56 protein-coding genes (2 of these 56 running past the window's edge) are annotated in these 57671 nt (G+C 33.9%); 41 read left to right on the top strand and 15 right to left on the bottom strand.

The window, feature by feature from the left end; genetic code table 11:
• A protein-coding gene (locus tag F1003_RS10480) for a phosphatase PAP2 family protein (RefSeq protein ID WP_155089376.1) crosses the window boundary here: on the top strand, positions 1 to 425 show its 3' portion. The gene continues 169 nt to the left of window position 1, outside the view; only the last 425 of its 594 coding nucleotides appear in the window; its start codon lies beyond the left edge, outside the window; its stop codon occupies positions 423 to 425.
• Positions 426 to 427: 2 nt separating this feature from the next.
• Here the strand turns inward: F1003_RS10480 and F1003_RS10485 are convergent, their stop codons facing one another.
• The 5 genes from F1003_RS10485 to F1003_RS10505 are packed head-to-tail and all read right to left on the bottom strand — an operon-like array spanning position 428 to position 5093.
• Positions 428 to 2047 (bottom strand): ArnT family glycosyltransferase, encoded by a 1620-nt coding sequence (locus tag F1003_RS10485; protein WP_155089377.1) that lies wholly within the window; start codon positions 2045 to 2047, stop codon positions 428 to 430.
• The gene (locus F1003_RS10490; RefSeq protein WP_155089378.1) at positions 2040 to 2663 is read right to left on the bottom strand and encodes a lipid-A-disaccharide synthase N-terminal domain-containing protein; all 624 of its coding nucleotides are present in this window, start codon (positions 2661 to 2663) and stop codon (positions 2040 to 2042) included. Before F1003_RS10490 ends, F1003_RS10485 begins: the two co-directional genes overlap by 8 nt.
• Before the next feature lie 9 nt (positions 2664 to 2672).
• Positions 2673 to 3389: a glycosyltransferase gene (locus F1003_RS10495; protein WP_155089379.1), complete on the bottom strand. Its 717-nt coding sequence runs from the start codon at positions 3387 to 3389 to the stop codon at positions 2673 to 2675.
• 39 nt (positions 3390 to 3428) lie between these two features.
• Complete coding sequence (gene meaB / locus F1003_RS10500; protein ID WP_162306959.1) at positions 3429 to 4511, bottom strand: methylmalonyl Co-A mutase-associated GTPase MeaB; 1083 nt, start codon at positions 4509 to 4511, stop codon at positions 3429 to 3431.
• Positions 4512 to 4526: 15 nt separating this feature from the next.
• Positions 4527 to 5093: a DUF2911 domain-containing protein gene (locus F1003_RS10505; RefSeq protein WP_155089380.1), complete on the bottom strand. Its 567-nt coding sequence runs from the start codon at positions 5091 to 5093 to the stop codon at positions 4527 to 4529.
• A 296-nt stretch (positions 5094 to 5389) separates the two neighbouring features.
• Between F1003_RS10505 and F1003_RS10510 the strand changes: the two genes are divergently transcribed.
• The 5 genes from F1003_RS10510 (at position 5390) to F1003_RS10530 (ending at position 9970) form a co-directional block, all read left to right on the top strand.
• Positions 5390 to 5947: an RNA polymerase sigma factor gene (locus F1003_RS10510; protein ID WP_438695861.1), complete on the top strand. Its 558-nt coding sequence runs from the start codon at positions 5390 to 5392 to the stop codon at positions 5945 to 5947.
• The gene (locus tag F1003_RS10515) at positions 5931 to 6500 is read left to right on the top strand and encodes a hypothetical protein (protein ID WP_155089382.1); all 570 of its coding nucleotides are present in this window, start codon (positions 5931 to 5933) and stop codon (positions 6498 to 6500) included. The genes F1003_RS10510 and F1003_RS10515 overlap by 17 nt, the downstream gene beginning before the upstream one ends.
• Positions 6501 to 6567: 67 nt before the next feature.
• On the top strand, positions 6568 to 8172 hold the full coding sequence (locus F1003_RS10520; RefSeq protein WP_155089383.1) for a hypothetical protein: 1605 nt from the start codon (positions 6568 to 6570) through the stop codon (positions 8170 to 8172).
• A 103-nt stretch (positions 8173 to 8275) separates the two neighbouring features.
• Positions 8276 to 8980 carry a peptidoglycan DD-metalloendopeptidase family protein gene (locus tag F1003_RS10525; protein WP_235898313.1) on the top strand — a complete coding sequence of 235 codons (705 nt, stop codon included), beginning with the start codon at positions 8276 to 8278 and terminating at the stop codon, positions 8978 to 8980.
• Between the two features lie 33 nt (positions 8981 to 9013).
• Complete coding sequence (locus F1003_RS10530) at positions 9014 to 9970, top strand: lipid A deacylase LpxR family protein (protein WP_155089384.1); 957 nt, start codon at positions 9014 to 9016, stop codon at positions 9968 to 9970.
• Here the strand turns inward: F1003_RS10530 and F1003_RS10535 are convergent.
• A complete protein-coding gene (locus F1003_RS10535; protein ID WP_155089385.1) occupies positions 9967 to 10494 on the bottom strand; it encodes a YybH family protein in 528 nt (175 codons plus the stop codon). The two genes, F1003_RS10530 and F1003_RS10535, sit on opposite strands and share 4 nt — an antisense overlap.
• A complete protein-coding gene (locus F1003_RS10540; RefSeq protein WP_155089386.1) occupies positions 10487 to 10900 on the bottom strand; it encodes a hypothetical protein in 414 nt (137 codons plus the stop codon). Before F1003_RS10540 ends, F1003_RS10535 begins: the two co-directional genes overlap by 8 nt.
• 107 nt (positions 10901 to 11007) lie before the next feature.
• Here F1003_RS10540 and F1003_RS10545 point away from each other — a divergent pair, with 107 nt between their 5' ends.
• Both F1003_RS10545 and F1003_RS10550 read left to right on the top strand, forming a co-directional pair.
• The gene (locus F1003_RS10545) at positions 11008 to 11670 is read left to right on the top strand and encodes a hypothetical protein (RefSeq protein WP_155089387.1); all 663 of its coding nucleotides are present in this window, start codon (positions 11008 to 11010) and stop codon (positions 11668 to 11670) included.
• A gap of 161 nt (positions 11671 to 11831) precedes the next feature.
• Positions 11832 to 12254: a DoxX family protein gene (locus tag F1003_RS10550; protein WP_155089388.1), complete on the top strand. Its 423-nt coding sequence runs from the start codon at positions 11832 to 11834 to the stop codon at positions 12252 to 12254.
• Between the two features lie 124 nt (positions 12255 to 12378).
• Here F1003_RS10550 and F1003_RS10555 read toward each other — a convergent pair whose 3' ends face one another.
• The 7 genes from F1003_RS10555 to F1003_RS10585 all read right to left on the bottom strand — a co-directional run bounded on the left by F1003_RS10555 (position 12379) and on the right by F1003_RS10585 (position 21441).
• Positions 12379 to 13050 carry a hypothetical protein gene (locus F1003_RS10555; protein WP_155089389.1) on the bottom strand — a complete coding sequence of 224 codons (672 nt, stop codon included), beginning with the start codon at positions 13048 to 13050 and terminating at the stop codon, positions 12379 to 12381.
• Positions 13051 to 13226: 176 nt separating this feature from the next.
• A complete protein-coding gene (gene secA / locus F1003_RS10560) occupies positions 13227 to 16583 on the bottom strand; it encodes a preprotein translocase subunit SecA (RefSeq protein WP_155089390.1) in 3357 nt (1118 codons plus the stop codon).
• A 208-nt stretch (positions 16584 to 16791) separates the two neighbouring features.
• Positions 16792 to 17013, bottom strand: coding sequence for a DUF2795 domain-containing protein (locus F1003_RS10565; protein ID WP_008272287.1), 222 nt, complete (start codon positions 17011 to 17013; stop codon positions 16792 to 16794).
• A 153-nt stretch (positions 17014 to 17166) separates the two neighbouring features.
• Positions 17167 to 17742 (bottom strand): cob(I)yrinic acid a,c-diamide adenosyltransferase, encoded by a 576-nt coding sequence (locus F1003_RS10570; RefSeq protein ID WP_155089391.1) that lies wholly within the window; start codon positions 17740 to 17742, stop codon positions 17167 to 17169.
• Between the two features lie 152 nt (positions 17743 to 17894).
• Positions 17895 to 18584 (bottom strand): ABC transporter ATP-binding protein, encoded by a 690-nt coding sequence (locus tag F1003_RS10575; RefSeq protein WP_155089392.1) that lies wholly within the window; start codon positions 18582 to 18584, stop codon positions 17895 to 17897.
• A gap of 81 nt (positions 18585 to 18665) precedes the next feature.
• Positions 18666 to 19424 (bottom strand): O-methyltransferase, encoded by a 759-nt coding sequence (locus F1003_RS10580; RefSeq protein ID WP_155089393.1) that lies wholly within the window; start codon positions 19422 to 19424, stop codon positions 18666 to 18668.
• A 154-nt stretch (positions 19425 to 19578) separates the two neighbouring features.
• Positions 19579 to 21441, bottom strand: coding sequence for an ABC-F family ATP-binding cassette domain-containing protein (locus tag F1003_RS10585; RefSeq protein WP_162306960.1), 1863 nt, complete (start codon positions 21439 to 21441; stop codon positions 19579 to 19581).
• A 101-nt stretch (positions 21442 to 21542) separates the two neighbouring features.
• Here F1003_RS10585 and F1003_RS10590 point away from each other — a divergent pair, with 101 nt between their 5' ends.
• The 33 genes from F1003_RS10590 to F1003_RS10750 all read left to right on the top strand — a co-directional run bounded on the left by F1003_RS10590 (position 21543) and on the right by F1003_RS10750 (position 57655).
• The gene (locus F1003_RS10590) at positions 21543 to 22346 is read left to right on the top strand and encodes a polysaccharide biosynthesis/export family protein (protein WP_155089394.1); all 804 of its coding nucleotides are present in this window, start codon (positions 21543 to 21545) and stop codon (positions 22344 to 22346) included.
• Position 22347: 1 nt separating this feature from the next.
• Positions 22348 to 24837, top strand: a complete 2490-nt coding sequence (locus tag F1003_RS10595) for a polysaccharide biosynthesis tyrosine autokinase (protein ID WP_155089395.1) — start codon at positions 22348 to 22350, stop codon at positions 24835 to 24837.
• Positions 24838 to 24857: 20 nt separating this feature from the next.
• Positions 24858 to 25448, top strand: coding sequence for a sugar transferase (locus F1003_RS10600; RefSeq protein ID WP_155089396.1), 591 nt, complete (start codon positions 24858 to 24860; stop codon positions 25446 to 25448).
• Complete coding sequence (locus F1003_RS10605) at positions 25445 to 26740, top strand: nucleotide sugar dehydrogenase (RefSeq protein ID WP_155089397.1); 1296 nt, start codon at positions 25445 to 25447, stop codon at positions 26738 to 26740. The genes F1003_RS10600 and F1003_RS10605 overlap by 4 nt, the downstream gene beginning before the upstream one ends.
• A gap of 18 nt (positions 26741 to 26758) precedes the next feature.
• A complete protein-coding gene (locus F1003_RS10610; protein WP_155089398.1) occupies positions 26759 to 27736 on the top strand; it encodes an SDR family oxidoreductase in 978 nt (325 codons plus the stop codon).
• A 63-nt stretch (positions 27737 to 27799) separates the two neighbouring features.
• The gene (locus tag F1003_RS10615; RefSeq protein WP_155089399.1) at positions 27800 to 28492 is read left to right on the top strand and encodes a WbqC family protein; all 693 of its coding nucleotides are present in this window, start codon (positions 27800 to 27802) and stop codon (positions 28490 to 28492) included.
• Positions 28493 to 29419, top strand: coding sequence for a glycosyltransferase family 2 protein (locus tag F1003_RS10620; RefSeq protein ID WP_155089400.1), 927 nt, complete (start codon positions 28493 to 28495; stop codon positions 29417 to 29419). It begins immediately after the preceding gene.
• Positions 29412 to 30050: an acetyltransferase gene (locus F1003_RS10625; protein ID WP_155089401.1), complete on the top strand. Its 639-nt coding sequence runs from the start codon at positions 29412 to 29414 to the stop codon at positions 30048 to 30050. The genes F1003_RS10620 and F1003_RS10625 overlap by 8 nt, the downstream gene beginning before the upstream one ends.
• A complete protein-coding gene (rffA, locus tag F1003_RS10630) occupies positions 30050 to 31165 on the top strand; it encodes a dTDP-4-amino-4,6-dideoxygalactose transaminase (RefSeq protein WP_155089402.1) in 1116 nt (371 codons plus the stop codon). Before F1003_RS10625 ends, rffA begins: the two co-directional genes overlap by 1 nt.
• On the top strand, positions 31162 to 32364 hold the full coding sequence (locus tag F1003_RS10635; protein ID WP_155089403.1) for a hypothetical protein: 1203 nt from the start codon (positions 31162 to 31164) through the stop codon (positions 32362 to 32364). The genes rffA and F1003_RS10635 overlap by 4 nt, the downstream gene beginning before the upstream one ends.
• 111 nt (positions 32365 to 32475) lie before the next feature.
• Positions 32476 to 33426 (top strand): NAD-dependent epimerase/dehydratase family protein, encoded by a 951-nt coding sequence (locus F1003_RS10640; RefSeq protein WP_155089404.1) that lies wholly within the window; start codon positions 32476 to 32478, stop codon positions 33424 to 33426.
• 96 nt (positions 33427 to 33522) lie between these two features.
• Complete coding sequence (locus F1003_RS10645; RefSeq protein ID WP_155089405.1) at positions 33523 to 34389, top strand: ABC transporter permease; 867 nt, start codon at positions 33523 to 33525, stop codon at positions 34387 to 34389.
• Positions 34390 to 34392: 3 nt separating this feature from the next.
• Complete coding sequence (locus F1003_RS10650) at positions 34393 to 35244, top strand: class I SAM-dependent methyltransferase (protein ID WP_155089406.1); 852 nt, start codon at positions 34393 to 34395, stop codon at positions 35242 to 35244.
• Positions 35245 to 36519 (top strand): ABC transporter ATP-binding protein, encoded by a 1275-nt coding sequence (locus tag F1003_RS10655; RefSeq protein WP_155089407.1) that lies wholly within the window; start codon positions 35245 to 35247, stop codon positions 36517 to 36519.
• 19 nt (positions 36520 to 36538) lie between these two features.
• Positions 36539 to 37795 (top strand): glycosyltransferase family protein, encoded by a 1257-nt coding sequence (locus tag F1003_RS10660; RefSeq protein ID WP_155089408.1) that lies wholly within the window; start codon positions 36539 to 36541, stop codon positions 37793 to 37795.
• A gap of 116 nt (positions 37796 to 37911) precedes the next feature.
• Complete coding sequence (locus F1003_RS10665) at positions 37912 to 39009, top strand: glycosyltransferase family 2 protein (protein ID WP_155089409.1); 1098 nt, start codon at positions 37912 to 37914, stop codon at positions 39007 to 39009.
• Entirely contained in the window at positions 39006 to 39821 is an 816-nt protein-coding gene (locus tag F1003_RS10670; protein ID WP_235898314.1) for a polysaccharide pyruvyl transferase family protein, read from the top strand. The genes F1003_RS10665 and F1003_RS10670 overlap by 4 nt, the downstream gene beginning before the upstream one ends.
• A gap of 123 nt (positions 39822 to 39944) precedes the next feature.
• Positions 39945 to 40685 (top strand): FkbM family methyltransferase, encoded by a 741-nt coding sequence (locus tag F1003_RS10675; RefSeq protein ID WP_155089410.1) that lies wholly within the window; start codon positions 39945 to 39947, stop codon positions 40683 to 40685.
• A gap of 8 nt (positions 40686 to 40693) precedes the next feature.
• A complete protein-coding gene (locus tag F1003_RS10680; protein ID WP_155089411.1) occupies positions 40694 to 41365 on the top strand; it encodes an acylneuraminate cytidylyltransferase family protein in 672 nt (223 codons plus the stop codon).
• The gene (gene neuB / locus F1003_RS10685) at positions 41358 to 42401 is read left to right on the top strand and encodes an N-acetylneuraminate synthase (protein ID WP_155089412.1); all 1044 of its coding nucleotides are present in this window, start codon (positions 41358 to 41360) and stop codon (positions 42399 to 42401) included. Before F1003_RS10680 ends, neuB begins: the two co-directional genes overlap by 8 nt.
• Positions 42401 to 43060, top strand: coding sequence for a TylF/MycF/NovP-related O-methyltransferase (locus tag F1003_RS10690; protein WP_155089413.1), 660 nt, complete (start codon positions 42401 to 42403; stop codon positions 43058 to 43060). Before neuB ends, F1003_RS10690 begins: the two co-directional genes overlap by 1 nt.
• 1 nt (position 43061) lies before the next feature.
• Positions 43062 to 44183, top strand: a complete 1122-nt coding sequence (gene neuC, locus F1003_RS10695) for a UDP-N-acetylglucosamine 2-epimerase (RefSeq protein ID WP_155089414.1) — start codon at positions 43062 to 43064, stop codon at positions 44181 to 44183.
• On the top strand, positions 44170 to 45564 hold the full coding sequence (locus tag F1003_RS10700; protein ID WP_155089415.1) for a UDP-glycosyltransferase: 1395 nt from the start codon (positions 44170 to 44172) through the stop codon (positions 45562 to 45564). Before neuC ends, F1003_RS10700 begins: the two co-directional genes overlap by 14 nt.
• Before the next feature lie 123 nt (positions 45565 to 45687).
• The gene (locus F1003_RS10705; RefSeq protein WP_306461428.1) at positions 45688 to 47022 is read left to right on the top strand and encodes an MBOAT family O-acyltransferase; all 1335 of its coding nucleotides are present in this window, start codon (positions 45688 to 45690) and stop codon (positions 47020 to 47022) included.
• A 3-nt stretch (positions 47023 to 47025) separates the two neighbouring features.
• Positions 47026 to 47907 (top strand): hypothetical protein, encoded by an 882-nt coding sequence (locus F1003_RS10710; protein ID WP_155089417.1) that lies wholly within the window; start codon positions 47026 to 47028, stop codon positions 47905 to 47907.
• Positions 47904 to 49043, top strand: coding sequence for a glycosyltransferase family 4 protein (locus F1003_RS10715; protein ID WP_155089418.1), 1140 nt, complete (start codon positions 47904 to 47906; stop codon positions 49041 to 49043). The genes F1003_RS10710 and F1003_RS10715 overlap by 4 nt, the downstream gene beginning before the upstream one ends.
• Positions 49044 to 49049: 6 nt before the next feature.
• The gene (locus tag F1003_RS10720; protein WP_368732363.1) at positions 49050 to 50588 is read left to right on the top strand and encodes a glycosyltransferase family 2 protein; all 1539 of its coding nucleotides are present in this window, start codon (positions 49050 to 49052) and stop codon (positions 50586 to 50588) included.
• Between the two features lie 5 nt (positions 50589 to 50593).
• The gene (locus tag F1003_RS10725; RefSeq protein WP_262884633.1) at positions 50594 to 51604 is read left to right on the top strand and encodes a glycosyltransferase family 2 protein; all 1011 of its coding nucleotides are present in this window, start codon (positions 50594 to 50596) and stop codon (positions 51602 to 51604) included.
• 90 nt (positions 51605 to 51694) lie between these two features.
• On the top strand, positions 51695 to 52813 hold the full coding sequence (locus F1003_RS10730; protein ID WP_155089420.1) for a glycosyltransferase: 1119 nt from the start codon (positions 51695 to 51697) through the stop codon (positions 52811 to 52813).
• Positions 52813 to 53877 carry a glycosyltransferase gene (locus F1003_RS10735; RefSeq protein ID WP_155089421.1) on the top strand — a complete coding sequence of 355 codons (1065 nt, stop codon included), beginning with the start codon at positions 52813 to 52815 and terminating at the stop codon, positions 53875 to 53877. Before F1003_RS10730 ends, F1003_RS10735 begins: the two co-directional genes overlap by 1 nt.
• 83 nt (positions 53878 to 53960) lie before the next feature.
• Positions 53961 to 55244: an O-antigen ligase family protein gene (locus tag F1003_RS10740; RefSeq protein ID WP_235898315.1), complete on the top strand. Its 1284-nt coding sequence runs from the start codon at positions 53961 to 53963 to the stop codon at positions 55242 to 55244.
• Positions 55198 to 56205, top strand: coding sequence for a glycosyltransferase family 4 protein (locus F1003_RS10745; protein ID WP_155089423.1), 1008 nt, complete (start codon positions 55198 to 55200; stop codon positions 56203 to 56205). The genes F1003_RS10740 and F1003_RS10745 overlap by 47 nt, the downstream gene beginning before the upstream one ends.
• 55 nt (positions 56206 to 56260) lie before the next feature.
• Positions 56261 to 57655, top strand: coding sequence for a sugar transferase (locus F1003_RS10750; protein WP_155089424.1), 1395 nt, complete (start codon positions 56261 to 56263; stop codon positions 57653 to 57655).
• A 2-nt stretch (positions 57656 to 57657) separates the two neighbouring features.
• Here F1003_RS10750 and F1003_RS10755 read toward each other — a convergent pair whose 3' ends face one another.
• Positions 57658 to 57671: the end of a lipoprotein N-acyltransferase Lnb domain-containing protein gene (locus tag F1003_RS10755; protein ID WP_155089425.1), read on the bottom strand. Its footprint extends 1147 nt past the window's final position; the window shows 14 of its 1161 coding nt (coding positions 1148-1161); its start codon lies beyond the right edge, outside the window; the stop codon is at positions 57658 to 57660.

The following is a 57671-nucleotide window of genomic DNA, read 5'->3' on the forward strand; positions in this document are numbered from 1 at the left end:
TTTTGGTTACCCTTATTTCTGTGGTGCTCATGGTCACTTTTACGGATCAAGTCACCAATTTATTTAAGGATGGTGTGATGCGTCACAGACCTTGTCACCAAGCAGAAATCAAAGAACTAATGCGTATTGTTAGAGAAGGTTGCGGAGGTAAATATGGTTATTTTTCGGGTCATGCTAGTAATTCTATGGGTCTTGCCATATTGGTAGGATTAATGTTGCGGAAAAAGTATAAATACCTTATTTATATTGTAGTGGTTTGGGCTATCACCATGGGTTATAGTCGTATTTATATTGGAGTGCACTATCCTTTGGATGTGCTTTCTGGTCTTATTTTTGGAGGACTTTCAGGATTTGCATTCTACAAACTCGATAAATATCTGCAATCTAGATTTGCCTTAAAGGATCCACCAGATAAAGTACTTTAATATTACTTCCGGGTTAATTCGTATAAGACATTTGTAAGCCTATTTTTATAACCTCTAGTGTCTTTGTTAGAAGAATTTAAATCGTAAGTGTCTTTAAATTCGATCTTATATACTTTTGAAAGTGCATCTATAGTGTCTGGCTTCACTTTATTGGTCAACAAATAAAATCGCTTGTCATTTGGGATCACATAACCTTCACTCGTTTTTATACTCGGGATTTTGTCACCGTAGTTGTATATCACTTCTGGCGCTACATAGTCTAAATGATAAAGCTGCAAGCCTGAATGTTTTAATTCTGAAACGTGTTTGTAATCAACTTGAGAATGGGATTTTGATATCGGTAATGCCACCAAACCTAAGGTGGTCATAAAAGCAATAACCAAATAGAAAACACTTTTGATTTGTTTCGATTTTAAAAACTTGAAAATAAAAAAACCAATAATGGCTAAAACTATTGCTGTAATTACGAATCTCACTAATAACATTCCGGTTAAAATATCACTTGAAAAAAACCAAATAACCCAAAATAGAATTGCAATGACACCAATCAATCCAAACTGAAAATAAACAGGAATAGTTTCCTTTTTCGATTTCAGATTTTTGAATTCTCTTATTAAATATTCTATATAGAAACCAATATTAATTGCCAGTGGAATCAATACAGGCATTAGATAGCGCGATTTTTTTTCAGGAATAATGGACAATAGAACTATGGCTATAATCGTCCAGAAAAAGCTAAACCTATAGGCTTTTAGATTTGACACCCTTGACTTCATATACGAATAAATAAGGCTCACCAATGCTGCAACAGCCCATAATCCGCTTTGTACAAAAAAGCTCCAATAGTAATAAAACGGTCTTACGTTGTAACTGCTCCAATTGGAGGTTTCGCGTTCTGCAATTGCAGTAAAGGTTTCAGGGTCAGCAACACGTACATGAAAATACCACCAACCACCTAATACAATCCCAAAAACCAATAAGCTAAAAAGTTTTAAAAAGTGAAGTGCACCACCTTTAAACTTGTAAGCTATACCGTAAGAAATGATGAAAGACAATAACAAAACATACAACGAAACAGGACCTTTAGACAAGACCGAACAAGCCAAAAACACAACAAAAAGTAAACTATGGACTATTGATGTTTTCTGCTTTTGAAACATTATAAAAAGCTGATACAAGGCCATGAGCATAAAGGCATGTGTGTAAATATCCCATGGTGCTTCAATAATAATTCCTATAACATAAAAAGAACTTAGTACAATAAATCCATTAACAAGACTGTGTGATTTACTAAGTTCTAATTTTTTTGATAGTAGAAAAGTTGTGATGCCAATACTCGCCATAAAAAGTAATGCAGGCCAACGTAATGCCAAAACAGATTTAATGCCAAAAAGTAAACCGAAAAATGCGGTTATCCATGTTGGTAAAGGTGGTTTTTGATAGCGCGCCTCACCGTTCATAGTGGTTAATACCCAATTGTTATCGGTAAGCATCTCGCGAGCAGAAATAAAATTACGGGCTTCCATAATACTCACAGGAATAGCATCAATGGTAAAACCAAGCATTACAACTACAAAAAGTAAAAGACTTAAAATTGGGTATTTTTCTATGAGCTTAATCATTATTCTGCTTTATTAAATAAACATTTCTAATGTAAATAACTAGTCCAAAAAGATGTCCAACAAAGAGTACTGGGTCTTTTCTTATAATAGCATAGCTCAAAATCAAAGCAGCGCCAATTAAACTCAACACCCAAAACCCTAATGGTAAGGATGATGCCTTATTGCGTTCAGAGTGAATCCATTGATATACAAATCGCAAGGTGAAAATGATTTGAGCCACAACACCAAGAACTAATAGCCATGTTGGTATAGCTTCGTTTTTAAAGAGTAATTCTATATCTATTTTGTTGTTGTTATAGTAAAAAACAACGATTATTACCGGAACTATAAACAGCAAATACTGAACAATTTTAGGAAACTTTTGCCATTGTCCCTGTAACTGTAAGTTTCTAATGTAGATGAAATACGTTAAACTCTGTCCTAGCATTATGGCAAAATCTAGTCTTAAATAACCATAAATGAACAAGAGGAAAGAGGCGATTAAACTTAATGTCCAAAATGTAGATGGAGTAATGACTTTACGCTGTTTTTCGGACGTAATCCATTGAATGATCAGCCGAGACGAAAATAAAATCTGGGCCAAAAATCCGATGCTGTAAATAATCCAGTCTTTCAAATTAAAATATTATTTACTCGATTTTTCAACTTCGTAATTAATGTATTTCTTCTTCATCCACAAATAGGCAAAACAATCCATAAGTGGGCCCAAAAGCCTATTCCAAAGTCCAAATTTTGCCGTACCGGCAAGTCGAGGAAAATGCTGAACAGTAACTTGTTTTATTCTGCCATTCTGAAGCATAATCATAGCAGGTAAAAAGCGGTGTAAACCTCTAAACATAGGAATACGTTTAGCATAATCCGTTTTAATGATTTTAAGTGGACAACCCGTGTCATCCATACCATCATGTGTAAATGCGCGTCTAATACCATTGGCAATTTTAGAAGACATATTCTTAACAAAAGAATCTTTACGGTTAGAGCGTACACCAGTGACCAACTCATGCGTGTCTATGTGTTCTAAAAGAATATTGAAATCTTCAGGTGCTGTTTGTAAATCGGAATCTATGTAGCCAGCCAGCTCAGTATCAACATAATCAAAACCAGCTTTTATAGCAGCGCTTAAACCTTTGTTTTCTTTAAAGAGAATGTATTCAAAAGCTTCATTGGTAGCACAAATCTTTTCTATCAATGCTTGACTATTGTCTGTAGAACCATCATTAACAAACAATACCGAAGTGGGTACAGATGCTATCTTAAGATAGTTAGAAAGCTCGGTTTCTACACGTTCTAGATTTTCCTCTTCATTATAAACCGGAACGATGATGGTCAACTTATACGTCATACACTATGATTGCTTAGTCTGTGCAAAAGTATAGTTTTTTTATGATAACGAAAGTAAGTACTCAGCAGCGGCAAAAGGAGTTGTTTTACCAGCTTCAACCAATTGTATCTGCGCATCTAGTTCTGCTTTTATTTTAGGCGACTTGTAGAAATTAGATTTTAAACGCTCTTCTATAGTTTGTAACAACCAAAACTTGTTCTGGTTATTTCTATTATGCTCAAAATAGTCATTTGAGGATGTCGTAGTTATGTAGTCTTGGATGAGTTCCCAAACATCAGAAATGCCTTCTTTTTTCAAGGCACTACAAAGCGACACCTTAGGTGACCAACCCGATTCCTTTTCAGGATAAAGGTGTAAGGCTCTATTGAATTCTACTTTTGCAGTTTTAGCAGCTTTAAGATTATCACCATCCGCTTTGTTGATAACAATCGCATCGGCCATTTCAATAATACCGCGTTTAATGCCTTGTAATTCATCACCTGCACCAGCGAGTTTTAAAAGTAAGAAGAAATCGACCATACTATGCACAGCGGTTTCACTTTGGCCAACACCAACGGTTTCTATGATAATGGTGTCAAATCCAGCTGCTTCACATAAAATGATGGTTTCCCTCGTTTTTCTTGCCACACCACCAAGTGAATCACCAGAAGGTGATGGTCTTATAAACGCATTCTTGTCCTTAACCAAATCTTCCATCCTGGTTTTATCACCTAGAATGCTGCCTTTACTCAAGGTACTACTTGGGTCAACAGCGAGAACAGCGACCTTTTTACCGATGTTAGTGAGGTAGCTTCCAAAAGCCTCAATAAAAGTACTTTTACCTACACCAGGTACACCAGTAATGCCAATTCTTATAGATTTGTTGGCGCGAGGCAAACAAGCCGTAATAATGTCGTGAGATTTATTGGCATGCTTTGTGTTTGTGCTTTCAACTAGAGTGATTGCTCTACTTAAATCCGTAATGTTTCCAGAAATAATCCCATTGACCAACTCCTCAACAGAGGGTTGTTTTTTACGTTTGGTCTGTATGGATTTTGCCGAATTTGAACTGAGAGTTTTAGGAGGTTCAACACCATCTTGTTCATGCAAAGCAGATTTATATGGTTGGTCTTTTTTTGTCACTTTGCATTAAAGTTTTTATGAACCTGAGTTAGGATGAACTTGAACAGGAATTTCAATTAAAGTCTGATCCCATGCCATAGTCAATTTTAAGTTTCCGGTTTTATTATCAAAAGCAATGGTGAACTTTTCCACGGTTTCATCTAGCTCTTGTTTTGGTACTTCTAATTCAATGGCATCGTAATTAGGATCCCACATCGGTTCCATCTTTTCGTTCACTCCCCATTCATATTGTTTTGAGTTGAACATTACTTTCCAAGAATTTTCCATAGGTACAGTCCATAATGTGTATTTACCTTTCCTTAAGAGCATACCATCAATCATTAAATCCTTGTTGGTTTCAAAGGTTGTGGCTTCATTGGCACCGGTTCTCCATACCTCATTATAAGGTACAAGAGCACCAAAAACTTCACGCTCGCGCTTAGAAGGTCTATTGTATTCTACTTTTAAGTTTAAGTCGTTTAGCGTAATTTTAGCAGTATCCTTCGGACTTAATCGTGGCGAAAAAATATTTTCAACGAATACGGAGTATATAAGTAAACCCAATGCTATAATGGATAGTACAATGAGGAGGCGTTTTAGCATAATTCTTTTCTCAGAAGTTTATTTTGGTGAATTTTTATTTCAGAATTTAAAGATAATTCAATTCCCTAAATTTATAGAATAGAACGCTGAATTTTAAGCAAATCTTATAATTTGAAAGAATTTGCAATTTTTTTAAAGGATTTTGCAACACTTAAAAAAATGTGTCGTCTTTAGAGTGAAGTTAGTTTGAAACAAGTATGACGATTTAAGAAGCAAGACTTTGAAAATCTAAATTAAGTTTCAATAACTTATCTCGATTATCAAGAAAACCAATCATCAACCAAAACCAATTAATCATTAGCACGATTCAGATTCATATTGTTGAAAAATGCAAGAAGAATGATAGGCAAGCGCAAATGCAATTGTACAATCAGTATTGTGATGGCATGCTCATAGTTGCGCTACGATTTGTGAAAGATACCATGGAAGCCGAAGATATAGTACAAGAGGCTTTTATAAAGGCATTTTCCAAATTAGATCAATACAGAGCGGAAGTCACTTTTGGTGCATGGTTAAAGCGCATTGTAATAAATAGATGTATTGATGTTTTAAAATCTAAACGTCAGCGCTTAATAGAATTGGAAGAGCATCATCTCAATGTTGTTGATGACTATTATGAAAGCGAATGGTTGGTTGATGACAGTGTAACGATAGACGAGGTAAAAGCAGCGATAGAACAGCTGCCAGAAAAATATAGATATGTTGTAATGCTCTATTTAGTTGAAGGATATGACCACCAAGAGATTTCAGAAATCCTGAATATTACGGAAGTGGCATCAAGAACACAACTTTCTAGAGGAAAACAAAAATTGCAGATAGCATTAAAAACAGAGAAAAATGGCACAAGATCTTAGAAGTTTATTTGAAAAGGATACCAAAGCACAGCATGCGAAAATGTCTGAAGGTCATGAAGCACGCTTTTTAGACAAGCTAGATGCGGAATTGCCTGTTAAAAAGCAATCCACTCGATTTAGCTTTTTAAACATGGCGGCTAGTGTGATTATATTGTTGGGTTTAAGTTTTGGTGCGTATCAGTTTTTTCAATCAACGCCAGTAATTCCTGATGATGATAAGCAAGTGGTAGAGACTAACATAAAAACTCTTGGAGATGTTTCTCCAGATTTAAAAAAAGTTGAAGACTACTACTTGGCAAGCATCAACTTAGAGTTGTCAAAAGTGCAAATGACTCCTGAGAACAAGGATTTGGTAGATGGTTATATTCAACGACTTAAGGAATTAAACGAAGAATATGATAAGCTTACCCTAGAGCTAAATGAAAATGGACCTAATGAGGAGAATTTAGACGCGCTAATAGATAATCTAAAGTTTAGACTAAACCTTGTAATGCGTCTTAAAGATAAGTTGCAGGAGTTTAATGACGACACTTTTACTCAAGAGAGTATATAATCAATTATAAATCAAAAATCGAACAGAATTTACCCAATAGACAGGGTATCTCTAAAAATCAAAACAAATGATCAAAACAATTAAAATTTTAGTATTGTGCCTCTTAACCTCATTTGGTTATGCACAAAAAAAGTTAAACAAAACATCGCAATCCATTAAGGTAAACAAAGATGTTGTAATTGACCTTAACACAAGTTATGTTGAAATAGAAATCGACACATGGAACAAAGACATTGTAGAGGTAGAAGCTTATATAGAAAGCGACAAACTTTCAGAAGAAGAGTTAGAGCGTGCTCTAGAAGCATGGAACCTTAAAGTAGAAGGATCTAATGATAGGGTTATCATTTCATCTAGTGCAGGAAGAGCTGTAGGCTTATTTGGCGAAGAGGATTATGCTGTACTATTGAGAGATTTGGAATTTGAGTTGGCAGAGATGCCAGAAATGCCAAGAATGCCTTTAATGCCAAAAATGGCTAAGCTACCAGAAATGCCCGAGATGCCAGAAATGCCTGAGCTCCCTGAATTACCAGAAGGTGTAAAGTCAATATCTTTTGATTACGAGAGATATCAAGAAGAAGGTGAAAAGTACTTGGCAGAGTGGAGCAAAAAGTATGAAAAAGAAGGTGGTAAGGAATTACAGAAAAGCATGGAAGAATGGGCAAAGCGATTTGCGGAATCTGGTTACCAAGAAAAGATGGCAAAATGGGGTGAAGAATACGGCAAACGTTTTGAAGGCCAATGGGCAAAGGACATGGAAGAATGGGGAGAGAAATTTGGTAAAGAATATGCTAAGGATATGGAAAAATGGGGTGAAGAGTTTGGTGAAAAATTTGGAAAAGAATGGGCAGAAAAAATGGAAGCTTGGGGAGAGAAGTTTGGTGAAAAATACGCAAAGGAGATGGAAAAACGTGGTGAGGCCATGGCAGAGCGTCAAGAACGAATGGCAGAGCGCGAAGCTCGTTTAGCAGAACGTTATGCAGAGCGTGCAGAATCTGTTGCAGAACGTGCTGCCGAAATGGAAAAACGCCATAAAGAAATGAGAGATAAAAGAGAGTCCATTTTGGTGAGACGTCTAGAATCTGGTAGTAATAGCAAGGTTAAAAAGGTGATTAAAATAAAAATCCCTAAAAAGGCAAAATTAAAGACCAATATTAGGCATGGCGAATTAAAATTATCTTCGGTTATTTATAACCTTAGTGGAGATATATCACATGCATTTTTAGTAGCAGATAACATTGATGGAAGCGAGACTTCCATCAATGTATCTTATTCACCAGTAGTTATTAATACCTGGAATTTAGGAACACTTAATCTCAACTATGTGGATAAGGCACAGATTAAAAATGCAAAGGATTTAGTATTGAATTCCAAATCTTCTAACATTAATATAGAACGCCTTACAGATACTGGGATTATTGATGGTAGTTTTGGTGATTTAACCATATCTAACCTCGCAGAGACATTTAAGAATCTAAATTTGGTGTTAGAAAATACCGATGCGTTGGTGAACTTACCAAAGAATGTAGATTACAGTTTGTACTTTAAAGGGAGTCGCTCTAAGTTGAACAATAAACCAACGTCGCAAGAAACCATTAGAAATTATCCTGAAGGACAAAGTTCTAACAGAAACATTAGCGTAAATGCAAAATTCAGCAATGTGATTATGAATTAGATTGTGCATTGCAATGTCCTGAAATTAGGTGATCTCACCTTTTTTTATTTCTAATGCCAGACTAAATAAAGTCGATGTCCTTTTCCATAAATAGAGTATTTTTATGGAAATTTTATTTTTTATGCCGCTTTCTACTTTAGATACCTTATTAACTTCACTTCAACCTTATCCTTTACTCGGTACTTCAATAACTAAAGAAGATTATACAACTTTGGATTTGTCTGTCAAAAATCCTGACTTAGCAGATGTAAATATGTCATCCTCAAAAGAATTAGAAGTTTTTGTTTGGAACCATATAGCGAAACGTAATGCTAAGGCAGCATTTGGTGGTTACTTAGAACAACGAGGCATCTATCAGCGTAGTGATTATTTTAATCAAGAAAATCCGGAGGAAGAACGCAATATTCATTTAGGTATGGATCTTTGGATAGAAGCAGATTCTCCAGTATATGTTCCCTTAGATGGCACTATTCATAGTTTTAAAAACAACACCAATTATGGTGATTATGGACCAACTATAGTTTTAGAGCATCATATTGAAGGCGAAAAATTCTTTACACTTTATGGGCATTTAAGTTTAGAGTCAATTAAAGATTTAAAGGTTGGAGCAGAAGTGAAGCAAGGCCAGCAATTGGCAACTTTAGGAACTGCCAAGGTCAATGGAGATTATCCTCCGCATTTACATTTTCAGATTATAAAGGATATTCAAGATTACAAAGGTGATTATCCTGGCGTGAGTAATCAATTGGATATATCATTCTATAAAAGGAACTGTCCTGATCCTAATTTGCTCTTAGATCTAATTTGAAACCATAGCATATACATTCTCGTATGTGTTAGTATGAGAATAACATCAATTTTTTTCTTCTTTTTGTGCCCTATAATTATATGTGCTCAAAAGATTGACAATACGATTTCTTATAGAGCTATAGAAAGCGAAAGCTATTTTAGATTTCACTACGACAACGATTATTTTGCAGCCACAGACGAAAACTATACCCAAGGCTATAGCTTTGAAGTGGTTTTGCAGAGCCTAGAAAAGAATCCTGTCAATAAACTATTCTTTAAACCTAGTAGCGCAAATACAAAATTTGGTTTGGCCTTAGAGCATATTGGGTTTACACCAAATGACTACGTGAGCAAAGACATTCAGTTTGGAGATAGGCCTTTTGCATCTGCTATAATGCTGAAAAGCTTTAAGATAGACACAAACATTGAAAAGAAATTTAGACTATCACAATCCTTAAGCTTAGGACTCATTGGTCCTGGTGCTTTTGGTAAGGAGATGCAGGTAGGCATACATAAAGCCACTGGGAATAAAATTCCAGGCGGATGGGACAATCAGATTAAAAATGATCTTATTCTCAATTACAGAATTGATTTTGAAAAAGAGCTTTATAGCTATAAGAATCTATTTGGCTTAAATGCTAATGGGACATTGCAGTTGGGCACACTGTTCACTAATGCTTCAGTTGGATTCAATACCACAATAGGAATTGTAAATTTACCTTTTGAAACTGTCGAAGAGAACAGAAATTTTCAGGTTTATCTTTATGCGCAACCAATGGTTGGTATAATTGGTTATGATGCAACGCTTCAAGGTGGTGTATTGAATGATAAAAGTCCTTACACCATTTCAACTGATAATTTAGAACGCTTTACGGCACAATACAATTATGGATTGGTTATAAAAACCAGAACCTTGTATTTTGAATATACCAGAAGTGCCATTACGCGAGAATTTAAATCGGGTTCCTCAGCAAAATGGGGAGGCATCAGGATTGGGTTTACGTTTTAATCCGTTGTAAATTTTTCAAAATCATCAATGGCAAAGGCTTTGTTAAAGTCATCTTCGCCAATAGTTCCACCTTCAGAAGAATCATAGTCTAAGGTTATTTTCCATTCACCATCAATTTTCTTAAACAGCACATGAAACTGACCATAATAACTCTGTTCGTTTTCGGTACCTTTATTTCTGGTTAATTTATAAATACCGCGTTCACTTGCTGTGGAGTCGTTATTGATACGTTCAAAAAAACGTAGGGAAATGTCACTGGTCTGGCCATTTGCTTTACTACGTTCAAAGTTAGTTTTGTAATTAGTAATGTAAGTCTCGTAATCTAAAATACGCTTACCACCAGAAATACGTACCAAATCCTCAGCATGGATATCTGCCATCAACGTATAATCTAGTGTTTCAAAGGCTTTATAGAATTTCCCCCAAACTGCGTTTAAAGCTTTGAGGTTGTCTAAATTCTGAGCACAAATAGAAGTCATGCTAAATACCAGAACGACTATGGGAATAATTGTTTTTTTAATCATGACTTGAAGGGATTTGTTTTTTAGCTAAAGATTTTCCAATTAAGAAACCAACAATTACCAGTACGCCATCGGCTAAGGTAAACCACAGTTCTTTTGGAAGCATTATGATGTTGAAAAGCGTTGCAACTATCATTAATCCACCAACGATATAAGCAGGAATCATGCTTGTTTTAGAGATTTTAGCAGCTACAAACATTCCTGCAATTGGTCCAAAAAAATGAGCGATAACTACAAGTACTTTAGATCCCGTTGGGATTTGATCCATATTGTTTTTTAACCACTCCATATTCATAGGATCTGCACCCTCTGGTAGAGGAAACATATTGTGTCCAATAATAGATTCTATGATATAAACTGTGACAGAGGCTACAATAAAACCTACAATGGTTGCTAAAACATTTTTCATATTAAGGAAGATTAGTTAGTGGTTTCAAGATACTAAAAAAGTTTCACTGCTTTCAGTGCCCTTATTTTTTAAAGTCTATTTTTATGGCCGTTTAAGTCGACTTAAGTATGAAAAACACAGTGCTTAGAATTTTTAATCTCATTAAAAAGGGAGAGATCAGCTTTATGATTAAAGGCGTCTCTAAGCGTGTCTTTTCTAAAACGGAAGCCTTTGGGTTAAAACGTGATTTAAATATTCCTTTTGAAGCACCAAATGCTCAAATAGATATTAATATTCGCTTATATAAAGCTGATGACAGTAAGTATTTTGCAAAGGATTTACAAAACGATGGATTGATAGAAAAGAACATCCCGAATTGCTATGTAGCAATAACTACTGATGATAATCCTTGCTTTAGACAATGGCTTATAGGTGCAGATCATAAGGATGCTGTAAAGGAATTTTGGGGACCATCGTTTCCTGTTTTAAAGGAAAATGAAATGTTATTGGAAGGTGGTTTTACCATTCCTTCAATGCGAAGAAACGGAATAATGCCAGCAGCAATAACCAGAATATTGGATATGGAAAAAAAAGCAGGTAGAAGATATATCATTACTTTTGTTGGAGTGGATAACATTCCATCATTAAAGGGTATTCATCGCTCTGGATTTTCACCATACGTGCTTAGAACTGAAAAATGGCTGTTCTTTAAACGTACTCTCATTTTTCAAGATGTGCCAAAAGAGGCTATGGCCATTTATTCTAAAAATGTAGGTGTCACTATTACATAAATAATTGTAGGCTTTTACTTAATTCAGGTTTTCCGAAAGGATGGAAGAAGTGATTTTCTGTAATTTAGTTCTTGATATTCAGACACTTTTGTAAAGATTTCATTCCATTTCTCAAGAAAATTAAGTAACTTTAAAGAAGTGAAATCAATATCAGTTGAACTATGGGCTATATAAAATCACTCAATAAATGGGCTAATGCACACTCTTATTATCCTATTGATTTGTTAAGAATTGCCTTGGGTATTCTTCTATTTTACCAAGGAGTTTATTTTATGTCTAATCTTCCTTTATTGTTGAAGCTTTATGAGCCAATTAAACCGTTAATTGGAGATGTGTGGATTGTTCACTACATAGCACCAGCACATTTTGTCGGTGGCTTTTTAATTGTATTTGGTTTGTTAACTCGTTGGGCTATAGTGGCTCAATTACCAATACTCATTGGAGCTGTGCTGATAAATTTTATTGGAGAAATGGATGTTAGAAATTTTATACTTACAACTTCTGTGTTAATTGTTTGTATTTTCTTTTTGTTTTACGGTTCAGGTAAACATTCGGTAGATAAGTATTTAAAGATGCAGCAGTAGTTTTAGTTAATTATTTGCACTCTGACTGAGTCACTTTATTTTTCCATTGTATCCAATATTCCTGTAAGCCTTCTTTGGTAATAAAAAGTTTATCTCAGGATTTAATAAAGAGTATTTGAATTTTTTATTCTGGCAAAGGTGAAATCATAATATGCGCTCTATGTGTTCCTGGATTCATTATCCAAGGATGGTTAGAAGCTGCTGGTGATTCTGGTAAACCTGTGGATTCTGCCGTTGCATAAGGCATATAAACTACATAGCGGAGTCGTGCGCCATCTACTTTTGCCGTTGCAGGGTCATAGAGTGTGCTTTTACCATAGTAGATATGCAAGGTGGCGCCTGTAGGTATTTTAAGCTTACCTGATTTTACTTCTTCTTCTCTTATATCAAAAATTTCTTGATGTTTCTTTCCTTCTGCTTTTAAGGCTCTTCCTCTTGCCATAAAGGGTTCGAGGTCTTTGTGATAACATGCAGCACTAAATCCCTCTTTTTTAGGGTCATCGGCAAGTACTATAAATTCATTGTTCCCTTCTTTTAAGGTGACAAATTCACCTGCCATATTATAGCCAATAACTTTGCAGTCAGCTCTGCTCACTTCTGGAGCAGCCATTAATGCTGTTGCAATTAATGCTTCATCAGAATCTATAGGTTTTAAATTATTATTGGTTTTGTCTGGTGCATTTTCAACTGTAGTTTCCTTCGGAGCAGTTTCTTCTATGGTCGTTTTCGTTTTGTCTGATGAATTACAAGACATTAAAATTCCTGTAAAAAAAATTGCTGAAATGATATGTTTCATATTCTGTATGTATATGTAATTTTTGAAGTTACTAAAATCCATGCACTTTTATTTATCACCATACATACAATTCACTGATTGCTTCACGTCGTTCGTAATGACGGAAAGCAAAAAATCCTGATGGTATCATCAGGATTTTTAGATTCTATTTATGAGATTCCTGCCTTCGCAGGAATTTAATCATTCACCAAAACCCATTCTCCTTTATCAATCAACGGAATGGCTTGTTTGTATTTTACCACTTTGCTTTCGCCACTCATTACGTGCTTAATCGTAACTTTGTCGTTACGACCAATTTTAGGTTGTTCTCTTACAATGGTTTCAACAACTTGCGGTTGACGCGAAGCGCTTTCGCCAGCAGATCTACTTTGTGCAGCACGCTCATCCATATTAGGGATTTCATCCTTTTGCGTTTCTAGCTTCTCTTGTTTTCTGCGTTTTGCTTCTTGGATGTTATTCGCTGTTTCTTGTGGAATTTCACCTTTAAATAAGAACGAAATTACATCTTTATTCACTTGGTCAATCATCGCTTTAAATAACTCAAAAGACTCAAACTTATAAATCAATAATGGATCTTTTTGCTCGTGTACAGCTAGCTGTACCGATTGTTTTAATTCGTCCATTTTACGTAAGTGCGTTTTCCAAGCGTCATCTACGATGGCAAGTGTAATGTTCTTTTCAAAATCATTAATCAATTGCTTTCCTTTAGACTCATAGGCCTTTTCTAAATCAGTAACAACTTGTAGATTTTTAACACCATCTGTAAATGGTACTACGATACGCTTAAAACGGTCACGCTGTGTGTTGTAAACATTTTCAATTACAGGGTAAGCTAAGTCAGCCGCACGTTGCATTTTTTCACGATAGTGCTTAAAGGCTTCTTTATAAATGACACCTGCAATTTTCATCGCATCCATATTAGAAAATTCAGTTTCTGAAATAGGTGATGGCATCGAAAAGTAACGGATCAATTCAAACTCAAAGTTTTTATAATCGTTGGCTTCTTTATTGCTAAGCGCAATACCTTCAGAGGTATCGTAAATCATATTTGCCAAATCGACTCTTAGACGTTCACCATGCAAGGCATTGCGACGGCGTTTGTAAACAACTTCACGTTGTGCGTTCATTACATCATCATATTCTAAAAGACGTTTACGTACACCAAATTGGTTTTCTTCTACTTTCTTCTGTGCACGTTCAATAGATTTAGAAATCATGCCATGCTGAATCACTTCGCCTTCTTTTAAGCCCATTCTATCCATCATCTTAGCGATACGCTCGCTACCAAATAAACGCATTAGGTTATCTTCTAATGACACATAGAATTGTGAACTTCCTGGATCTCCCTGACGACCAGCTCTACCACGTAACTGTCTATCGACGCGACGTGAATCGTGACGCTCCGTACCAACGATAGCTAAACCTCCAGCTTCTTTAACTTCATCACTCAGCTTAATATCCGTACCACGACCAGCCATGTTGGTGGCAATGGTTACCTGTCCAGAATTACCAGCTTCGGCTACAATCTCAGCTTCACGTTTGTGTTGTTTCGCGTTAAGTACGTTATGCGGAATCTTACGAATGCTCAACATCTTACCTAAAAGCTCAGAAATTTCAACGTTGGTTGTACCTATCAAAACTGGACGACCAGCATTGGATAACTCTACAACTTCGTCAATTACGGCATTATATTTTTCGCGCTTGGTTTTATAAACTAAATCTTCTCTATCATCTCTAGCGATTGGTCTGTTGGTTGGAATTTCAACCACATCTAATTTGTAGATTTCCCAGAATTCGCCGGCTTCAGTAACAGCAGTACCTGTCATACCAGACAGTTTACGGTACATTCTAAAGTAATTCTGAAGTGTAACGGTTGCAAAAGTTTGCGTAGCTGCTTCAATTTTTACGTTTTCCTTGGCTTCAATGGCTTGGTGCAATCCGTCAGAATAACGACGACCATCCATAATACGACCTGTTTGCTCATCAACAATCATAACCTTGTTATCCATGACTACGTATTGCACATCTTTTTCAAAAAGCGCGTAAGCCTTCAATAACTGGTTGAGTGTATGAATACGCTCAGACTTAATGCCGAAGTCTCTAAATAAGTCTTCCTTAAGGTTAGCTTCCTCTTCAGACGATAAACCTTTAGCCTCAATCTTGGCGATTTCGGTTCCCATTTCTGGCATCACAAAGAAATTAGGGTCGTCTTTTCCTGAAAGAAAATCAACACCTTTATCGGTCAATTCAACTTGATTGTTCTTTTCATCAATTACATAATAGAGTTCTGCATCAACTTTAGGCATCTCTCTGTTGTTATCTTGCATGTAGAAGTTTTCAGTTTTTTGAAGTAATTGTTTTACACCCTCTTCACTCAAAAACTTAATTAAAGCTTTGTTTTTTGGAATACCTCTATAGGCTCTCAATAATTGAAAACCACCTTCTTTAGTGTCTCCTGCTGCAATTAATTTTTTAGCTTCGGCTAAGACACCGACCAAATGTTTACGTTGTACATCCTCTAGTTGTTGAACTTTAGGTTTAAGGGCATCAAACTCATGTTCGTCTCCTTTAGGAACAGGTCCGGAAATAATTAATGGAGTACGTGCATCATCAATCAACACCGAATCGATCTCATCTACAATGGCATAATGGTGTGGACGTTGTACTAAATCTTCTGGTGAGTGAGCCATATTATCACGTAAGTAATCGAAACCAAATTCGTTATTGGTACCGTAGGTGATATCTGCGTTATAAGCTTTGCGACGTGCATCTGAATTTGGTGTATGATAATCTATACAATCTACACTCAACCCATGAAATTCGAAGATTGGTGCCATCCAAGCACTGTCACGTTTTGCTAAGTAATCGTTGACTGTTACAAGGTGAACACCTTTGCCAGCTAATGCATTTAGATACACAGGAAGCGTTGCTACCAATGTTTTACCTTCACCAGTTTGCATCTCTGCAATTTTTCCCTGGTGCATAGCAACACCACCAATTAACTGTACGTCGTAATGTATCATGTCCCAGGTAATGGGCTTACCGGCAGCATCCCAAGAATTGGCCCAAACAGCTTTGTCACCATCTAAGGTTACATAATCTTTTGCACCAGAAACTTCTCTATCAAAAGCATTTGCCGTTACAGGAATTTCAGTGTTGTGTACAAAACGCTTTGCGGTTTCTTTAACCACTGCAAAGGCTTCGGGTAGAATATCATTGAGAACGTCTTCGGTAACCTCGTAGATGTCATCTTCAATTTTGTCGGCTTCTACGTAAATGTCTTCACGCTCATCAATATCCTCAGTCTCTTCGGCTTTTGCCAATAACTCATTTTGCTTTTCGAGAAGTGGTTTGCGAGCTTCTGCTATTTTATCTTTAAACTCAGTAGTTTTTGCCCTAAGCTCATCATGCGATAAGGCTTCGAGTGCTTTTTCAAAGGTTTTTACTTGGTTTACAATTGGTTGTAGCGCACTAACGTCTTGTTTGGATTTATCTCCAACAAAAACTTTTAGTACTTTATCTAGTATGCCCATGTTATATGTTTTGTAACAGATTGATTGATTTTCAAACTGTATGTTGTTTAGTTTGTTATTTTGAAAACACTCCTAAAGTCGCCTTCGACATGCTCATCGCATCGCTTCGATGGGAAAATTGAAGTAGGTTTATTTTCGAACTTTCGAAAATAAAAAAAGTCTCTCAGTTAAGATAACGCAAGAGACTTTAATTGTGTAATTTTATATGTTAATATTCGTCCTCGTTCCAGAGGTAATCTTCGTCAGTTGGATAGTCTGGCCAAATTTCCTCAATAGAGTCGTAAGAATCTCCTTCATCTTCTATCGCTTGTAAATTTTCAACAACTTCTAAAGGCGCACCTGTTCTAATCGCGTAATCGATAAGTTCGTCTTTAGTTGCTGGCCAAGGTGCATCACTTAAATAGGATGCTAATTCTAATGTCCAATACATTTGCGTTTGTAATTTTAATTTTTGCAAAAATAATTTTTTAGTTGAATAATTCAAGAAAAAATTAAATTAATTATTCATTAATAAAAAGAACGTGTAATCTTCAACTTTTACAGACTGAAATATTGCATTATTCTCAGTCTGAAGGCAAAAACGTTACGAATCTTTTTGTGGGATCCATTTGATCTCTTCTGCCTGCAAATCATGTGACAACTTCCGTGCCAATACAAAAAGGTAGTCAGAAAGGCGATTGATGTACATTAAGGTTTCGGGTTGAAATGGCTCTAAATCATTGAGATGCGAGGCCAAGCGCTCGGCTCTGCGACAAACCGTACGAGCTATGTGACAGAATGACACGGTTTGATGACCACCAGGTAATACAAAGTGGGTCATAGGTGGTAAACTGGCTTCCATTTGATCCATTTCTTTTTCGAGACGTTCTATATCTTCGTTAGAAATCTTAGGAATATTTAGTCTATCCTTACCACTTTTTAAGGTTGCTTTTTTAGGATCTGTTGCCAAGATTGCTCCAACGGTAAATAAGCGATCTTGAATGTGCACCAACGTGTTTTTATATAGTTGGTCAATTTCTTGATCTCTTATGAGTCCGATATGGGAATTTAATTCATCAATAGTGCCGTAGCTTTCTATTCTGATATGATGCTTGGGTACACGTGTTCCACCGAAAAGTGCGGTTGTGCCTTTGTCTCCTGTTTTAGTGTATACTTTCATATTTCAAAGTTAAGGAATATGGCTTGAAGGTGGAAGTTTGAAGTTTGAAGTTTTTCTCGCAAAGGCGAAAAAAGGCAAAGTTGAAAAGTAAAAAGTTGGTTGAATTATTTAAGCGTTTAACTGTTTATGTGTTGATACGTTTATTAGTTTCACTAATCATTAAACGTATCACTTTCAATGATACCATCTCGTAAACGAATGACACGTTTCGCATGTGCGGCGATTTCTTCCTCATGGGTTACCATAATCACGGTGTTACCAGCAGCATGGATTTGGTCGAAAAGTGCCATAATCTCAGTACCAGTTTTAGAATCGAGGTTTCCTGTTGGCTCATCCGCAAGGATAATAGAAGGTTTGTTGACCAATGCTCTGCCTACGGCAACACGTTGTCTTTGTCCACCAGACAATTGATTCGGTTTGTGATCCATACGGTCTGAAAGACCTACGTCGTTAAGCACTTCTGTAGCGCGTTCTTCTCTTGCTTTTTTAGAAGCACCAGCATATACCATAGGTAAGGCTACATTGTCTAATGCTGTGGTTCTAGGTAATAAATTGAAGGTTTGAAAAACGAAGCCGATTTCTGTATTTCTAATATCTGCCAATTCATCATCAGTCATTTGGCTCACATCTTTGCCGTTGAGGTTGTACATACCAGCTGTTGGTGTGTCTAAGCAACCTAATAAATTCATAAGTGTTGACTTACCAGAACCAGAAGGTCCCATAATGGCAACATATTCGCCACGTTTTATATCTAAATCTATGCCTTTTAAGACATGAACAATCTCTTGTCCTAGTTTAAAATCTCTAATAATACCTCTTATCTCAATGACGTTGTCGCTCATGGTAAACTAACAGTTGGTTGAATAATTGTCCTGCAAGATACAGGATTTTACAGATAATAAGACGCTAAAGTTGGGAGGTTGTTACACTCTAATTTTAAAATGTTCTTTGGCTTGTTCTTTTCTGAAAAAAACAAAACCTAAATGAAAACAGTCCACAGTGACTGTCACCGCCTTATGAGATTTGATATATTCCCAGGCTTCTGTCATTTCTTTTGACAAGTAGATGTCATCAAAAATAAAAACGGACTCGTTATGTGCCTTCGATAAAAGGGATTCAAAATATTGAATGGTTGCTTCTTTGTTATGGTGACCATCAAAGAATATGCAATCAAAGTTTTGTTGTTTCAAAGAAGGAATTATTGTTTTAAAATCTCCATTGATGAAAGTTATGTTTTCTGCCAGCTGTGATTTTGTATAATTTAATGTGTTAGGGCAACCTTCAACAGTTGTAATTTTTGAAGATGGATTTGCCAATGCAAAAGCGTAAGTTCCCATGCCTAAGGATGTACCTAACTCTAAAATTGATTTAAACTTGAAATATTGCGCTACTCTGAACAGTAATTTACTTTCTTTTTTTGAGCTACTCGAGGCTCTTACCATTTCGCTTACTTTACGCTTTTTTGAGTCTAGAACTTTTGAGCCTTCGCCTAAGTCATTTATCTCTAGTTCAGTATTTGAACGTTTTAAAGTATTTCTATAATTGTCCAAATCCGAATATGCAGTGTATCTTTCTCTGCCGTATAAACATTTGGTGACGAAATTATAGACAAAAGGGGAGTGGACTCCATGTTGATTGGTAGAGCTCAAAAGGAATTTTATGTATGCTATTATTTGGTACATAGGTTTATCTCGCAAAGGCGCAGAGACGCAAAGTTAATATCTGTATTTTGAACTGTTTAATTACTAAATAATTAGTCATTTTCGTTATGAGATTGCTTCGTTCCTCGCAATGACATTTGTCTTTTTCTTCGCGTCTTTGCGACTTAGAGAGATTTTAATTTTCAAGTTTTTCCGAAAGCTCAAACCAACGTAGTTCTTTTTCTTCAATAGTGTCAATGATCACCTGAAGTTCTTCTGACAGTTTGTTGATCTCATCTTGAGACAATTCAGGATTATTGAACTTAGCTTCGAGCGCTTTTTTATCTAATTCCAATGAGCGGATTTTAGATTCTAAATTTTTGTATTCTTTCTGTTCGTTATAAGATAATTTAGCAGCTTCGTTTTGTTTTATCGCTTTAGTGTTGTCTGTAGTTTCAATAGTTTCAGCTTGCTTTGGTTGACTGCTGTCGTAAGCTCTGAAATCGGAATAGTTTCCTGGAAAATCATCGACCACACCATCACCTCTAAACACAAAAAGATGATCTACAATTTTATCCATAAAATAACGATCATGCGAGACAACAAGTAGTACACCTGGAAAGTCCATTAGAAAATCTTCAAGTACATTTAAGGTAACAATATCTAAATCGTTGGTCGGCTCATCTAGAATTAAAACATTGGGATTTTGAATTAAAACCGTACATAAGTACAATCGTTTTTGTTCGCCACCACTTAGTTTTTCTACAAAGTCATATTGTTTTTTTCTGTCGAATAAGAAACGTTCCAAAAGTTGTTGTGCACTAATTTGACGACCTTTAGCCAGTGGAATGTAATCTCCGTAAGCTCTAATGACATCAATAACTTTTTGCTGTGGTTTTACTGTGATTCCGCCTTGCGTGTAATAGCCAATTTTTACGGTTTCGCCAAGAACGATTTTACCACCATCTGCTTGAACACTTCCCGTGAGAAGATTTAAGAATGTAGATTTTCCCGTACCATTTTTACCAATAATACCAATGCGCTCCCCTTTTTTGAAGGTGTAGTCAAATCCATCGAGTATTTTTTTGTCTTTAAAAGCTTTTGAAACATTGTGGAATTCAATAATCTTGCTGCCAAGGCGTTCCATGTTAATTTCTAATTGCACTTGATGGTCTTTTCGCCTTTTATGCGCTTTAGATTTTATTTCGAAGAAATCATCAATTCTGCTTTTCGATTTTGTGGTACGCGCTTTGGGCTGGCGACGCATCCAGTCGAGCTCCTTTTTAAAGAGCTGTTTTGCTTTTCCAGTTTCTATAGCTTCGTTTTCTATACGAGCTTCTTTCTTTTCGAGATAGTAAGAGTAATTACCTTTGTAGGTGTAGAGTTGACCTTGGTCCAATTCAATAATTTCATTACAAACACGCTCTAGGAAATAACGATCGTGAGTGACCATAAAAAGGGTTTGTTGGGTTTTTGCAAAGTAATCTTCTAACCATTCGATCATTTCTAAATCAAGATGGTTGGTAGGCTCATCTAAAATTAGAATATCTGGTTTACTCAATAACGCCTGAGCCAATGCTAATCGTTTTTTTTGCCCACCTGAAAGCGTGCTCACTTTTGTGGATAAATCGTCTAATTTTAGTTGCGATAAGGTCTGTTGGTATTGGGTCTCGAACTCCCAAGCGTTGTTTCGGTCCATAGCTTCAAAAGCCAGTTGGTAGGCTTCTGTATCTTCGGGATTTTTTAATGCATTTTCGTAAGCTTCAATAATTTTTAAAACAGGGATATCTGAAGCAAAGATGGTTTCTTCAATAGTTAGTTTCGGATCTAAGTCTGGTTCCTGGTCTAAAAAGGCTAATCGTAGTCCTTTTCTAACAACGACTTGTCCTTCATCTGGCGTGTCTTTACCAGATAAAATATTCAATATTGAGGTCTTTCCACTACCGTTTTTTGCCACAAAAGCAATCTTCTGATCTTTATGGATACTAAAGGATAGATTTTTAAAGAGCACAAGCTCTCCGTATGACTTGGATATATTTTCTACGTTGAGGTAATTCACGCTAATTTTTTTACAAAGAACGAAATAAACCAAAAAGAAACCTAATAGTTTTGTTATTGGTGTTGATACATTATATTTGTCTGTAAACATCTTATTTACCTATGAGAAGCATTAAGCTTTTGATTATTGTTCTTGCTTGTATAATTGTCTCATCTTGTATCCCACACAAAGACACTGTTTACTTACAAAATAAGGAAAGTGCAATCAACGATACTATTCCTAATAATTTATCTGAGGTACAAAAACCATATAGAATACAAATCGATGATATCTTAAATATTAGAATTAAAGTTCTGGATCAGGATAATGTTCAAATATTTAATCCCATAAGTCAAGAAGGAAATCTTAATGCGAGTAGTGCAGAACGTGCATATTTCGATGGATTTACGGTTGATATACATGGAAATATAAGAATACCTACATTAGGGCGTTTTAATGTTTTAGGTTATACAGCTGAAGAAATTGAGCAAATGATAGAAAAGAAGTTATTGGACGAGCAGTTTAAGGAAACGGCTAATATTTTTATAACTGTAAAATTGGCAGGATTGAGATATACTGTTAATGGAGAGATAGGAAGCCCAGGCACAATCACCCTGTTCAAAGAGCGTGTAAATATTTTCGAAGCTATTGCAAATGCGGGTGAAATACCATTAACGGGTAATAAAAAGGATGTTTTAGTTATACGTCAGTACCCGCAAGGACAGCAAATACATCACCTAGATTTAACCGATATTAATGTAATGAAGTCACCATACTATTATATTCAGCCTAATGATATGATTTATGTAAAGCCTCTAAAGCAAAAGTCAATCGGAACGGGAGAAACTGCAGCATCTAGTTTGTCCACCATAGTAACTGTATTGTCATTGGTGACATCTTCAATTTTAATATTCACAAGACTATAAAATGGATTATAAGGACTATGAAGATATTGATGCGCTAGAATCTCAACGCGTTGGTTTTGATTTTAAAGGTTTTTTATTTAAAGCTCTAAACCTATGGAAATTAGTGTTATTGTGCATAGGTGTTTCCTTGGTAATAGCCTATTTTATTAATGTTAGAAAGCAAAATATTTATAGGTTAGATTCTTTGATTACCGTTAATAATGATCAAAATCCTTTTTTTACAGCCAATACCAGTATATCGTTTAATTGGGGAGGGGTTTCAGGTAAGGTAGGTAGTATTTTAACCGAAATTAAAACAAGAACTCATAATGAGCTAGTAGTAGATTCTTTAGAATACTATAAGCAATATTTGAAAGAAGGAAAATATCATCTGCTCGATATTTATAAAGAGGCTCCATTTAATGTAGTCACAGATAAATCTAAACCACAGGCATTAGGAATACCAATTGGGATAAGAATAATAGACAAATTATCTTACGAATTATTCTATGAGTTTGAAACTAATAAATTAACAGGGCAGTTTTATAATTCGAAAGAAAAATTGGCAATAAGTGTCCCAATAGGTAGTTTTAGCAAGACATACAAGTTTGGTGAAGTAGTCAATGAGCCCTTTTTTAATGGTGTTGTTAACCTTAAGCCCATAGCAAACATTCCGGTAGGAGAAACTTATTTTGTGCGCTATTTGAATTTTGACTCCGTTGTAAACGGTTATAGGAATGCGGTACAAATAGAACCAACTTCTAAAAATACTTCTTCGGTTTTAAAATTATCCTTGGTTGGTAATAATAAATCTAAAATTGTAGATTACTTAAATGCTACTTCAGCCATATTGAGTAGAACTGAATTAGAACGAAAAAACCTATATGCCACAAACACTATAAAATTTATTGATAGTAGCCTTGGAGCAGTTAATAATGATTTGAAAGCTGTAACAGACGAAATGAATGAATTTAGAAAGGCAAATAAGGTTTTTAATGTTGAAGCCTCAGCAGCGCAACTTTCTGATCAGCTCAAAAATTATGATCAGGAAAAAATAAAAGAGCAATCAAAACTAAATTACCTTAACTCATTAGAGAATTACTTAAGAACAAAAAATGATTATAGTCAGATTGCGGCACCTTCTTCTGTTGGTATTGAAGAGGTGAATATATTATCTAGTGTGAGTAAGATTATTGGCTTATCGGTAGAACGACGAAATTTAGAGTACTCAACTAAAGAAGGGTCTATACTTTTCGATGAACTTGATCGAAGAATAGACACCGAAAAGAGCGTACTTTTAGAGGCAATTGATGTTACAAAACAGACCATAGGAGTACAGTTGAATGCAATTAACAGAAAAATTGCCAACCTTGAGTCAGACCTCATAGTATTACCAAAGGATCAACAAGAGTATTTGAAAATTCAGCGTAAGTTAGATTTGAGCAGAGAAGCTTATGATATTTACCAAGCAAAACGTGGTGAAGCTGCAATTGTAAAAGCTGCCAATGTATCTGATATAACGGTTATAGATGAGGCTAAGGATATAGGAAATGGCCCAATTGGCCCAAAGAAGTCCCTTAACTACATGATGGCTTTGATGGTTGGTTTCTTTACACCTATGTTTTTAATATTTGTCATTTACTTATTAGATAGCACAATACATGGTTCTGATGAAATCGTAAAAATGTCTAAAATCCCTATTCTAGGACTTATTGGTAAATATCGATATAAGAATAACTTAATAGCATATGAAAAGCCAAAGTCTGCTGTAGCCGAATCGTTTAGGGCAATTAGATCTAGCTTACAATTTATTTTCAAGAATAATCCTTCAGAAACAAGAGCAAACACTTTAATGATTACGTCCTCAGTGAGTGGTGAAGGTAAAACGTTTACTTCAATAAATATTGCAACAGTATATGCGATCTCTGGTAAAAAAACAATTTTGTTGGGATTAGACTTACGTAAGCCTAAAATCTTTGACGATTTTAACATAACCAATGAAAAGGGAATAGTCAACTATTTAATAGGTGATAGTGAATTAGATGAGATCATCACTAACACACATATTGAGAATTTAGCTGTAATTCCTTCAGGACCAATACCACCAAATCCTTCAGAATTATTGATGGGTGAAAAACTCAAAGAGCTTATTAGTTCATTAAAAGACACCTATGATATAATTATCTTAGACACTCCACCATTAGGCTTGGTAACAGATGCGCTTGAGTTAACTCAGTATGCAGACGCTACAATTTTTATGGTAAGGTTAGATTACACCAAAAAAGGAATGTTACAGTTGGTCAATGCAAAACATAGGACGGGTGAGTTAAAAAACATAAGCTTTGTATTAAACTTTTATAAGCATAAGAGTAATCATAATTATGGCTACGGATATGGCTATGGTTACGGTTACGGATATGGCTATGGTTACGGTGCCTATGGTAATGCTTATCACGAAAATGATAACCAATCAATATTCGGAAGGGTGAAGAATTTCTTGAGGCGATTATAATTTTTATTAAATATTATATTTTGATTACTAAAGCACAGCTCAGGGTAAAACGCATCTTCGACGTTGTTTTAGTAATACTACTATTGCCTTTTTTAATTATTCCTATTCTGGTTATTACCATTGCTGCAACAATTGATACCAAAAAGTATGGTATATTCTCACAATTGCGGGTTGGACAACATGGTAAGTTGTTTAAAATTTATAAGATTAGAACACTAAGAGAAGAGGAACATAAATTGGGTCATTTGGAGAAGAGCGCTACAGTTTTGGGAAAATACCTTAGGAGAACAAAACTAGATGAACTTCCTCAACTTTTTAATGTACTTAAAGGTGATATGAGTTTCGTCGGTCCAAGACCAGACGTTCAGGGTTTTGCAGATGAATTAGAAGGTGAAGATCGGATAATTTTAAAGGTAAAACCTGGTATAACTGGCGAAGCTACAATTAAATACAAGGACGAAGAGCGTGTATTAGAACGACAAAAAGACCCAGAACACTACAATAGAACGATTATTTGGGTAGATAAAGTGAAAATCAACAAAAACTACGTTAAGAATTACAGTTTTTATTTAGATTTGAGGCTCATTTTAAAATCTACTTTAAACAAATGACACATTCTGAAGACAAAATTGCAATCATAGGATTAGGTTATGTCGGTTTGCCCCTTGCCGTAGAATTTGCAAAACAATTCTTCGTCGTTGGTTTTGATATCAACAAACAGCGAATCAGCGAGTTAAATTCTGGTGTTGATAAAACACTCGAGGTTGAGGATGACAACCTTAAATCTGTTTTAACTACAGATCTAAATGCAAATAAAGGATTATACATCACAGATGATTTAGAAGCATTATCTGTCGCCAACGTATATATCATTACGGTACCAACACCAACTGATGCTCTTAACAAACCCGTGTTTACTCCGCTTATAAAAGCAAGTGAAACCGTAGGTAAAGCTATGGATAAAGGCGATATTGTAATATATGAATCAACGGTTTATCCCGGAGCCACTGAAGATATTTGTATCCCAGTTGTGGAAAGTACATCTGGTTTAATCTTTAATAAAGATTTTTATGCAGGTTATTCTCCAGAACGTATCAATCCGGGAGATAAGCATCATACAGTTACCAAAATTTTAAAAGTAACTTCTGGTTCTACTCCAGAAATTGCTAAGAAAATAGATGATTTATACAAAACTGTAATCACAGCTGGTACGCACTTAGCACCATCTATTAAAGTAGCTGAAGCGGCAAAAGTGATTGAAAATTCGCAACGCGATATTAACATTGCTTTCGTTAATGAATTATCTAAAATCTTTAGACTGTTAGATATAGACACTAAAGCGGTTTTAGAAGCTGCTGGTACTAAATGGAACTTTTTAAAGTTCTCTCCAGGTTTGGTGGGTGGCCACTGTATAGGAGTTGATCCTTATTATTTAGCGCAAAAAGCTATTGAGTCTGGTTACAATCCAGAAATCATATTGGCTGGTCGAAAAATGAATGACAGCATGGGAAGCTACGTTGCTACCGAAACTGTTAAAATGATGATTAAGAAAGGAGCTACCATCAAAGGCTCTAACGCTTTGGTTTTAGGTATTACGTTTAAAGAAAATTGCCCTGATATTAGAAACTCTAGAGTTATAGATATCATTGAAGAATTGCAGTCTTACCATGTTGATGTAGATGTTTACGATCCTTGGGCTTCTAAGGAAGAAGTAAAGCATGAGTATAGTTTAGATTTAAAATCGTCAATGACAGATTTAAAGTCTGACTATGACGCCATAATTTTAGCAGTGTCTCATAATGAGTTTTTAGAAATTTCCTTAGACAGCTTAAAATCTGATAAATGTGTGACTTTCGATGTTAAATCGTTATTACCACGAGATACCGTTGACGCACGTTTATAAACCAAATTACCTACAACTATGTACTCAAATCCACATCATACAGAAGATCTTTCTAAGTTAAGTTTTTTAATCACAGGAGGTGGAGGCTTTATAGGCTCTAACCTTGTTGAATACCTTTTAAAATACAATGCTAAGAAAGTAAGAGTATTGGATAATTTTTCTAATGGTCATCGTAAGAATTTAACTGAATTTCATGATAACCCTGCTTTTGAATTAATAGAAGGTGATATACGAGATTTAGACACCTGTAAAAAGGCTATGGACGGAATTGATTACGTCTCCCACCAAGCAGCTTTAGGTTCTGTGCCACGTTCTATTAACGATCCGGCAACAACTAACGAAGTTAACATTTCTGGGTTTTTAAATATGATGATTGCACTTAAAGACAGCCCAACGGTAAAACGTATGGTGTATGCAGCATCAAGTTCAACTTATGGTGATAGTAAATCTTTACCAAAAGTAGAAGATACCATTGGTAAGCCTTTATCTCCTTATGCCGTAACAAAGTACGTAAACGAATTATATGCTGATGTTTTTGGCACAACCTACGATACTGATGTTATTGGCTTAAGGTACTTTAATGTGTTTGGGCCAAAGCAAAGTCCAGATGGTGCTTATGCAGCGGTAATTCCTTTATTTATGCAAGCGTTAAAAGATAATGAGCCATCAAGAATCAATGGTGATGGAGAGCAAACGCGCGATTTCACCTTTATAGATAACGTTGTACAAGCTAACATCAAAGGCTTTTTTGCTTCAAAAGACGCAAAGAACGAAGTGTTTAATGTCGCTTGTGGTGAACGAATAACAATAAATTACCTTTGGGAGTCGTTGCGTATTGCAGCGAACTCTGAGTTAAAAGCGGTTTACGGACCACCAAGACAAGGTGATGTAAGAGATTCTTTGGCGGATATATCTAAAGCTGAGAATCTATTAGGTTATAAGCCAAAATATACAGTTAGGGAAGGTCTTAAAATTACTTGGGATTATTTTAATTAAGATAACCATTTTTTACTTTAGAAATTACTATTTTTCTGCTTTATAAGTAGGAGACAAAAAGTAATGCATTCTAAAAAGGTAGCTATTTTACAATCTAATTATATTCCCTGGAAGGGCTACTTTGATATTATTGCTCGGGCAGATGTTTTTGTTATATATGACGAAGTACAGTATACAAAGAACGACTGGAGAAATAGAAACCTTATAAAGACCAAGAACGGATTACAATGGTTGACCATACCTGTAAGCCATAAATCCACTTCACAAAAGATTCACGAAACCAAAGTCATTAATAATAACTGGAGCAGAAAGCACTTTAATTCCTTACAGGCCAATTATGGAAAGAGTCCTTATTTTAATCAATATAAAGATGAAATTAAGGAAATCTATGATGGTTCTGAAATCTATCTGAGTGAGATAAACAGAAAGTTTATTGTATTAATTAATAAATTTTTGGATATTACTACTGATATCATAGACTCAAGAACATTGAAGCTAAAAGGTGATAGGCAGGAGAAACTTATTGAAGCGTGTGAAAAACTTAACGCTTCTACTTATATTTCGGGACCCGCTGCTAAAGAATATATTGACGAGTCACTTTTTAAAGAGAATAATTTAGATATTTTATGGATGGATTATTCAGGCTATAAACCGTATCATCAAATTAATGGTGATTTTGAGCATCAGGTAAGTGTTTTAGATTTATTATTCAACGAAGGCCCAAATGCCAAGAAGTATTTAAAATCTAAATTTTAGATGAAATTATCTGTAGTTACTACACTTTATAAATCAGAAATTTTTCTGGAGGAATTTATATCTCAAATATTGAGCGCCATTATTGAATTGGGTATAAACGATTATGAATTGATATTTGTGAATGACGGTTCACCAGACAATTCATTGAAATACCTTTTAGATCAGAAAAAAGTTATTTCTAATATAGTGGTTCTAGATTTATCTAGAAATTTTGGACATCATTATGCTATGCAATCTGGTCTCGAATACGCAAAAGGGGATTTTGTTTTTTTAATTGATAATGATTTAGAAACTTCACCTTATTTTTTAATAGATTGTTTTAATAAGATGAATTCAAATGATCAAATAGATGTTGTCTATGGTTACCAAGAGAAAAGAGGAGGTGGTTTTTTTTATAGGTCAGCAGGAAAAGTTTTTTGGTGGGCAATAAATAAATTTTCTGATATTCGAATTCCGCCTAATATCCTTACAGAGAGGCTTATGAGGAGGGACTATCTCTTAAGTTTACTGTCATTGGGTGATGCTAACCTATTTCTCGGAGGTATGATGTATTGGACAGGATATAATCAAGTAGGTTTGCCAGTATCGAAAGGACTAAGAAAAACTAAAAGTACTTATACGATGCATAAAAGATTAGATTTAATGATTCAAGCTGTAACTTCATTTTCAGGTAAGCCTCTTGAGTATCTGTTTTATTTGGGTTTGTTTATTACTTTGATGAGTATTTTGTCAATAATTTATTTATTTATTAAAAAGATAATTTACGGGAATGAAATTTATTTAGGTTGGACATCTTTGGTAGTAATCAATATTTTGATTCTGGGAATAATTTCTACTTTTTTGGGTTTAATTGGAATTTATTTATTCAAGGTCTTTAAGCAAGTGCAAAATAGACCTAACGTGATTATAAGAAAAATTTATGAATAAGAATACTCTAGGAATTATTGGAGCAGGAGATCTAGGGCAACAAATAGCGCACTATGCAATAAGTGATGGTCATTATGAACACATTGTGTTTTTTGACGATTTTATATCAAAAGATACTATTGTAAAAAAGTACAAAGTTATTGGAAACATAAATGATGTTTTAAACTCCTATAAGTCTAATGTTTTTGATAAGGCAATTATTGCGGTTGGATATAAGCATTTAAAATTTAGAGAAAAAGTTTTTGAAAATTTGGCTGAACATATTGAATTTGCAACAATTGTACACTCTAGCACATATGTTGACCAATCGTCAAAAATAGGGAAAGGTGTTTTTATATACCCAAACTGTGTGATTGACTCAAATGTTGTAATAAAAAATGATGTTGTTATTAATATTTCAACCTCAATTTGTCACGATTCTATTATAAATGATCATACATTTTTGTCACCATGTATAATAATATCTGGATTTTGTAATATAGGCAAGAGATGCAATCTTGGAGTTGGTACAACCGTGATAGATTCAATTAATATTAATGATGATATACAGACAGGCGGTGCAACTGTAGTTGTAAATAATTTAAGTAAAAAAGGACTTTATTTTGGTAATCCGGCAAGATTTATAAAGTAATGATACCATTCAATAAACCATATTTAACAGGGAACGAAACAACTTATATTGAAGACGCTGTAAGTCGAGGAAAAATTTCTGGCAATGGTTACTATACTCAGAAATGCCAGCACTTTTTCGAGGATCGTTTTAATTTTAAAAAGGCTTTACTCACTACATCTTGTACCGATGCTTTAGAAATGTGCTCCATGCTTGCCAATATTGAACAGGGTGATGAAGTCATCGTGCCAAGTTTTACTTTCGTGTCAACCGCTTTGGCATTTGTAAGACAAGGAGCGGTAATTAAATTTGCTGATTCTTGTGGAGATAACCCTAACATTGATGCCAACAAAATAGAAGAACTTATTACCCAAAGAACGAAAGCCATAGTTGTAGTTCACTATGCTGGTGTGGCATGTAACATGGATTCAATAATGGCCTTAGCTAATAGGTACAATCTCATTGTTATAGAGGATGCCGCACAGGCTATTTGCTCTAATTATAAAGGTAAGCCTTTAGGAAGTATTGGTCACTTATCTACATTTTCATTCCATGAAACTAAAAACATTATTTCAGGGGAAGGAGGTTTATTGGTTATAAATGACGATAGGTTTGTAGATAGAGCCGAAATTTTATGGGAAAAAGGAACGAATAGAGCAGAATTTTTTAGAGGTAATATAAATAAGTATGGATGGGTAGATACAGGCTCTTCATTTTTGCCTTCAGATATCATCGCAGCGTTTTTATGGGCTCAGTTAGAAAATATTGACACCATTCAAAAGAAACGATTGGAGCATTGGTATTTTTACCATTCAGAGTTAACCGAATGGGCAAAATCAAAGGATATAAAATTAATGGCTCAGCCTAATGAAGAGACAAACAATGGTCATATGTTTTACATTTTGTGCCAGTCTCAGAACCAACGACAAGAGATCATAAATCATCTACGGGATAATGATATTTTGGCAGTATTTCACTATATCAGCTTGCATTCAAGCAAATACTATAAAGATAAGCATGATGGGAGAATATTAGAAAACAGCGATAAATTTACAGAGAGACTTTTAAGGCTTCCTATGTTTTTTGAATTGAATCCCGCTGAAGTTACCAGAGTATTAAAAACATTTTCTATATGAAAATCAATTTGCAAAAATTCCTTCTAGCTATAGCAATTTTATATGCAATACTGGGCATGTACTTTATGTATGGCTTACCGATAGGTGCAGGAGATGAAGGTGTTTTTATTTCAGATTTAAATTATATAAATCAATATGGTTGGATAGAAGCTATTAAAAAAGGAATTTCAGTACCTCATGCTATTTTGGTTTATCCATTGAGTTTGGTTTTTGAACCCTATTTTGCACTTAGATTATTAAACATAATCTTATTGATAGTATTATACTGCTATTTTTTATATAGAAATAAGGCTTCATTAACTTTTTTCTTTTATCTCACCTTTTTTATAGGGACTTGTAAGGTCTTTTTTATTGGTACAAATGACTCGCTATTTATTTTGTGTTTGGCTATATTTTTTAATGAGATTCATCAATTTAATCTTGGTAAGCGATGGAAGCAATCATTGGCACTTTCTGTTTTGATTGTTTGTGTTTTTACAAGGGCACTTGTAGTTATGTATCTGCCAGCTTTAATCATTTGTTTTTTATTCCTTTATAAAATAAAAGGTTTTTCTAAAAAAGGGTATTTGTTGCCTATTATAACATTTATCCTGTTTATGGTAATAAATGTTCCTGCAATTCAATCCAACGGAAGATTGTCATATGATAAAAAAAACCCTCCTGAAAATGTTAATGTCAATTGGGCACAACGCCAATATTTAGCACAATTGCTCGTTAATGAAGGGAAATTGTCTAGCCACCAACACCCATCTTTTAAAGCCACTCAAGAATACGTTGATGAAAACGGAGAAGACTCCCTGCCTAGAACTTTATTTGAAGGCATCTTATTTAACCCAAAGCTGACTTTAATAGAGTTTTTTAAAGATGCACTGGACATTTTCAAATATGGAACACGACAACTTGGTCTTATTTTAATTATTGTTTTGGTCTTTTTGGCGCATAATTTTTACAAAAAGAAAATATTCAATTTTGAGAATTCAATTCCGTTAGCACTGCTCATAACCATATTTGTATTTTCTTTGGTTATAATTTCGTTTATTGAGTTACGTTGGTTCGTAGCAATTTTTATTGCTACAATTGCTTTTTATACTTATTTAGAGCAAACTGATAAAATAAGTAAGTGGATATCAAAACTTAATGTTGCTGTAACATTTTTATTAATGATTTATGGCTTTATTAAAATTATTCCATTGATATAGAGTAATTTGTAGCTATTTTCTTTGGTGCTTTAAAAACAATTGATAAATTTACTTCATTAAAATAGCTAAATTATCTCCCTAAGTATTTTTAGCCTCTGATATTTATAAAAGATGATAAATATTCTGATTACAGGTGGAGCTGGGCAACTTGGGAGCTCTTTAGCAGCAAAATTGGCACTAAATACAGATGTCAATGTTGTAATAATCGATAACTTATCCACTGGGAAGAAATCTAAAGTTCCTAAAAAGGATAATGTTAAATTCATTAGAGCAGATGTCAATGACTATAATGACATCATCTCAATCTTTGCCACGTTTAAGTTCGAATATGTTTTTCATTATGCAGCTGTAGTAGGTGTAGAACGAACACTCAGCAACCCTATAAACGTACTCAACGACATTGATGGTATTAAGAATATACTGTCTTTGTCAAAAAACTCTGGTGTAAAGCGAGTGTTTTATTCTAGTTCTTCAGAAGTATATGGTGAGCCTTTTGAAATTCCTCAAAATGAAAAAACCACTCCCTTAAACTCAAGATTGCCTTACGCTATTGTAAAGAATGTAGGCGAAGCATTTTTTAAGGCTTATCAAAGGGAATATGGTCTAAACTATACTATATTCCGTTTTTTCAATACTTATGGTCCCATGCAAAGTAATGATTTTGTTATGCCTAGGTTTATGAGATTGGCGCTCAATAATCAACCAATTCCTATTTATGGTAAAGGAGATCAGACGCGTTCTTTTTGCTATATAGACGACAATGTGGATACTTGTATTAATGCATTGTACAACAATGCTTTTGTAAATGATGTTCTTAATGTGGGTAATGATTTGGAGATAAGTATTTTGGACTTAGCAAAAAAGATTATTGAGATTACAAACTCTACATCAGAAATAATTTTTCTTCCAGCACTTAAGGAAGGTGATATGAATAGAAGATGTCCTGATATTTCTAAAATGAAAGCACTATTAGGTAGAGATTTAATATCAATTGATAAAGGTATTGAAATGTTATTGGAAAAATATAAAATAGATAACAAGTCTAGATTTAATATCAGATAAAATTTAAGCATTACTATCCTTTAAATTTTCATTGTACAAAAGATTTGATTTTTAATTGCATTTAGTATTTTTAAGCAAAATAAAAATAAATCAATTTTGAATATTCAAAATGATAACCAATGGTTATATACCATCTCTTCTAAACATAAGCTTTTTTCTATTAATTTTAGGGAAATCTGGCGCTACAGAGATTTGCTAGTGATGTTTGTAAAAAGGGATTTGGTTACCCTTTATAAACAGACAATACTAGGACCACTTTGGTACGTAATTCAGCCATTGTTCACGTCTGTTATATTTACCTTGGTTTTTAATAATTTAGGGAATATCAGTACAGGAACAATTCCACCATTTCTTTTTAATTTGGCAGGTATAACAGCTTGGAATTATTTTAAAGAATGCCTCACAGGAACCTCGAATACATTTACTAAAAACCAAGCTATTTTTGGTAAGGTTTATTTTCCTAGGGTTATTATGCCAATGTCTGTAACTATATCTAATCTTTTAAAGTTTAGTATTCAATTGTTCATATTTTTAGGGTTCTACGTCTATTATTATTTTGCCGGTAGTACAGTAGAAATGAATTTAAATATACTGTTGTTTCCAGTGTATGTTATAATGATGGCACTTCTGGGTTTAGGTTTGGGTATGATTATTTCGTCCATGACCACCAAGTATAGAGATTTACATGTATTAGTAAGTTTTGGTGTTCAATTATTGATGTATCTTTCAGCTGTTCCTTATTCAGTAGCTGAAGCCCAGGCAAAGTTCCCTGAGTTTGTTGTTCCTTTTGTTGTATATAGTCCACTTACTCAGATTATTGAAGGATTTAGATTTATGCTATTAAACACAGGGAGTTTCAGTTGGGTTTCATTTGCTTATACTTTGATTAGTAGTGTAGTAATCTTTTTATTAGGCTTGGTAATTTTCAATAAAACTGAAAAGAAATTTATAGATACAGTGTAGTTAATGCAAAAAGAAGCTAACATAGAACAAAACAAATCCCACTACGACACACAATATAAAAGTGTGAATATTGACGCTATTGCTGAGGTATTGAGTAATCGTGATACGTATTTGGAAGGTGCTACAAAAACCGATATCAGTTGGGTTGGTATGTATTTTGACAACCTTCAATCTCAATTGGCAGGTAAAAAGGTTTTAGAATTAGGGTGCGGAGATTGTTTTAACGTTGCTATTATGGCATCTTTAGGAGCCAAAGTTTATGCTAATGATATTTCAGATAGAAGTGGTGAAATTATAAACGAACTAAATAAAAGATTTGAGTTTGATTATCCTATTCAATTTATTTCGGGAGATATTACGCACGCTGAATTTAAAGATAGGGATTTCGATTATGTTATAGGTAAAGCTTTTCTGCATCATTTAACTATTGTGCATGAGTCTCAAGTTCTGAAAGTTGTGAGCTCTATCCTTAAAGAATCTGGTGAAGCACGATTTTTTGAACCTGCAATTAATAGTAAACTTCTTGATGAACTCAGATGGGCCATTCCAATAAAAGATAGACCTTCAAAATTATTTAGCCCAAAGAAGTTTAAAGAGTGGGAAGAAAATGATCCACATCCACACAGAGATAATTCCTCAAAACACTTTAAAACTGTTGGACTGAGGTTTTTTAATAAAGCCATTGTTATACCATTGGGAGTTATAGAGCGATTTCATAGATTAATGCCATCAACAAAGGATAAGAATGGTACATTTAAGCGTAGAGCATTGAAGTTAGAAAAATATCTTCCCGGATTTATGAAGTATTATGGGGCAAGAAGTCAAACAGTTATCTACAAAAAACCGAAGAACTAAATGCCTAACACAATTTTAAAAGTTGATAAAATCTCAAAACAGTATCGATTAGGCTTAATAGGTACTGGCACCTTAAGACATGATCTTAACAGGTGGTGGCATAGTATAAGAGGTAAAGAGGATCCTTTTTTACAGGTAGGCGAGGTAAATGATCGTTCTGTTAAAGGGGACAGTGATTATGTATGGGCTTTGCAGGATATTAGTTTTGAGGTAGAGAAAGGTGAGGTTTTAGGAATTGTAGGAAAAAATGGTGCAGGTAAATCCACCTTATTAAAAATTTTATCAAGAGTTACAGCACCAACAAAGGGTGAAGTAAAAACCAAAGGAGATATTGCTTCTTTGTTAGAGGTGGGTACAGGTTTTCATCCTGAAATGACCGGACGGGAAAATATCTTCTTAAATGGAGCCATACTCGGAATGACCAAAAGGGAAATTAAACAAAAGCTAGAAGAGATAATAGCCTTCAGCGGTTGTGCAAGGTACATCGATACACCAGTTAAAAGGTATAGCATTGGTATGCGTGTTAGGCTGGCATTTTCTGTTGCTGCGTTTTTAGAACCAGATATTTTAGTAGTAGATGAAGTTCTTGCGGTTGGTGACGCAGAGTTTCAAAAGAAAGCTATAGGGAAGATGCAAGATATAAGCCAAGGTGATGGTAGAACCGTTTTATTTGTAAGTCATGATATGACATCGATAGAAGCATTGTGCTCTAGAGTAATTGTTCTACAGAACGGTAGAATTGCTTTAATAGACACGCCACAAAAGGCCATTGAGTTTTATTTAAAATCTGACCAGACCGATGACGAAATCAATTATGTCAACGTTAGAGGAGATAAACAGTATTATATAAAAAAGGCAACCATAAACGGATCACATAACAGGAACAACTTGGTGAAGTCGGGCAGTCCGATAAAAATGAAATTTGAATTAAACAAAGAACTCTCAAAAGAAGAGTTAAAGAAAATTGCATTTTATCTTATTATTAAAAACGAATTGCAATCGCCAGTGCTTACGCTTTCTAATATGTACGATTCTAATTTTGATGATTCTAAGGAAAGTAGTAGATTTTTAGAATGTGAAATAGATGGGCTTAATCTCTCGGAAGGAAGATACTTTGTTACAACTTGGCTCACCTTCAATAATGCATTGTCCAATCAAATAAATGATTCATTTGTTTTTGAAGTTATTCAAACGGATTTTTATAAAACAGGTAAAATGCCCAATCCGAGGAAACATGGTTATATGTTGTTAAATCAAAAATGGAGCAGCTCTTAATTTTATCGCTACAGATGATATGAAAAAAATTTTAGTTGTAGTAGAATCTATAAATGTAAACGATAGCAGTGCGAGTAAGGGTAGAGTGGCCTTAATTAAGAATCTGCAAAAATGCAACTATGATTTAAAAGTATATCATTATACCAGAAAAGATATTTCTATAGAGGGAATTCCTTGTGTAGCCATAAAGGAAAAACGATTTACACTTTTATACATAATTAACAAACTACAACTAATCTTCTATAAGATCACTAAAATTAGACTTAGCAAGTACTATGAAAGACTAACCGGATTTTCATTTTCTTTTAGAAACGACGCAAATAGTATTAGAGCAGCTCTCAAGAAAGAGAATGATTTTAATCCAGATTGGGTGTTAACATTGAGTAAAGCAGCTAGCTTTACTGCTCATAAAGCTGTTCTGAGATTGCCTAAGTGGCATTCTAAATGGTTGGCTTATGTCCATGATCCTTATCCATTTCATTTTTATCCTAGACCCTACAATTGGGTAGAGCCAGGTTATTATCAAAAACAAGAGTTTTTTAGAGCGGTGTCTAAAAAATGTGCTTATGGTATTTTTCCCAGCCTATTGCTAAAAGAATGGATGGGTAGCTATTTTCCAGATTTTTTAGAACGCGGACGTGTCATCCCTCATCAAATTATAGATTCTCAAGAGCAATTACAACATCCACCAGATTATTTTAATAAGAATGGATTTACTATTTTACATGCAGGTAATTTAATGCGACCACGTAACCCAAGAGGTTTGATTGAGGCGTTCAAGCAATTTTTAAAAAATTATCCAGAATCAAAGAACGATACGCAATTGCTTTTTATAGGGTCAAATGCAACTTTTGAGGATTATTTTAATAAAGAAAAAGAAGTATTACCACAGTTATATATAAGCGACGGTTCTGTGGCCTACGACAATGTTCAAAGTATGCAAAATATTGCAGCGGTTAATGTAATTTTAGAAGCTAAAGCAGAAATAAGCCCTTTTTTACCAGGCAAATTTCCGCATTGTGTTAGTGCAAATCGGCCTATTTTACATTTAGGGCCAAGCCTAAGTGAAACATCACGACTCTTAGGAAAAGAGTATAAGTATAAATCAGAAATTGATGATGTGGATAGAATTACTGAACACTTAGAAGATCTTTATCTAAAATGGAAAGCTAATGAGCATTCTAATAATCTTAACAGACCAGATTTGGTAGATTATCTATCTACTAAGAATTTAAAAGATGTAATGAACTCCTTATCTTCAAATGCTGAAAGTTAGAATAATGAATAAGCGTAGGTTAGTCTATAACAGTCGTGATAATTTCGTTGCGACGAGGTTGCATAGATTAATTAGAACATGGCAAAACCAAGCACTATTCAAATTAAGTCAATCTAATGAATCCTAAATACTCCATAATTTTTGCATATAGAAATCGGGATTCAGAAAGAGTAAGAATGTCTTTAAAATCTTTGAGCAATCAATCTAATCAGGATTTTGAGGTTGTATTTGTGGATTACGGAAGTAATGATGCTTACGCAGACAAAATTAAAAGCGCAGTTGAAGAATTTGATTTTGCATCCTATCATTATGTTGCGCACACAGGGCTTCTATGGAATAAATCCAAAGCATTAAATTATGGAATAAAAAATGCTAATAGTGAGTTTGTCGTTTTAGCAGATGTAGATGTATTGTTTGCTCCAAATTTTATTACCTCGCTTAATGCGCTTAGAGATGTAAATAGTTTTAACCTTTTTAAAATTAGTTATTTAGATAAATCGGTTGAGCTAAAAGATATCGATACGGAGCCTCTAAATCAATTGAAAGTATCTCACGTAGGTGATACATTTGGTATCGGATTATTTCCTAAAGTAGCGCTCGAAAAGGTGAAAGGGCTGGATACATTTTTTCATTTTTACGGATCTGAAGATGAAGATTTAAATTCTAGATTAGAAGCTGCCGGTTACAGTCAAAAAAGATGTACAGAGCAATTACTTTGGCACCAATGGCATACTACATATAGCAGCGAAAAAGAAACCTTAACGGTAAGCCCTAGGTTAACTAACATTAAAAGAATAAATCAGCGACATTTTTTATGGCATAAAGAGGAGCATGCAACAGAACCAAGAAATGCTCAAAATTGGCACAAGGTATTTACAAAAGCAGATTTAGTTACACTTAATCATCCTGATGAAACAATTATATTGCTTAATATAGAGGCGCATGTTGTTCATATACTTAGAGTTGTACTACCGTCATACAGTAATCAAGTTGTTAATGTTGAATTTCAGCAAGATGAATATTATAAATCTTTAAAGTACAAGTTAAAGAACACACTTAACAAAGAAACACAACGCTATATTTCCTTAAAGGAGGTCAATGATCTGGTGCTAAAGGAAATTATTTTTAAGTACAAAGACTTTAATTATAAATACGAAGTTGCCGATGATTTAGAGACTATTTCATTTACGATAGATTTAAATTCCAAGCCATGAAAAAGAGCATAAGATTGTTTTGGTGGAGTGAGATTTATTTGATGGATAAATCAAAGGAAAATTACGGTGATTTATTGGGCCGTTATTTAGTTGAAAAGATTTCTCAGAAAAGTGTAGAATTTGCACATCCAAAGAAATTTAATATCAAGGATTTATGGAGTCCAATCTATGTGACCATTGGTAGTATTTTAATGCATGTTAACAAAAAATGTATTGTTTGGGGAAGTGGTATAATAGAAGATAACCAAAAAGTAAAACCAGCAAATTTTTTAGCTGTTAGAGGACCAGAAACACGACGTGTTTTAATAGAGCAAGGCTATGAAGTGCCTGAGGTTTATGGTGATCCGGCTTTGTTGATGCCAAAATATTTTAACCCAAAAATTGAAAAGAAATTCAAGTTGGGCATTATACCACATTATGTGGATTACCAAGAGACTTTAGAAATGTATAAAGGCAATGATACTATTAGTGTTATAGATTTAATGACCAATGATATTGAAGCGACCACTACAGAAATTTTGGAGTGCGAACGAATAATATCATCATCGCTTCATGGATTGATTCTATCCCACGCATATGGTATACCAGCAGTTTGGATTCGGTTTTCAGATAAATTATTTGGTGACAATATAAAATTTAAGGATTATTTAAGCTCTGTTAAAATTTCCAATTACAGTCTTGATATGATAAAAGCTCGTATACATAATGATGAGATTGATGCTATGTTCAACAATGTAACTACACTTCCTGATGAAAGTGTAATTGAGCAATTACAAGAAGGATTGATAAAGGCGTGTCCATTTAAACAATAGTATCTTATAAATCAGAGTCAATTCTGCTATGTTTAAAAGCTAAATTTAGGTAAATTGCTTAGCGAAATATAGCTTGAAAATACAAACCAATTTTCTCGTTTTATATGGACAATAATTGCTAAAATGAAATTAAAGAAAACTTTAAAAAACATTCTTAAGTCCATTGGGTATGACCTTGTGCGTTTAGATGGAGGACTTGGTTATGGAAGTTCTGAAAACGAACTACTGAAATTTATGAAGGAAACCCAAGTAGATTTAATATTAGATATAGGCGCAAACAAAGGTCAATTTGGTAAAGCCATGTATAATTTTGGTTATGATAATAAGATACTCTCCTTTGAACCCTTAAGTGCAATGCACAAAATGCTGAAGGAAACATCAGAGTCATTCCCAAATTGGCATGTCTATGAACAATGTACAATTGGGGAAAAAGAAACCACAACAACAATTAATATTTCTAACTTGGTAGGCAATAGTTCTATTTTACCCATAAAATCTACTGAGTATAATGTCCAAAATAGCCATTATGTTGAAAAAGAGGAGGTAAAGCAAATTACATTGGCTTCTTTAAATAAAAATGACAATGTAAAAAGCGCTAAGAACATTTTTGTAAAAATGGACGTTCAAGGTTATGAGCATTTTATATTAAATACGCTTAAGGAGACCAACTATAATATTGTTGGATTTTATATTGAGATGTCTTTGGTGAAACTTTACGATGGGCAAGAAGATTATTTGTACATATGTAACCTTCTAAAAGATTTGGGCTATGATTTGGTTTATGTCTTTCCAGAAAGTATAAGAAACCAAAGAATGATACAGTGCAATGGTGTTTTTTTGAATAACACTTTAAGCTATAAGTAATAAAAAAATTGAGTAAAACGCTAACTATTATTCCTGCTAGAGGTGGTTCTAAAAGAATCCCAAGTAAAAATTTAAGAAAATTAAATGGACTCTCCTTGGTTGAACATAGTATAGTCTATGCCCAGAATAACTTAGAGCACATTCAGCATATTTGTGTTACAACAGATGATGAGGATATTTCAATAATTGCGAAAAAACACGAAGTAGAAGTTGTAAAGCGACCTAAGGAACTGTCAGGAGATTTAGCTACAACAGTATCTGCATTAAAGCATGTTCTTCAAACTGTAGATGCAGCGTATGATAATGTAATTCTATTACAGCCAACAAATCCGTTAAGGCCTAAAAACTTAATAAAAGAAGCATTTAACCGGTTTATCAACTCGGAATGTGAAAGTTTACTAACAGTGAGTAGTAATGATAGAAAATTAGGTAAAATTATAGATGATAAGTATGTTCCTTATAGTTACAAAATGGGACAGCGAAGTCAGGATATTGAACCTTTGTATTTTGAAAATGGACTTTTGTATATTACTAAGACATCACTAATTTTAGAGGATAAAATTCTGAGCGATAAAAATATACCTTTCATTGTAAGCCACCCTTATGCATTAGTTGATATTGATGAAGAAGAAGACTTTGAATTTGCCGAATTTATTTTAAAAAATTACCCAAATGAGTAATCCTTTTATAACAATAGCCAACCGTAAGATAGGGTTTGACTATCCACCTCTAGTTATTGCTGAGATAGGTATAAATCACGAAGGTTCTTTGCAAGTCGCAAAAGACATGGTTGATGCTGCAAAGCGTGCAGGAGCTGAGGTCGTAAAACACCAAACTCATATTGTTGAAGATGAAATGAGTCCTGTTGCAAAAAAAGTAATACCTGGTAATGCGGACGTTTCTATTTATGAAATTATGGAACGTTGCGCCTTAAACGAAGAAGATGAAGCCGAGTTAAAGAGCTATGTAGAAGCTAAAGGTATGATTTTTATTTCTACACCATTTTCAAGAGCTGCAGCAAATCGACTAGAGTCCATGGACGTGGCAGCTTATAAAATTGGCTCAGGTGAATGCAATAATTATCCACTATTAGAGCATATTGCCTCTTTTGGAAAACCTGTTATTTTGAGTACAGGAATGAACACCATTGAAAGTGTACAAAAGGCAGTAAAAATCTTTGATTCAAAAAAAGTACCCATAGCCTTATTACATACTACGAATTTGTACCCAACACCATCGCACTTGGTTCGTTTCGGTGCAATGCAAGAGCTGCACAAAGCTTTTCCGGACAAAGTTTTTGGCTTAAGTGATCATACGCTTAATAACAACGCTTGTTTAGGTGCAGTAGCCCTAGGAGCTTCTGTTTTAGAACGACATTTTACAGACCATAAAGAACGAACTGGGCCAGACATTGTTTGTAGCATGGATGAACAAGAGTGCTCAGAGTTGATTTCTGGAAGCAAAGAAATCTGGTCGATGCGAGGCGGGACAAAGCAGCCTGCAAAAGAGGAAAAAGTGACTATAGACTTTGCGTTTGCTACAGTTTGTACAATTCAAAACATTGAGAAGGGCGAGCAGTTAACAAAAAATAATATTTGGGTAAAACGACCTGGTACTGGCAAAATATTGGCAGAGCACTACAATGACATCTTAGGTAAGAAAGCCACAAAGAACATAGAAACTGGAGTACATTTAGATTATACCGATTTTGAGTAATGGAGAAACTATATCAATTAGAGAAAAGATTTGAATATGAAAATGGGTTTTATGCCACAGCGGACCCTTCAAGATTTAGTAAGTTTATTACTCATCTAGAGTTTTTTAGACAAACTAGTGACGTACGAGGAGAAGTTATGGAGTTTGGCATCTTTAAAGGAAACTCATTTTTTCGCTGGATTAAATTTCGTGATTTGTTAGAGCAAACCTCGAGTAGAAAGATTATTGGGTTCGATATTTTCGGAGACTTTCCTGAAGCAGGTTTTGAGGGTGATAAAGACAAAAGAGATGCTTTTGTTGCTGAAACCAAAGGGGGTAAGAGTATTTCGTATGAAGAGATAACAGAATTATTGTCACAGCAAAACCTTAATAAAAATGTAGAAATAATAAAAGGGGATATCCATGATACTTTAGAGCAATATCTTGACAAAAATCCACATCTTAAATTATCCCTTTTGCATATCGATGTAGATTTATATGAGCCTACGAAATTGGTTTTAGAAAAACTATATGATAGGGTTACCAAAGGAGGAATTATTATTTTAGACGATTATGGTGCATTTGCTGGCACCAACAAAGCTGTTGACGACTTTTTTAAGGGAAAGGTTGAGATAAAGAAATTACCTTATTCGCATGCCATTTCATATATCATAAAATAATATGAAGAAGATTGTATTCTTAACAGGTACCAGAGCTGATTTTGGAAAATTAAAACCATTAATGGCTATTCTTCAAGATAGTTCGTCATTTATTCCTCACATATTTGTCACTGGGATGCATCTACAAAAGTTGTATGGCTATACCTTGATAGAAATTCAAAAATGCGGATTTAAAAATATATATGAATTTGAGAATCATGGTGATAATCTGTCTATGGATCGTACATTAGCTAAGACTGTAGAAGGGTTTTCTAAATATGTAAATGAATTAAAGCCAGACCTTATAGTGGTTCATGGTGATAGGGTAGAAGCCTTGGCTGGATCGATTGTTGGGTCTCTAAATAATATTCTGGTTGCTCATATAGAAGGTGGAGAAGTTTCGGGTACTATAGATGAGTTATTAAGGCATGCTACAAGCAAGATGAGTCACATTCATTTTGTATCTAATGATTTAGCTAAGAAAAGACTTCTTCAGATGGGAGAAATTCCTGAATCTGTATTTACCATTGGTTCTCCTGATATTGATGTCATGTTTTCCGATAAACTTCCTACGCTAGAAACGGCAAAAAGTTATTACGATGTAAATTTTGAAGATTATGCTATTGCCATGTTTCATCCTGTTACTACAGAGATAGATTCTCTAGAAGCGCAAATCACTAATTACGTAAATGCATTAAAGAAGAGCAATGATAATTATGTATTGATATATCCCAATAATGATTTAGGAAGCAATATTATTTTAATAGCATACGAAAGCATTAAGACTAACCCGAAGTTTAGGATTTTCCCATCGCTTCGATTTGAGTATTTCTTAGTGCTTTTAAAAAACTCAAAGTATATTATTGGCAACAGTAGCGCAGGTATAAGGGAAGCGCCATATTATGGTGTTTCTACTATAAATATTGGGACACGTCAGCGAAACAGAAGCCTAAATGAAAAAATAATTAATGTAAAGAGTGAGGAGAGTGTAATTCTTGATGCTATCGATAAGGTTCAACATCAAACTAATGAAGCCATTGGCAAATTCGGTGAAGGCAATAGTGCTGAGTTATTTTTAGAGTCTTTAGATACAGACGAATTATGGAATATTAACCATCAAAAGCAATTTGTTGACAAAAATTAAGCCTAAAATATTCATAGTCATTTCAGACGGTGTAAGCTTACGCAACTTTGTCTATTCAGATTTTTATCGCTTAGCGGATATAAAGGGTTACGAAATCCATTTTTTAAATACTACTGTATTTGAATTGAGTAAACTGGGTTTAAGTGAGATTAGGGTTAATACTAAAACACACCCAATAACTAACATCTTAAAAAATGTTAGAAAACATATAGAGCTTAGGCGTTTTACAGAACGTTATAATAATGGTATCTATTTAAAATACCTTTTTCCGCTCTCATTTAAGGGTATTAAAAATTTTGTAAAAAGTAGTATTACTACTGTTCTGGTAAAAATGCTTAATTCAGAGAAAGGCATCTTAAAAGTTCGTAGTTGGATTAAATTATTAGAATCCAATACGAAGACCTATAAGGAATTCTTGAAAATATTTAAAGACCATAAACCTGATTTAATTTATAATACAAGCCAAAGAGCTGTGTCTTCCATAGCTATAATACAATCAGCAAAACAACTTAAAATTCCTACTATAGGCTTTATTTACTCATGGGATAATCTTCCAAAAGCTACATTGGATGTAGAGACGGATTTTTATCATGTATGGAGTCAACATATGAAGGAAGAGTTGTTATGCTATCACCATTTTATAGATAAAGATGCCATCACAGTTACAGGTACACCTCAGTTTGAACCTCATTTTTACGGCGACAAGCTATTGTCAAAAGATGACTTTTATGCAAAATATAACCTGAAACCAGATGTCAATTATATTTGCTTTAGCGGAGATGATATAACAACTTCACCCAAAGATCCACTTTATTTAAGAGATGTTGCAGCTGCGGTAAAGGAGCTAAATAACGGAGGAAAAAATCTTGGAATTATCTTTAGACGTTGCCCTGTTGATTTGTCAGATAGATATGATAGTGTGATTAATGAATACCAAGATATTATTCATCCAATTGATCCGATTTGGAAACCATTAGGAAAAGTCTGGGATGCAATTTTACCAGCAGAAGATGATGCTCTACTATTAGCAAATATAGCAGAGCATTGCGCATTGGTAGTTAACCTTGGGTCTTCTATGGTTTTTGATTTTGTTGCACATCATAAACCATGTGCTTACTTTAATTATAACTATTTAAACCCTAAAAATATAGAGGAAGCTGGTGTGTTTGTATATGATTATATTCATTTTCAATCAATGCCAGAAAACCATGCTGTGTATTGGATTGATTCAAAAAAAGACTGTAAGAAGATAATCTTGAAGGCAATAGAAAGCCCACTTGACAGAGTTGAAGCTGCGGAAAGATGGTTTAAAAAAATTAATCATTATCCTTTTAATAAAGCCTCTGATAGAATTTGGGAAAACATTTCAAATCATTTGTAAGAAAGTACAGGAAGAAATATAAATATGCTCTTTAATACGTTTACTTTTTTTGTTTTCTTCGTTATTGTCTTTTTTGTCTATTGGTTTTTACTTAAGAAAAATAGAATTTACCAAAATATACTTTTGTTAATAGCCAGCTATATTTTTTACGGTTGGTGGGATTGGCGTTTTTTATCGCTAATAGTAATTAGCACAATAGTTGATTTTGCAATTGGAAAACTTATTTTTAGTACTACTGATAAAAAAAGACGAAAAGCACTTTTGATGGTAAGCCTATTGGTGAACCTTGGGTTTTTAGGCTTTTTTAAGTATTATAATTTTTTTATAGAAAATTGGATTCAGGCTTGGGAAACCCTTGGAGTTTCGATAAATCTGTCTTCTCTAAATATAATATTACCTGTTGGTATTTCATTTTATACGTTTCAAACACTTAGTTATACTATAGATATTTATCGCAAAAAGATTAAACCAACGAATAGTGTTTTAAGTTTTGCAACATTTGTAGCCTTTTTTCCTCAATTGGTAGCAGGTCCCATAGAAAGAGCACAGCACTTACTTCCTCAGTTTTTAAGCAAAAGAAAATTTTCTTATAAGCATGCGATGTCTGGCGTACATATTTTTATTTGGGGACTGTTTAAAAAAGTAGTTATTGCTGATACTTGTGCGACTTACGTTAATGTTATTTTTGAAAACTATGAGACAATGAGTTCGTTGTCATTAGTATTGGGGGCAGTTTATTTTGCATTTCAGATTTATGGTGATTTCTCAGGATATTCAGATATGGCAATTGGGCTAGCTAGAATGCTAGGTTTTGATCTTATGCAAAACTTTAGATATCCTTATTTTGCTAGAGATATTGCTGAGTTTTGGAGAAGGTGGCACATATCATTGACCACATGGTTTAGAGACTATCTTTATATACCTTTGGGAGGAAGTAGAACAACTAAAATGTTACAGATAAGGAATGTATTTATAATCTTTTTGGTGAGTGGGTTTTGGCATGGAGCAAATTGGACATTTATAGCTTGGGGATTTTTAAATGCACTCTATTTTCTGCCTTTGCTGTTATTGAAGAAAAACAGGATTAATAGAGACGACATAACAATGAATAGTTTTAAAAACTGGATTAATACAACGTTTAAAATATTTATAACATTTTCTATTACAAGTTTGGCTTGGGTTTTCTTTAGAGCAAACGACATTCAGCATGCTTTTGGTTATCTAAAAAGAATGCTGTCAGAATTGAGTTTAAATATTCAATTTCTAAGTATAGAACGTTATGCTATTGAATTGATAGGTATATTGGTATTGTTCGTGGTAATAGAATGGTTTCATAAAAAATCTGAACATCCGTTTGTTGGTAAATACTATATGGCTAAAATTACTTTCGTTTTATTTTTAATTATAACCTTAGGTGTGTTTTCTAGTCACGAAGACTTTATTTATTTTCAATTCTAAGTTATGAAGCAGTTTCTAAAAAAGGTTGGTTTTTATGGTCTGTTGGTGGTGATATTACTTTTTGTATTAGATATGATCTATACCCAAGTATATAAAAATTCTGCACCTAGAAATAAGGTTCAATATGCGCTATCATTGGAGAATGAGAATTTTGATTATATTTTTTTGGGAAGCTCTAGGGTAGAAAATACTATTGTTACTTCTGAAATTGAAAAAGCCACAGGTAAAAAGGCTATTAACTTAGGCAATCAACAAAGTAAATTAAATGATATTCTTTTATTCTTAAAAATTCTCGAATACAAAAAAGTAAAAGCAGATACGATTTTTATTCAGGTAGATTATAACTATAATATTTTAAAAAATTCAGATATAATTAAATCGCAAACGTTACCTTACATACGGTCTAACCCATTAATAAAAAGTTATTTAAAAGAATCTGATTCAACATTTTTAAAGAATTATTATCTTCCTTTTTACAGATACGCAACTAACGATTATAAAATAGGATTTAGAGAGATTTTTTCCTCAGCAATTGGAAAAAAAGTGAGTATGGATTTAAGTGATGGTTACTTACCTTTATACGGTAGAATGCAACCAGATAGGATAAGTACTTTACCAGATAAATTGATAGAGAACAACCCTGCTTTTGATGAGATAAAAAGTTTTTGTAGTACCAACAATATAAAGGTGTTGTTTTTCTGCGCTCCTTTTTGTGAAAATGTAAAAGGGGTTGAGTTAATTGAAGAATTAAAAATAAAAATTCCGGAGCTATATGATTTTTCGGATGTTATAACTGATGTAAAAAATTATCAAGATTGTAATCACTTAAATAATGCAGGCGCAATTGAGTTTACTAAGTTTTTAATCGATACTTTTAGACTATGACCATAGGTTTTATAACACCAGAATATCCACATATCAACTTAAAGCGTTCCGCTGGTTTGGGTTCAAGTATTAAAAACTTGTCTAAGGGGTTGGTTTCTAAAGGGGTAAAAGTGTATGTTTTTGCAGTGTTTCAAGACGAAAATAAAACTTTTAATGAAGACGGAATCACAATTATTTCAATTGCCAGAAAAGGTTATGGTTTCTTGGGATGGTATCTCGAACGAAAACACATAGAGCGTCAGATTAAATTGGCAATTAAATCCAATAATATAGATATACTTGAAGCGCCAGATTGGACAGGGATAACAGCTTTTATGAATTTTAAGATACCTGTTGTTATTAGACTTCATGGTTCGGATGCCTATTTTTGTAATTTGGAAAACCGAAAGCAAAAGCGGAAACATTTTCTTTTTGAAAGCAATGCTTTAAAAAGAGCCGACCATATTGTTTCGGTAAGTAATTTTGCAGCCCAATTGACCAAAGAAATCTTTAAGTTAAAACAAGATATTACAACCATTTATAATGGTGTTAATGTTTCAGAATTCAAACCAAATAACGATTTAACTGTTAGAGGTAGATTGTTGTATTTTGGAACCATAATTAGAAAAAAGGGAGTTTTGGAACTAGCTCAAATATTTAATCACTTGATTGAACAGAGACCTGAAGCTTCTCTTATTTTAATAGGTAAAGATGCAAAAGATGTATTTGAAAATACGTCTACCTTAAGTCTATTTAAAAGCTTATTAAGTTCTGAAGCTAAACCTAAGGTAGAACACATTCAAGAGGTTGCTTATACTGAGATACATAATTACATTGCTAGTGCCGAAGTTGTTGTATTACCTAGTTTTGCTGAGGCTTTTCCGATGACATGGTTAGAGGCACTTGCCATGGAGAAACCCTTGATTTCTTCTAACATAGGATGGGCGCATGAATTAATGGTGCATGATCACACAGGTTATACCATTAACCCAAATAACCATATTGAGTATGCGAATAGAATTCAAGAGCTATTAGAGGATAAAGAAAAAGCTAAAATGTTTGGCTTAAACGGAAGAAAGCATGTTACTAAAAATTTCTCAACGGAAATTGTTTTAAAAAAGAATATTGATTTTTATAATAAAGCTATTAAAACATAATAATTAGTGAATTTTAAAACCTACAGAACAACTAGTACAGGTGAAGAATTGATGTTTAGAGGGAATCCTAGCACTAAACTTTTAGACGAGTTAGCTGAAGGTGCTGGTGACGTTTGGCATAGTTCCTTAGATCAAGGTTTTAAGAACTGCTTGCCAGAATTGGTTTATCAAACAGCTGTGTATTGGTGGTTTTTAAACGATTTTGAAGATTGCGATAGTTGCGTTAATTGGCGAATTAATATTAATGCTTTTGTTATTAGAAAATCCGTTTGGGACGAGGTAAAAGAAATTAGTGAAGATTATGAAGGCCCTTTAGTAGGAGGATTGGATTTTGGATTTAATCTCCTAAGAAATAATGGCGGAATTCCACTTTATATTAAGGGTTTGTTTCAAGAAGAAAACAGTAATGTAAAAATTTCAATTTATGATCGTTATTTGTTTTTTCTCAGAAATTTTAAGAAAAAACATAGTTATTATATGTTGCTAAGGAAGGGGCTTTTAAATTTCCCAAAAGAATTTGCGGCATTCAAACGAGCTTCTAAACATAAATTAGAAAAATCCAGTTATATAGTACAGCCAAAAGTTTTGCAGCCAATAAAAGGTAAACCTACAATTAGTTTGGTAATACCAACAATGAAACGTCAGGCGTATACAGAGCTGCTTTTGCAAGACCATAATGCACAATCATATCTTATCAAAGAAGCAATTATAGTTGACGCCACACCACCTGAAGAACGAGACGACAAGTATTATAAACAAGAAAACTTTAAATTTAATGTTAAGGTAAAATGGCAAACTAGTAAGGGCAGTTGTAGAGCACGAAACGAAGCCATAGATATGTGTACTGGCGACTATATTATCTTCGCTGATGATGATGTAAGAGTTCTGCCAGATTTTGTTGAAAACCATATTAGATTATTGCAAACTTATAATGCAGAGGCTTGTAATGGATTGGATATCATGGCTGAGCATGTAAATCAAGATTTAGATGATTTAAAACGAAGGTTGAATGATCTTGGCAACAACCGTTGGAAAGTTGGTGTTTCGCATATGTTTAGTAATGCAAATTCTTGTGTAAAAAAATCATTGGTTGATGCGCTTGTAGGCAATGACATTAATTTTGATGGTGGCTATGGAGAAGACTCTGATTTTGGTTTTAGAATTTTAAAAATGGGAAAAACCCTTCTTCACAATCCTTACTCACCAAACCTCCACTTAAAGCCTCCGGTTGGCGGTTATCGTTTTTGGGGAAATCAAGCTAAAATCTTAGGAAAAAAGAGAAAATCACAACCATGGGAGCTTGGTGAACCTGTTCGTTTTATTAGACCAGTACCAAGCCCAACAATGACTTATAAATACATTAAGCATTATAAAAAGAAACAACTTAAAGAATGGAGATATCGTTATTTCTTTATGTATTTATTCGGAAATAAGAAAAGTACTTTTATCTTAAGATTGTTTAATTGGCCACTTAAAAAACTACAGTTTAAAAAATCAATGTACTACGCTAAAAGGTTAATGTATAGAGGACCCAAATACAACTAATACAATTGGAAAAATTTACCCTAATCATATGTACTTATATGAGACCAACAGCTTTGCTAAAGTTGTTGAGGTCGGTAAAAGAGCAATCACTTTATCCTAACGAAATTATTATTGTTGATGGCTCTACAAATACCGAAACCAAGGATGTTATTGAATCTAACAGCTTTAATAACTTAGTTTATTATCGAGTTAAAGAAGAGGATAGGGGACTTACTAAACAAAGAAACTTTGGTATTAACAAGTTGGCTGCTGATAGCAGTATAGTATGTTTTTTGGATGATGATATTGTATTGACCAAAAACTACTTTAAAGAGTTGATAAACACGTATAAAGTAAAGCCTGAAGCCATAGCTGTTGGTGGCTATATTACAAATGAAATTAAATGGGTTGAGTATAGGGGTGAATCTTGTCCAAAAGGAAAATATTGCATAGATGGATATCAGCGCAATGAACCCCTAAAATTTAAAGTACGCAAGATTTTAGGCTTACTGCCAGATACGCTACCAGGTATGATTTGTTCATCTTCTCATGGTAGATCGGTTAGTTTTCTTCCGCCAAATGGAAGAATTTATGAAGTAGAACAGTTTATGGGTGGCGTTTCATCTTATAAAACTGAAGTGTTTAATAAAGTAGGTTTTTCCGAATATTTTGAGGGATATGGCTTGTATGAAGATCTAGATTTTTGCATTCGCTTGTTGCCATTAGGAAAACTCTATGTAAATACAGCTGCCCAGCTTGAACATTACCATGAAGCTTCCGGGCGACCAAATCAATTTAAATATGGCAAAATGGTAGTAAAAAACGGATGGTATGTATGGCGTTTAAAGAACAAAAGACCTTCATTTAAAACGAAGATTAAATGGTATTCAGTATCATTATTACAGATAACTCTTAGGTTTATGAATGTTTTTAACACTTCGAAAAGAATAGAGGCTTTATCTGATGCGTTTGGTAGAATTTATGCTATCATTGGGTTAATGATAAACAAACCCAAGTTGCCCAATAAGAGACTTTAATATAGTGAATGGAATAATTTAAATTTGAAAAGATAAAATGCCTAAGTGCTTAACAATAGTTGCAGAAATTTTTAAAATAATGGGTAAGCTATGCGGTTAACCATATTTACATCCGTTGAACACGTTCATAAAAACAATCAATATTATGGATACGGCCCTTACATAAGGGAAATGAATATCTGGATAAAGTATGTAGATGAGGTTATCATAGTTGCTCCTAAAAGTAAGAATGGAGAAATTCTTCCCATGGATTTACACTATGAACATCCAAAACTAAAATTTGTTGAAATCCCGAGTTTCAATTTAACGACATTTACTAATGTAATTAGGACGTTCTTTGTAGCACCAATTATATTATTTAGGATGATAAGGGTTTTGAAAAAAGTAGGCCACGTACACCTTCGTTGCCCTAGCAATATAGGTTTACTGGGATGTATTGCCCAAATATTCTTTCCAAAGCTTAAAAAATCCACAAAATTTGCAGGCAACTGGGATCCTAAAAGTGAACAACCATTAAGTTATAGAATACAAAAAAAACTACTCGCTAATACATTTCTTACTAAAAATATAAAGGTCTTAGTTTATGGTGAGTGGCCAAATCAAACTAAAAATATTGTACCTTTTATCTCTGCTTCGTACTATGAAAATGAAATAGTAGAGATAGAAAAGCGTGATTACAATGGAGTATTAAATTTCGTTTTTGTTGGGAGTATAGTAGTTGGTAAGAGACCCATATTAACAATTAAAATCATTGAGGAATTGAATAAACGAGGAGTGTCTTCCACACTAGAGCTGTTTGGTGAGGGAGCGATGTTCAATGAGACTAAAGCCTACATTGAAGATAATAAACTCAACCAAATAGTTTTTTTAAGAGGTAATCAAGATAAAGAAACCGTAAAAGAGTCCCTTAAGACAGCTCATTTTAACATATTGCCATCTAAAAGCGAGGGTTGGCCAAAGGCAGTAGCTGAAGGTATGTTTTTTGGGGCCATACCAGTAGCAACAAAGATATCTTGCTTAGACTGGATGTTAGACTATGGTAATAGAGGAATTTTGATTGAACCAAATATAGCAGAAGCCGCAAATAGTATTTGTGATGCACTAGAGAATTCAAATTTACAGGATATGGCAAAGAGGGCAAAAAAATGGTCACAACAATACACGCTTGATACATTAGAAGAAGCAATTAGGAACACAATAACTAATTAATGCACGTCATACAAATTATAGATTCTTTAAATTCAGGAGGTGCTGAGCGCGTTGCAGTAAATATTGCTAATCAATTAGTCGGCAAAACAGAAAAATCTTTTCTGTGTACCACAAGAGAAGAAGGAGCGTTAAAAGAAGAACTTAGCGAAGATGTTACTTATTTTTTTTTAAATAGAACTAAGACTTTAGATATTAGTGCAATAAGGAATTTAAGAGATTATATTAAGATTAATGAAATAGATATAATCCATGCTCATGCATCGTCTTATTTTATCAGTACAATCATTAAAATACTACTACCAAAAGTAAAACTAATTTGGCATGATCATCTCGGAAATAGAAGTGAGGTTAAATCTAAAACATCATTTGTATTAAAGGCAAGTTCATATTTTTTTAATGGTGTAATAGCAGTAAATAAAAACTTAGCAGAATGGGCAAATAATAATTTAAAAGCAGATAAAATAGAATATATACCCAATTTCACTGTTAAGAGTAAAGTAAAAGGTTATACAACACTAAAAGGTGTTGATGATAAACGGATATTATACTTGGCCAACTTAAGACACCCAAAAAATCATTTATTTTTATTTAAAGTTTTTTCAGAAATTGTGAATGAGTTTTCAGATTGGACTTTGCATCTGGTAGGAAAGGATTACAATGATAATTATTCTAAAAAAATTAAATCCTTTATTGATTCTAAAAACTTAGAGTCACATATATTTTTGTTAGACCAAAGAAAGGATGTGTCTCATATCATTGATCAATGTAGTATAGGTGTTATTACATCTACTTATGAGGGTTTGCCTATGGCTCTGCTAGAATATGGATTAGGTAATTTAGCTGTAGTTTCAACAGATGTAGGTCAATGTAAGGAGGTAATTTCAGATTATGGTATTGTAGTGGATCCTCAATCTCATAGTGTACTTAAAGAAGCTTTGATAGCACTTATGTCTAATGAAAAGTTGAGAACTGAAAAAGGTAGTGCCTTTAATGAACACATAAATCAAAATTATGGAGCTGAAAAGATTTTGAAAAGTTTAATGGAAATATATTCTAATATTTAATGATTTTGAGTTCTGAAAGTAAATATTTACAATTAATAATACTGCATATTATCATTGGGCTTTTAGTATTTTATTTTAGACCATTGGCTAAACTATACTTCTTTACTGTTGTTATTTATTTTCTATTTAGGATTATAGTTTCACCACCACCAATGAAAACTTTTGAAGTGTTAAAGGCCTGTGCCTATGTTGTTGGAGTAGAAGTATTATTTAGGATGACAGATGGTGGAGTTTTTTACGAAGCATCAAAGTATTTGGTAATTCTGTTTATACTTTTTGGCATGTTTTACAAAGGTATTTCTGGTAAAGGGTACCCATATTTTATATACCTTATTTTATTGGTTCCAGGTGTTATAGTGGCTAGTAATAGTATAGGTTTAGATGCTAACTTTAGAACAAATGTAGCATTTGTACTAAGTGGGCCTGTCTGTTTGGGTGTGTCAGCGCTTTACTGTTTCGATAAAAAAATATCAAAGAAGCAGATATTGGACATAATTAAGGTTTTTTCGTTTCCAATTATAGCAATGACAGTTTATGTTTATTTATACACTCCAAAGTTAGAAGATGTTTTACGCGGCACAGAGTCAAACTATGCAACATCTGGTGGTTTTGGTCCAAATCAAACGTCCACTATTTTAGGCTTAGGTATGTTTTGTTTGGTGGTTAGATTTTTTCTAAAATCGCCTACTATGTTACTAAAAATAGTCAATGCTTCTATCTTCATGTTTATGTCATATAGAGCTATTATTACTTTTAGCAGAGGAGGTGTTTTTGCAGCTATAATTATTATAGCTTTATTTTTGTTTACACTTTATAAAAAATCTTCTTTAAATCAGAAAAACCAAATAATTACTACGGCTATATTATTGGGTTTTATTGCTATCGGTACTTGGTTGTATAGTGCGCAACAAACAGATGGACTTATAGAAAACAGATACACTAATAAAGATGCCTTGGGTAGAGAAAAAGAAGATGTGTCAACAGGAAGAGTAGATTTGTTTGTGTCTGAGTTAGATGGATTTATAAATCATCCTTTTTTAGGAGTTGGAGCAAGTGGTATGAAGGAGTTTCGAATTGAAACAAGTGGGAAAGGAGTGGTTTCTCATAACGAGATTAGCAGAGTACTCTCTGAGCATGGCCTCTTTGGTGTTGTCATTATATTGATTTTAGTTATTAAACCTTTAGGGTTTCGTTCTAGAAATAAAAGAAACATATTTTTTTATGCTTTCTTAGGCTTTTGGTTTGCTACCATTAACCACTCGGCAATGCGTATTGCAGCACCAAGTTTTATATATGCCCTTGCACTTTTAAACATTAGATATGAAAAACGTCCTATACATAGGAAACGCGTTATCGAGCAAAGGTAAGACCACTACATCCGTTGAAAGTTTGGGAGCTAAATTAGGTGAGTTGCACACCCTAAAGATAGCGTCGAATAAATCAAATAAAATCTTGCGTCTATTGGACATGATCAAAGTGGTCATTTACAATAGATCTTGGGCAGATTATATATTAATAGATACCTACAGTACAACTAACTTTTACTATGCTTTAATAGTTAGTCAATTGGCTAGATGGTTTAATATCAAATATATACCAATATTACATGGAGGAAACCTAGAAAACCGTTTAAAAAACAGTAAGAAAATAAGTGATGTTATTTTTAACAATGCTTACAGGTTAGTATCACCTTCAAATTTTTTAAAGAACGTTTTTGAGGATTATGGATTTAATAATGTCCTGTATATTCCAAATGCAATTGAATTAGAAAACTTTGAATTTCAGAATAGAGACATAAAAACCATAAAATTACTATGGTTAAGATCATTTTCAGAAATATATAATCCCAAACTCGCTGTTTTAGTTTTAGAAGAATTAATAAGTAGAGGATATCAGGCAGAACTTACTATGGTTGGTCCAGAAATAGATGGATCTATGGAAGCGTCAAGAATTTTATCAGAAACTAAAAATCTAAATGTTAATTTTACTGGCAAGCTTGATAGGAAGCAGTGGACTAACCTGGCCAAAGACTGCAATGTTTTTATTAACACTACAAATTTCGATAACATGCCAGTGAGCGTCATTGAAGCAATGGCTTTAGGGTTACCTGTTGTTTCCACAAATGTTGGTGGATTACCGTATTTAATTGCTCATAAAAAAGAAGGGTTATTGGTGCCTCCAAATGATGCTTATGCTATGTCTGAAGCAGTCATAAAATTAATGAAAGATAAAAACTTAAAGGAAAACATAGTCAACAATGCCCGAAAAAAGGTTGAACAATACAACTGGGAAGTTATTAAACCGAAATGGATACGCCTTTTATCGTGATTTGTAAAGAAAATGATTTGCACTTCTTATATTTACAATACAACCAACTTAAATAATGGCAAATAAAAAAGGCATACACTTTGAAGTTTCAGAACGTAAGATTCTTCTTAGGCTCATGGATTTAGCCATGGTTTATTTGGCTATTTATTTGTTAAATCTTTATCCTGAATTTGAGTATATAGAATTCAATTCAGAGAATATTGTAGCACTGATATTGCTAGGGATTTATATTACAATTTTCGGAACTATTTTTGAGCTTTACGACCTTCAAAAAGCAAGTAAACTAGATACAACATTTAGAAATATAGTAATTACCACATCAACAGTGGTGTTATTTTATCTACTAACACCAGTCTTATCACCATACCTGCCAGAAGAGCGTATTCAAATCGTATATTTTTACCTCGCAATTATCATATCTATTTTGGTATGGAGATTTCTTTATATCAACCTTATAGAATCTCCAAGGTTCTACAAAAGGGTGCTTTTAGTGGGAGAAGTTTCAAATATTGAAGGTTTAGTAAGTTCTTTGAATACATCAGACCCAAATTATAAAATTGTTGGTTTTATAAATAGTGAAGTATCTACTCCAGAATCTGTAAAGTATAAAGGTCTCAAAGAATTTGATGCTAATTCTTTTTTAGATGTTATTGAAAGAGAACGCATCTCAGAAGTATTGGTTGCAAGTTTTAATTCAGAATCGATTATAGCAGAGGTTTATCATGATTTAATGCTTTTATTGGAGCGCGGATTTAAAATAAGAGAGTACACGCAGGTGTATGAAGAGTTATTGTATCGTGTGCCAATACAGTTTGTGGGTAAGGACTTTTATAAATACTTCCCGTTTAGTAGAAGTAATGAGAACAAATTATATATCTTTTTTCAAAGAGCCTTCGATATCATTTGTGCGATTATAGGATTGTTAATTTGTTTGGCAATTTTACCATTCATTTTCATCGGTAATCTTTTAGGAAATAAAGGGCCGCTTTTTTATACGCAAGAACGTGTGGGTAGAAATGGCAAACCATTTCGTATAATTAAGTTGAGAACAATGGTTGTTAATGCTGAAATGGATGGTGCAAAATGGGCAAAAAAGAATGATACGCGTGTCACTAAGTTTGGTAAGTTTTTAAGACGGTCTCGACTCGATGAAATCCCTCAATTCTATAATGTACTTAAGGGAGATATGAGTGTTATTGGTCCAAGACCAGAGCGTCCGTTTTTTGTAAACGAACTTGCCCGTATAATTCCCTTCTACGAAACAAGACATATTATAAAACCTGGCTTAACAGGTTGGGCACAGGTAAAAACAAGATATGGTTCCTCCGTTGAGGATAGTCTAACAAAACTTCAATACGATTTGTATTATATTAAGCACAGAAGCATTTTTTTAGATTTTAATATCTCTATAAAAACACTCAGCACCATCTTATATTATAGAGGTCAATAATATTATTTAAAGTACT

The organism is Winogradskyella ouciana (assembly GCF_009709615.1).
GTDB classification, from domain to species: domain Bacteria; phylum Bacteroidota; class Bacteroidia; order Flavobacteriales; family Flavobacteriaceae; genus Winogradskyella; species Winogradskyella ouciana.

Coding starts and splice junctions, on each gene's coding strand:
- F1003_RS10520 (WP_155089383.1), top strand. CDS start 6,568: ATGATCAAAACAATTAAAATTTTAGTATTGTGCCTCTTAACCTCATTT.
- F1003_RS10590 (WP_155089394.1), top strand. CDS start 21,543: ATGAGAAGCATTAAGCTTTTGATTATTGTTCTTGCTTGTATAATTGTC.
- F1003_RS10675 (WP_155089410.1), top strand. CDS start 39,945: ATGAAATTAAAGAAAACTTTAAAAAACATTCTTAAGTCCATTGGGTAT.
- F1003_RS10615 (WP_155089399.1), top strand. CDS start 27,800: ATGCATTCTAAAAAGGTAGCTATTTTACAATCTAATTATATTCCCTGG.
- F1003_RS10640 (WP_155089404.1), top strand. CDS start 32,476: ATGATAAATATTCTGATTACAGGTGGAGCTGGGCAACTTGGGAGCTCT.
- F1003_RS10505 (WP_155089380.1), bottom strand. CDS start 5,093: ATGCTAAAACGCCTCCTCATTGTACTATCCATTATAGCATTGGGTTTA.
- F1003_RS10655 (WP_155089407.1), top strand. CDS start 35,245: ATGCCTAACACAATTTTAAAAGTTGATAAAATCTCAAAACAGTATCGA.
- secA (WP_155089390.1), bottom strand. CDS start 16,583: ATGGGCATACTAGATAAAGTACTAAAAGTTTTTGTTGGAGATAAATCC.
- F1003_RS10595 (WP_155089395.1), top strand. CDS start 22,348: ATGGATTATAAGGACTATGAAGATATTGATGCGCTAGAATCTCAACGC.
- F1003_RS10495 (WP_155089379.1), bottom strand. CDS start 3,389: ATGACGTATAAGTTGACCATCATCGTTCCGGTTTATAATGAAGAGGAA.
- rffA (WP_155089402.1), top strand. CDS start 30,050: ATGATACCATTCAATAAACCATATTTAACAGGGAACGAAACAACTTAT.
- F1003_RS10540 (WP_155089386.1), bottom strand. CDS start 10,900: ATGAAAAATGTTTTAGCAACCATTGTAGGTTTTATTGTAGCCTCTGTC.
- F1003_RS10710 (WP_155089417.1), top strand. CDS start 47,026: ATGAAGCAGTTTCTAAAAAAGGTTGGTTTTTATGGTCTGTTGGTGGTG.
- F1003_RS10625 (WP_155089401.1), top strand. CDS start 29,412: ATGAATAAGAATACTCTAGGAATTATTGGAGCAGGAGATCTAGGGCAA.
- F1003_RS10730 (WP_155089420.1), top strand. CDS start 51,695: ATGCGGTTAACCATATTTACATCCGTTGAACACGTTCATAAAAACAAT.
- F1003_RS10620 (WP_155089400.1), top strand. CDS start 28,493: ATGAAATTATCTGTAGTTACTACACTTTATAAATCAGAAATTTTTCTG.
- F1003_RS10610 (WP_155089398.1), top strand. CDS start 26,759: ATGTACTCAAATCCACATCATACAGAAGATCTTTCTAAGTTAAGTTTT.
- F1003_RS10580 (WP_155089393.1), bottom strand. CDS start 19,424: ATGTACCAAATAATAGCATACATAAAATTCCTTTTGAGCTCTACCAAT.
- F1003_RS10555 (WP_155089389.1), bottom strand. CDS start 13,050: ATGAAACATATCATTTCAGCAATTTTTTTTACAGGAATTTTAATGTCT.
- F1003_RS10515 (WP_155089382.1), top strand. CDS start 5,931: ATGGCACAAGATCTTAGAAGTTTATTTGAAAAGGATACCAAAGCACAG.
- F1003_RS10570 (WP_155089391.1), bottom strand. CDS start 17,742: ATGAAAGTATACACTAAAACAGGAGACAAAGGCACAACCGCACTTTTC.
- F1003_RS10550 (WP_155089388.1), top strand. CDS start 11,832: ATGGGCTATATAAAATCACTCAATAAATGGGCTAATGCACACTCTTAT.
- F1003_RS10605 (WP_155089397.1), top strand. CDS start 25,445: ATGACACATTCTGAAGACAAAATTGCAATCATAGGATTAGGTTATGTC.
- F1003_RS10545 (WP_155089387.1), top strand. CDS start 11,008: ATGAAAAACACAGTGCTTAGAATTTTTAATCTCATTAAAAAGGGAGAG.
- F1003_RS10530 (WP_155089384.1), top strand. CDS start 9,014: ATGAGAATAACATCAATTTTTTTCTTCTTTTTGTGCCCTATAATTATA.
- neuC (WP_155089414.1), top strand. CDS start 43,062: ATGAAGAAGATTGTATTCTTAACAGGTACCAGAGCTGATTTTGGAAAA.
- F1003_RS10750 (WP_155089424.1), top strand. CDS start 56,261: ATGGCAAATAAAAAAGGCATACACTTTGAAGTTTCAGAACGTAAGATT.
- F1003_RS10670 (WP_235898314.1), top strand. CDS start 39,006: ATGAAAAAGAGCATAAGATTGTTTTGGTGGAGTGAGATTTATTTGATG.
- F1003_RS10660 (WP_155089408.1), top strand. CDS start 36,539: ATGAAAAAAATTTTAGTTGTAGTAGAATCTATAAATGTAAACGATAGC.
- F1003_RS10690 (WP_155089413.1), top strand. CDS start 42,401: ATGGAGAAACTATATCAATTAGAGAAAAGATTTGAATATGAAAATGGG.
- F1003_RS10665 (WP_155089409.1), top strand. CDS start 37,912: ATGAATCCTAAATACTCCATAATTTTTGCATATAGAAATCGGGATTCA.
- F1003_RS10745 (WP_155089423.1), top strand. CDS start 55,198: ATGAAAAACGTCCTATACATAGGAAACGCGTTATCGAGCAAAGGTAAG.
- F1003_RS10565 (WP_008272287.1), bottom strand. CDS start 17,013: ATGTATTGGACATTAGAATTAGCATCCTATTTAAGTGATGCACCTTGG.
- F1003_RS10525 (WP_235898313.1), top strand. CDS start 8,276: ATGGAAATTTTATTTTTTATGCCGCTTTCTACTTTAGATACCTTATTA.
- F1003_RS10715 (WP_155089418.1), top strand. CDS start 47,904: ATGACCATAGGTTTTATAACACCAGAATATCCACATATCAACTTAAAG.
- F1003_RS10535 (WP_155089385.1), bottom strand. CDS start 10,494: ATGATTAAAAAAACAATTATTCCCATAGTCGTTCTGGTATTTAGCATG.
- F1003_RS10635 (WP_155089403.1), top strand. CDS start 31,162: ATGAAAATCAATTTGCAAAAATTCCTTCTAGCTATAGCAATTTTATAT.
- F1003_RS10735 (WP_155089421.1), top strand. CDS start 52,813: ATGCACGTCATACAAATTATAGATTCTTTAAATTCAGGAGGTGCTGAG.
- F1003_RS10485 (WP_155089377.1), bottom strand. CDS start 2,047: ATGATTAAGCTCATAGAAAAATACCCAATTTTAAGTCTTTTACTTTTT.
- F1003_RS10575 (WP_155089392.1), bottom strand. CDS start 18,584: ATGAGCGACAACGTCATTGAGATAAGAGGTATTATTAGAGATTTTAAA.
- neuB (WP_155089412.1), top strand. CDS start 41,358: ATGAGTAATCCTTTTATAACAATAGCCAACCGTAAGATAGGGTTTGAC.
- F1003_RS10650 (WP_155089406.1), top strand. CDS start 34,393: ATGCAAAAAGAAGCTAACATAGAACAAAACAAATCCCACTACGACACA.